This is a genomic window from Craurococcus roseus (genome assembly GCF_039523795.1).
In the GTDB taxonomy this organism is placed as follows: domain Bacteria; phylum Pseudomonadota; class Alphaproteobacteria; order Acetobacterales; family Acetobacteraceae; genus Craurococcus; species Craurococcus roseus.
In genome coordinates, this window is the sequence record NZ_BAAAFZ010000036.1 from 5,049 (window position 1) to 46,338 (window position 41,290).

A 41,290-nucleotide genomic window follows, 5' to 3' on the forward strand; every position below is an offset into this window, starting at 1 on the left:
GCCCGGTCCGGCCAGCAGCAAGGTGCCCGACGCTTCGGCGCCGGCGAAGCCGAAGGGCGCCGCCAGGGCCTCGCCCGGATCGTCCGGCAGCGCCAGCGCGTCGGCCCACAGCAGCCCGTCCGGCCCGTGGACGCGCCACGCGTCCAGCAGCGCGCCGCCCCGCATCCGCTCGCCCCGCGCCGCGCGGCCGAAGACCAGGGTTTCCGCCGCCAGCAGCGTGGCGCCCCCGGCGAGATCCGCGCGCAGGCGCCGTTCCAGCCGGGCGCCGTCGAACAGGATGGTCTCCTGCGGTATCCACTCCAGCACCGCGCCCTGCCCGATGGCGAGCCGCGTGGCGATGCGCGTTTCGGGACCGAGGCTGCGGTAGACCTTCTCCGCGGCGGCCGTGCTCACCGTCGCCCGCGCGGCCGCTTCCAACGCCACCTCCTGCCGCAGCGCATCGCCCCCGGCGAGGCCGCCGGCGCAATTCACGGCGGCGGCCAGCGGCGGTTCGCCCGCCTCCGGCGTCGGGAACAGCACGCGCAGCGGCGCCTGCTGGAACAGGTGGCGCAGCCTGCCGTCCGGGCCGAACCGCAGCTCGAAGGCGCCGTCGGCGCGTTGGTGCCGCGGCGGCGGCGCTGTCGGCATCGGATGGTCGCGCGGCATCCGTCGCAGCGTCGCACGGCCGCCGGAACGGCGTAAGGCGCGCGCGGGGCGGCGCACGCGCGGCTTCCCGTTAGGCTCCGGCCCTGCTAACGAACGCGTGATGACCGCTGCCCCTGCCACGCCCACTCCCTGGTGGGACCGGCGCTTCGCCGTGCTGCTCGCCCTGGGCTTCTCGGCCGGCGTGCCCCTGCCCCTGGTGGCGGGGCTGGTGCTGCGGCAATGGTTCTCCGAGGCCGGGGTTTCGCTGACGGAGATCGGCCTCACGGCGCTGATCGGGCTGTCCTACTCGCTCAAATTCCTTTGGTCGCCGGCGCTGGACGCGCTGCCGCCGCCGCTGTTCCGCGGCTTCGGCCGGCGGCGCGGCTGGCTGCTGACGATCCAACCGCTGCTCGCCCTCGCCATCCTGGCGACGGGCCTGACGGACCCGGCGACCGACCCGCTGCGGACCGCCGCCCTCGCGGCGCTGGTCGCCTTCCTGTCGGCGAGCCAGGACATCGTGGTGGACGCATGGCGCATCGAAGCGCTGGCGGAGCGCGAGCAGGGGCTGGGCCTCGCCTTCTACGTGTGGGGCTATCGCGGCGCCTTGCTGGCAAGCGGCGCCGGCGCGCTGTGGATGGTAGGCGTCGTGGGCTGGGCCGGCGCCTACGCCTACGCGGCCTGCCTGATCGCGGCCGGCGTGCTGGCCGCGCTGGCGGCGCCGGAGCCCGCGCCGCCCGCCCTGCCGCCCGCGGGGTGGCGGGCGCGGCTCGCCGGCGCCGTGCTGCACCCATTTCTGGACTTCGTGCGGCGCCGGCACTGGCTGGCGATCCTGCTTTTCGTCGCGATGTTCAAGCTGGGCGAGGCGCTGGCCGGCGTGATGACCGCGCCGTTCTACCGCTCGCTCGGCTTCTCGCGCGAAACGGTGGCGGGCGTCGCCAGCGTGTTCGGCCTTTTCGCCACGCTCGGCGGCGCGCTCGCCGGCGGCTGGCTGGTGGCGCGGATCGGGACCGCGCGGGCGTTGGTGCTGACCGGCCTCGGCCAGATGCTGTCGAACCTGATGTACGTGGCCCTGGCCGGGGCGGGGAGCAGCCTGCCGATGCTCTGGGCGCAGGTGGGCGTGGAGAACTTCACGGACGGCTTGGCCGACGCCGCCTTCATCACCTACCTGTCCGCCCTCACCTCCCGCGCCTTCACGGCGACGCAGTACGCGCTGCTCTCCTCGCTCGCCGCCGTGCCATTGCGGACCCTGGGTGCGGGTTCCGGCGCGCTGGCGGAGGCGCTGGGCTGGCCGGGCTTCTTCCTGCTGACCACCGCCGCGGCGCTGCCCGCCATGGGGCTGATGCTGTGGCTGCTGAGGCGCCTGCCGCCCGAGGAGGACCGCGCCGCGCCATGACCTCTCCGTACATGCTCCCGCCGCTGCTGCTGTTCGGCAGAAACATCCTGATGACCGTCGCTTGGTACGGCCACCTGAAACGGCCGGATTGGCCGCTCTGGCTCGCCATCGCCGTGGCCTGGGGCATCGCCTTCCTGGAATACTGCCTCGCGGTGCCGGCCAACCGCATCGGCTACCTGGCCGGCGCGTACAACGGGCAGCAGCTCAAGGTCATGCAGGAGGTCATCACGCTGGCCGTGTTCGCCGGCTTCAGCGTCCTCGTCCTGGGGGAAGAGCTGCGCTGGAACTACGCTGCGGCCATGGCCTGCCTGGTGGCGGCGGTGACGTTCATCTTCCTGCCAGTGAAGTGAACGCGCCCGGCGCCGCCCCATATGGAAGCGGCGGAACACAGCGGAGAGGCGGCATGCGGATCGGCGTCCCGAAAGAGGTGAAGGTCCACGAGTACCGCGTGGGCCTCGTGCCCGCTTCGGTGCGGGAGCTGGTGCGGAACGGCCACGAGGCGCTGGTGGAGGCCGGCGCCGGCGCTTCCATCGGCTTCCCGGATTCGGCCTACGTCGCCGCCGGCGCCTCCATCGTGCCGGACGCCGCCTCGGTGTTCGGGCAGGCGGACATGGTGGTGAAGGTGAAGGAGCCGCAGCCGGAAGAATGGCGGCGCCTCCGCCGCGGCCAGATCCTGTTCACCTACCTCCACCTCGCGCCCGACCCGGAGCAGGCGCGCGGCGTGATGGAGAGCGGCTGCACCGCCATAGCCTACGAGACGGTGACCGACGCGCACGGCGGCCTGCCGCTGCTGGCGCCGATGAGCGAGGTGGCGGGGCGCATGGCGGTGCAGGTCGGCGCCCGTTGCCTGGAGCGCGAGGCGGGCGGCGCCGGCATCCTGCTCTCCGGCGTGCCCGGCGTGCCGGGCGCGCGCGTCGCGGTGATCGGCGGCGGCGTGGTGGGCTCCAACGCCGCGCGCATCGCCTGCGGGATGCGCGCTCGTGTCACCGTGCTGGACCGTTCGCTCCGCGTGCTGGACGCGCTGGACCGCGAATTCAACGGCAACATCTCCACCCTCTTCGCAACGGGCGACTCGGTGGAGCAAGCCGTGCTGGAAGCGGACCTCGTCATCGGCGCGGTGCTGGTGCCCGGCGCCGCCGCGCCGCGCCTCGTCACGCGCGACATGGTGCGGCGGATGCGGCCGGGCAGCGTCATGGTGGACGTGGCGATCGACCAGGGCGGCTGCTTCGAGACCTCCCGCCCGACCACCCACGCGGAGCCGACCTACGTGGTGGACGGCGTGGTGCACTACTGCGTCACCAACATGCCGGGCGCCGTGGCGCGCACCTCGGCGGTGGCGTTGAACAACGCGACGCTGCCCTTCACACTGGCGTTGGCCGACCAGGGCTTCCCGGGCGCTTTGCGCGCGAACCCGCACCTCGCGCGCGGCCTCAACGTCCACGCGGGCCGCATCGCGCATCCGGCGGTCGCCGAGGCGCTGGGCATGGAGTTGCTGCCGCCGGAAGCCGCGGTCCAGGGTTGAGTTGTCGCCGCCGCGCATACCCGCCATGCGCGGCGATGCCCCTGGATGCGGGGCGGGGGCGGCCCATGTCGCGCTGCAACGCAACGCGAGGCCTGTCCCATGCCTGACGAAACCACCGCCCCCGACCTGTTCCAGCCCGTCCGGATGGGCGCCCTCGCCCTGGCCAACCGCGTCGTCATGGCGCCGCTCACCCGCAGCCGCGCCGGGGCGGGCGACGTGCCCGGGCCGCTGAACGCCACCTACTACGCGCAGCGCGCCTCCGCCGGGCTCATCATCTCCGAGGCCACCAACATCACCCAGCAGGGCAAGGGCTACGCCTTCACGCCCGGCATCTGGAGCGACGAGCAGGTCGCTGGCTGGCGGCTGGTGACGGACGCGGTGCACGAGCGCGGCGGCCGCATCGTTTGCCAGCTCTGGCACGTGGGCCGCATCTCCCACCCGTCCTTGCAGCCGAACGGCGTCCTGCCGGTCGCGCCCTCCGCCATCAAGCCGCAAGGCAACGCCTTCACCGAAACGGGCTTCCAGCCGCACGTCGCGCCGCGCGCCCTGGACACGGAGGAGATCGCCGGCATCGTGGCCGATTACCGCCACGCGGCGGAGCAGGCCAAGCGCGCCGGCTTCGACGGCGTGGAGATCCACGCGGCGAACGGCTACCTGATCGACCAGTTCCTGCGCGACGGCACCAACAAGCGCACCGACCGTTACGGCGGCAGCGTCGAGAACCGCATCCGCTTCCTGCTTGAAGTGACGGAAGCCGTCACCGGCGTCTGGGGCGGCGAGCGCACCGGCCTGCGCCTGTCCCCCGTCAGCCCGGCCAACGACATCTCCGACAGCGACCCGATGGCGGTGTTCGGCCCGGCGGTGGAAGCGGTGAACCGCTTCGATCTCGCCTACCTGCACTTCGTCGAGGGCGCCACGGGCGGCGACCGGAACGTCGCACCGGACTTCGACTTCCTGAAGCTGCGCCGGGCCTTCAACGGCTTGACCATGGCGAACAACGGCTACGACCTCGACCTCGCCGTGCGGACGCTGCGCGAGGGCCGGGCCGACCTGATCGCCTTCGGCCGGCCTTACATCTCCAACCCGGACTTGGTGGAGCGCCTGCGCCGCGGCGCCCCGCTCGCCAAAGCGGACAAGGACACCTTCTACGGCGGCGACGCGCGCGGCTACACCGACTACCCCGCGCTGGATCAGGAGCAGCTCAACGCGGCCTGACCGAATTGCGGCGGAGCGGCCTCAGCCGGCCCGCTTCGCCTCGATCGCGTCCCAAATCGCCTCCGCCAGGTTCACGCCGTCGAAGCGCGCGATCTCCTGCAAGCCGGTCGGGCTGGTGACGTTGATCTCGGTCAGGTACTGGCCGATCACGTCGATGCCGACGAAGATCAGCCCGCGCGCCCGCAGCTCCGGGCCGATGCGCTCGCAGATCTCGCGCTCGCGCGGCGTCAGCGCCGTCTTCTCGGCCTTGCCGCCGACGTGCATGTTGCTGCGCGACTCGCCCGCGGCCGGCACGCGGTTGATGGCGCCCATGGCGATGCCATCCACCAGGATGATACGCTTGTCGCCCTTGCGCACCTCAGGCACGTACTTCTGCACCACCAGCGGCTCGCGGGAGCGCTCGGTGAACATCTCGACCAGCGCGTTGAGGTTGCTGTCGTCGGGGCGCAGGTGGAACACGCCGGCGCCGCCGTTGCCGAACAGCGGCTTGACGATGATGTCGCCGTGCTTCTCGCGGAAGCGCGCGATCTGCCGCCGGTCGGCCGTCACCAGCGTCTCCGGCATCAACTCCGGGAAGTGCGTGACGTAGAGCTTCTCCGGCGCGTTCCGCACGCTCGCCGGGTCGTTCACCACCAGCGTCTCCGGGTGGATGTGCTCCAGGATGTGGGTGGCCGTGATGTAGGCCATGTCGAAGGGCGGGTCCTGGCGCATCAAGACCACGTCCATGGTGGAGAGGTCCAGCTCCTCCTCGTCCCCGAAGCGCCAGTGCGCGGCCTTCTTCCGCTCCACCTCGACGGGGTGCGCCCGCGCCAGCACCCGCCCGGCCGCGAAGGACAGGTCGCGCACGTGGTAATGCCAGAGCGCATGGCCTCGCCCCTGCGCCTCCAGCATCAGGGCGAAGGTGCTGTCGGCGTCGATGTCGATGCCCTGGATGGGGTCCATCTGCACCGCGACCTTCAGGGCACGCGCCATACCGTTCCTCTCCCCGTCAGTTCAGCCGGTGCCGCAGTTCCTCAACCACGGCGCGGAGGCGGCTCGCGGTCTCGCCCGTTGGCTCCAGTTCGATCGCCCGGTCGAGGCAGGCCAGGGCGGCGCCGATCCGGTCGAGCCGCTGGTTCATCAGCCCCGCCTCGCGCCACAGCCCGACGTGGTCCGGCGCCAAGCGCAGCATGTCCTCGGCGCAGCCGAGCGCGCCCTCCAGGTCGCGGGCGCGGAGCCGCCGGAGCTTGAGGTTGTTCTGCAAGCGCAGCAGCACCTCGCGCTTCTCCATGCGCCGCAGCACGCCCGGGCGCAGCTCCGCCTTCTCGCCCTCGAACCGCTTGAGCAGGGCGCGCAGATCCGGCGCTTGCAGGCCCGTGCCGCCGCCGAAGACGTCCGCCACCGCCTGCCCGCGCTCGCCCTCCACCGCGACCAGGAAATGGCCGGGGAAGTCGATCCCGTACGCCGCCCAGCCCGCCGCCTCGGCCGCGTGCAGCCACAGGATGCCGAGCGCCACCGGCAGGCCGCGGCGGCGCTCCACCACGCGAATCAGGTTGGCGTTGGCCGGATCGTCGTAGGTCTCAGTGTCGCCGGCGTAGCCGAGCCTGCCGTGCAGCAGGTCGGCGAGGGCGCGCCGCCGCCGCTCCGCGTCCCCGGCATCGGCCGCGGGGTCCGCCGTGGCGGCGGCCACGGCGTCCCGCGCCAGGTCGGACAGGGCGGCTTCGGCGGCGCGCCAGTCGGCGTCCGGCGCGTCGATGCGGGCGAACTGCAAGGCGGCCGCTGCGAGGTCCACCTCAACGTCCGGCAGCAGCCCGTTCGCCGAGAGCGCGGCGCGCGCCTCCTCCTGCGGAGTCATGGCCATGCCCGCAATGTCGCGGCGCCGGCGCCCGGCTTCAAGCGCTGGGCCGCTTCACGCCGCCGAGGCCTCCGGGACCATGCGCCCCAGGCGCCGGCCGCCGAAGATGTGGACGTGGAAGTGCCCCACCTCCTGCCCGGCGTCCGGCCCCATGTTGGAGAGGACGCGGTAGCCTGTCTCCTCCAGGCCAAGCTGCCGCGCCACCAGCGCCACCGCGCGCCAGAAACCGGCGACCTCCTCCGCCTCGGCCCCGGCGTGGAAGTCCGCCGCGCTGCACCACTCCCCCTTTGGTATGACCAGCACGTGGACCGGCGCCTGCGGGGCGATGTCGTGGAAGGCCAGCGCGTGGCCGTCCTCGTGGACGCGCTTGCAGGGGATCTCGCCGCGCAGGATGCGCGCGAAAATGTTCTCGGGGTCGTAGGGCGGCTTACCGGAAATGGACATCGGGGCGGCGCTCTCCTATCCTTTCATGGCAGCTTGCCCGTGCGGGCGACGCGGCGGATGGCGCGGGGCCGGGCCGCCTTTTCGGCGATGCCGCTGATGCCCTCGCGCCGCCGTAACTCGGCCCAGACCTCCTCCGGCCGGATGCCCGCGTCCACCCAGACCACCAGCAGATGGTACAGCACGTCGGCGGATTCGAGCACGATCTCGGGCCGGTGCCCCTGCGCCGCCTCGATGACGCACTCCACCGCCTCTTCGCCGAGCTTCTGCGCCACCTTGGCGGTGCCGCGCGCCAGCAGCCGGGCGGAGTGCGAATAGCGGACGTCGCCGGCCAAGCGCCGGCTCTCGACGGTCTGCCAGAGCCGGTCCAGCACCGTGGCGTCGGCGCCAGCGGTCTCGACCTCCAGCGGACGCAGCACCCGCGCCTCCGCCAGCCGCACCGACTTCGGCGGCTTTGGGGCGCGGACGGCGGCGCGCGTCCCCTTCGCGGCCTTCTTCGGCTTGTCCGGCTTCGCCTTGGCGGGTTTCTTCGCCTTCGCGGCCTTGGCCATGCTCAGGCGGTTTCCATGGCCGCCGCGGCGGGGCGCACCGGTAGGCCTGCCGCCGCCAACGCCGCCTTGGCGTCCGCGATGCGGAACTCGCCGTAATGGAACACGCTGGCCGCCAGCAACCCCGTGGCGCCGGCGCGCGCGCCCTCCACAAAGTGCCCGACGCTGCCCACGCCGCCGGACGCGATGAGCGGCACGCCGGTCGCCGCCCGCACGGCCCGCAGCAGCTCCGTGTCGAAGCCGGATTTGGTGCCGTCGCGGTCCATGGAGGTCAGCAGGATCTCTCCCGCCCCGGCCCGCGCCATGCGCCGCGCCCATTCCACCGCGTCGAGGCCGGTCGGGCGGCGCCCGCCGTGGGTGAACACCTCCCACCGGCCGGGGCCTGAAGCGCGCGCGTCCACCGCCACCACGATGCACTGGCTGCCGAAGGCCTCCGCGGCGCGGGAAACCAGTTCGGGCTCGGCCACGGCGGCGCTGTTGATGCTGGCCTTGTCCGCGCCCGCCAGCAACAGGCGGCGGATGTCGTCCACGCTGCGGACGCCCCCGCCCACCGTCATCGGGATGAACAGCTCCGCCGCGGTGCGGGAGACGACGTCGAGGATGGTGTCCCGGTTCTCGTGCGAGGCGGCGATGTCGAGGAACGTGACCTCGTCCGCCCCCTCCCGCCCGTAGAGCCGCGCCTGCTCCACCGGGTCGCCGGCATCGCGGAGCGAGACGAAGTTCACGCCCTTCACCACGCGGCCGTCCTTCACATCGAGGCAGGGGATCACGCGAAGGGCCAGCACGGCGCCACCTCAGCAACAAGCACCCGCAGCGACGGGCTCGGACGGTGCCATGACGCCCCGGCGGAGACGGGTCAAGCGGCGTCGGCGCCCAGGCCGTCAGGCCGGCGGCGTCCAGCCCTCGACCAGCACGATGTCCGACGCGGCGCTCTCTTGCCGCAGCCGGAGGAGCGGCGCGTATTCCGGGCTGTCGTAGAAGCCCCGCGCGGCGTCCAAGGACGGGAATTCGAGCACGACGAGGCGCTTGAGGCCGAGGTCGCCCTCCACGGGATGGAGTTCGCCGCCGCGCACGAGGTAACGCCCGCCGTGCTTCTCGACCAGCGGGGCTACCCGCTCCCGGTAGGCGCCGAACCTTTCCGCGTCGCGGATGTCGAGGTTCACGATGAAGTAGGCCGCCATGGTCCTTCTTCTCCCGCGGTGGCGCCCCGATCAGGCCAGGGCGACGCACTCGGTCTCGATGTCGAACTCCAGGGGCCAGGAGCCCACGGCGACGAAGGTTCGGGCGGGGGCTTGTCCGGGAAATGGCGCGCGTAAACGCGGTTCACCTTGGCGAAATGCGCCGCGTTGCTGACGTACACCGTTGCCTTCACGACCTTCTCCATGGACGAACCCGCGGCCTCAAGGGCGTGCTTCAGCGCCGCCAGCGACGCTTCGGTCTGCTCTTCTATGCCGCCGTCCACGATCTTGCCGGACGCGAGGTCGATGCCGGGGCAAGCCGGACACGAAAACGAATCCGTACGCCCGCACCACAGGCGAAAGCGGCACGCCGGCCATGCGGATCATGTCGAAGACGATGGGAACCTCAACGATTTCCTTGCCCACGCTGGCCCCTCTTCGCCGGGGGCGCCCATCGTGCCCCTCCTCCGGCGGCCTTGTCACCAGAGCCGTTCGCCCGGGCCCGTCGCCCTAGCGGTCCGCCACCAGCGCCAGCGCCTCGGCGGCGTCGATCCGCCCGTCGTACAGCGCGCGGCCGATCACCACGCCTTCGATCCCCTCGGACGCCACCGCCGACAGCGCCGCCAAGTCGTCGAGCGAGGCGACGCCGCCCGAGGCGATCACCGGCAGGGACACGGCGCGGGCCAGCGCCAGGGTCGCTTCCAGGTTCACGCCGCGCAGCATCCCGTCGCGGTCGATGTCGGTGTAGATGATGGCGGCGACGCCCGCGTCCTCGAAGCGGCGGGCGAGGTCGGACGCCGTCATGGTGGACGCCTCGGCCCAGCCCTCCACGGCGACCATGCCCTGCCGCGCGTCGATGCCGACCGCCACCCGCCCCGGGTGCTTGGCGCAGGCGGCGCGCACCAGGTCGGGGTTCTTCACCGCGGCCGAGCCGAGGATGGCGCGCTCCACGCCGCGCGCCAGCCAAGCGTCCACCGTCCGCATGTCGCGGATGCCACCGCCGAGTTGCACCGGCACGCCCGGCACGGCGGCGAGGATCGCCTCGACGGCGGCGGCGTTGGCCGGGCGGCCGGCGAAGGCGCCGTCCAGGTCCACCACGTGCAGCCACGAAAAGCCCTGCGCGGCGAAGGAGCGCGCCTGCTCCTGGGGCCGGCCGGAATACACGGTGGCCTGCGCCATGTCGCCGCGCCGGAGGCGGACCACCTGCCCGCCCTTAAGGTCGATCGCCGGGTAGATACGCAGGCCCATCTCATCCGGCCTCCCCGCCGCGGCCCATCACCTGCTCCGTGCTGCGCCCGCGCCCGGGCTCCAGCAGCTTGTAGTAGTAATGGCCGGCCACGGTCTGCCCGCGGACCCGAGCATAGGCCGGGTGCGTGCCCCAGCGGACGTAGCCCAAGGCCTCGAACAGCAGTATGGCCGTGGTCTGCGTTTCGCGCACGTCGAGGTTCAACACCCGGTGCCCGAGTGCGGCGGCCCGCTCCTCCACCCGCTGGATCATCAGCCGGGCGAGGCCGTGGCCGCGGGCGTAGGGCGCGATGTAGGCGTGGGTGAGCGTGGCGCCGAAGGCCTGCGCCTCGTTGTGGCGGGGCGGGCGGACGAGCTGGACGCTGCCCGCCACATGGCCGTCCAGGCGCGCCACGAGCAATTCCCGCTCCGGCACCAGCAGCACGCCGCGGAAGTGCCGCTCCAGGGCGGCGCGGCCCTGCGGCTCCACCCAGCCGAAGCCGCCGCCCTCGATGATGGCGGCGTCCGTCGCCTCGCACAGCTCGGCCATCTCGTGGTCGGCGAGCTCCGCCACCAACTCCACCGCGATCTGGGCCTTGCCGAATTGGATGTGGTCGCGCCGGAACGGGCTCACGGGTCCCACCGCAGGAAATTCCTCAGGATGCGCAGCCCAACCTCCGCGCTTTTTTCCACATGGAACTGGGTGCCGGCGACGTTGCCGCTCGCCACCACGGCCACGACCGGGCCACCGTAGTCGGTGGTCGCGACCACCTCCTCCGCCGAGGCGCCCCTCAACGCGTAGGAATGCACGAAGTAGGCGTGCGACCCCGGCCCGACGCCCTCCAACAAAGCGTGTCCGCCAGGCGCCGCCGCCGCCGCGAGCGTGTTCCAGCCCATCTGCGGCAGCGGGAGCGGGAGGCCGCCGGCGCCCGCGCCGGGCGCCATGGGCGCGATCTCGCCCTTGATCCAGCCGAGGCCCGGCGTTTCACCGTGCTCCAGGCCGCGCTCGGCAAGGATCTGCATGCCGACGCAGATGCCGAGCAGCGGCACGCCCCGGCCCCGCACCGCGTCCTCCAGCGTTTCCACCATGCCGGGCAGGGCGAAGAGGCCCCGCATGCAAGCCGAGAAGGCGCCCTGCCCGGGCAGCACGATCCGCGACGCAAGCGCCACGACCGCGGGGTCGCGCGTGACTTCCGCCTCCACCGGCGCGTCCGCCAACGCCGAAGCGCGCTCCAGCGCCCGCAGCACCGAAGCAAGATTCCCGGACCCAGGGTCCACGACGGCCACGCGGCCGCCGCCCTGCCGCCGCCGAGGGGAGGCGCTCATGCCAGGGCGGCCCGGCCCCACGCCGAACCGAGTTCCGGCCGCGCCGCGAGCAGCCGCTCGAGCGCCCGCTCCTCGTCGTGCTCCGCGACCACGTGCGCCTGCGCGTAGCCCCACCGGGCGAGGGCGCGCCGCCGCAGGTCGCGCGCGTGGCAGCCGAGGAGGAACTGCAACGCCGGCAACGCAAGGACGCCCCCGGCCGAGGCCAGCAGGAGGGCCATCCCCGCGGCCACGAACCACAGCAAGGCTGGCAGCCACAGCCGGTTCGCCAGCAGCCAGAACGGCCCGAACAGGAACGCGCCCCAGGAGAACCCTTCGCGCACTAGTACCGGGGCGCGGCGCGACGGTCGGCCTTCGCGGTCCAGGGCGGGCGGCAGGTGGACGGTCCAAATGCGCATCAGGCTTCCAGCATCCCCTTGGTCGAGGGCACCGCGCCCGGCGCGCGCGGGTCGGGCTCGGTGGCCATGCGGAGCGCCCGCGCCATGGCTTTGAAGCAGGCTTCGGCGACATGGTGCGCGTTGGTGCCGGCCTTCAAGGCGAGGTGCAGCGTGATGCCGGCGTTGAAGGCGAAGGCGCGGAAGAACTCCTGGAACAGTTCCGTGTCCATCTCGCCGATCTTCGGGGGGCCGAAGGGCACCGACCACGCCAGGAACGGCCGGCCGGAGATGTCCACGGCCGCCTCCGCCAGCGCCTCGTCCATGGGCAGGACGGCGTGGCCGTAGCGGCGGATTCCCCGTTTGTCCCCCAGCGCCTGCCGCAGCGCTTGGCCGAGGACGATGCCCGTGTCCTCCGTGGTGTGGTGGAAGTCGATGTGCAGATCGCCCTTCGCGTGCAGCGTCAGGTCGAACAGCGCGTGGCGGGCGAGCGCCGTCAGCATGTGGTCCAGGAACCCGATGCCGGTCGCCACCTCGGCGCTCCCGGTCCCGTCCAGGTCCAGCGCGGCACGGATCGCGGTTTCGGATGTTTCCCGCACGACCTCGGCGCGCCGGCGGGGCTGAGGAGGGCGCTGGTCCTGCATGGCGGCCTGTCTAGGCCCGGTCCGGCGACGGGGCAACCGGCGCGGGAGGTTGCCACCGCCTCCTTACAATACGAACTTGCAATGAAGGCCCTTGGCGAGATATTGATCGCGCGTCGCAACAAAGTGGATGGACGCCCATGCGTAAGGTCCTGGCCGTGGCTCTGTGCGCGTCGGTCGCGGCCCCGGCCGCCGGGCCGGTGGTCGCGCGTACGGTGTACGACGAGGCCTGGGCTTGGTGCATCGGCGCCGACAGCGCCACCCACGCGCACCGCGTCGAGGGCTGCACCTGGCTGATCCGCCATGGCGACCAGAAGGGCAAGGATCTCGCTTCGGCCTTCATCAACCTCGGGCAAGCCCGCCAGGACACCCGCAATCCGGCCGTCGCCCTCGCCAGCTACGAACGGGCCATCCAGCTCGACCCGCAGGGCGCCCTCGGCTACGCCAGCCGCGGCCGGCTCCGCCAGCAGCAAGGCGACCACGCCGGCGCCCTGGCGGACTGGAACCGGGTCATCCACCTGGAGCCCCGCGCCGGCGACGCCTACAACGCCCGCGGCCTGGTCCGCGCGAGCCAGGGCGACCTCCCCGGCGCCATCGCCGACTACACCGCCGCTCTCCGGCTGGCGCCGCGGGCCACGGAGGCCTTGGTGAACCGCGGCCAGGCCCGCTTCGAGACCCGCGACATCAAGGGCGCGCTCGCCGACTACAACCGCACGCTCACCCTGTCGCCCAACCGCACCGACGCGCTGGAAGGCCGCGGCCTCGCCCGCCTCGTCGCCGGCAACTTGGCCGGCGCCCGCGCCGACTTCGACCGGGTGCTCCAGGCCGATCCTTACGCGGCGCCCGTCCTGAGCAACCGCTGCATCGCCCGCCACCGCCTGGGCGAACCGCGCGCCGCCGAGGATTGCGAGGCTGGCGTGGCGACGGCCCTGCCCCAGACGGCATGGCCGCACGCCGCACGGGCCGGGCTCCGGCTGATGGCGCACGACCTGCCCGGCGCCCGCGCCGACATCGTCGAGGCCATGCGGCGCGACCCGAACAACGCGTCGACGATGCAACTCCGCGCCCTGCTGCGCGCGCGCCTCGGCGACACCGCCGGCGCCGCCGCCGATACCCAGGCCGCACGCGCCATACAACCGCAGGTGGAAGCGCGCGTGGCGGAAATCTTCGGGGCCGGGCTGGGGCGGTGAGAAGGACGTAGCGCAGGAGCCCCAGCACCGGTCCCGCCGGTCGCCCCGGCGGTGACGGGCGCGTCACTCGGGAGGCATGGCCCACCGCCACAGTTCGCCCCGGTTGTATGCTCCCCGCGCACATCCCATCTGCGTGGATCATGAGCCCTCCGACCTCCCCTCACGACCCCTTGGGCTGGCACGGCACCACCATCCTTTGCGTCCGCAAGGGCCCGCAGGTGGCGATGGCCGGCGACGGCCAGGTTTCGCTCGGCCAGACCGTGGTGAAGGGCAACGCCCGCAAGGTCCGGCGCATCGCGCAGGGCCGCGTGCTCGCGGGCTTCGCCGGCGCCACCGCCGACGCCTTCACCCTGCTGGAGCGCCTCGAAGCCAAGCTGGAGCGCTTTCCCGACCAATTGGAGCGCGCCTGCGTCGAACTGGCGAAGGATTGGCGCACCGACCGCTACCTCCGCCGGCTGGAGGCGCTGCTCGCCGTCGCCGACCGCAACCGCTCCCTGCTCGTCACCGGCCAAGGCGACGTGCTGGAGCCGGAGGACGGCATCATCGGCATCGGCTCCGGCGGCAACTACGCGCTGGCGGCCGCCCGCGCGCTGGCGACCGTGGACGGCATAGCCGCCGACGAGGTCTGCCGGCGCGCCATGAGGATAGCCGGCGACATCTGCGTTTACACCAACAGCAACGTCGTGCTCGAAACGCTGGACACCTGATGCCGACCGAAACCGTGAACCTGAGCCCGCGCGAGATCGTCTCCGAGCTCGACCGCTACATCGTCGGCCAGAACGACGCCAAGCGCGCCGTCGCCATCGCGCTGCGCAACCGCTGGCGCCGCCAGCAGCTCCCCGAGGGGCTGCGCGAGGAGGTGGTGCCGAAGAACATCCTGATGATCGGCCCGACGGGCTGCGGCAAGACGGAGATCGCCCGCCGCCTCGCCCGCTTGGCCAACGCGCCCTTCCTCAAGGTGGAGGCGACGAAGTTCACCGAGGTCGGCTACGTCGGACGCGACGTGGAGAGCATCGTCCGCGACTTGGTGGAAGTGTCCATCACCCAGACGCGCGACCACGCCCGCAAGGAGGTCCAGGCCAAGGCGGAGCTCGCCGCAGAGGAGCGGCTGGTGACGGCCCTCGTCGGCGAGGGCGCCAGCGGCGAGACGCGGATGAAGTTCCGCCGCTTGCTGCGCGAAGGCACCATCGAGACGCGCGAGGTCGAGGTGCAGATCGCCGACCAGGGCGGCGGCATGCCCATCGGCATGATCGACCTGCCGGGCGCCCAGGGCATCCAGATGCAGAACATGCAGGAGATGCTCGGCAAGATGTTCGGCGGCAGGACCAAGCCGCGCAAGATGACGGTGGCCGAGGCGCGCCAAGCCCTGGTCCGCGACGAGGCGGACAAGCTCCTTGACCAGGAGGCGCTGACGCGCGACGCGGTCGCCAACGTCGAGAACAACGGCATCGTCTTCCTGGACGAGATCGACAAGATCTGCGCCCGCACCGGCGAGGGCGGCTTCCGCGGCGGCGACGTCTCCCGCGAGGGCGTGCAGCGCGACCTCCTGCCGCTGATCGAGGGCACCACCGTCACGACGAAGCAGGGGCCGGTGAAGACCGACCACATCCTGTTCATCGCCTCCGGGGCCTTCCACCTCGCCAAGCCGTCCGACCTGCTGCCCGAACTGCAAGGCCGCCTGCCGCTGCGGGTGGAGCTGGCGGCGCTGACGCGCGACGACTTCCGCCGCATCCTGACCGAGCCGGAGCACTCGCTCATCAAGCAGTACGTGGCGCTGCTCGGCACCGAGGGCCTGGCGATCGAGTTCACCGACGACTCGGTGGACGCCATCGCCGACCTCGCCGCCGACATCAACGCCAAGGTGGAGAACATCGGCGCCCGCCGCCTCGCCACGGTGATGGAGCGGATGCTGGAGGAGATCTCCTTCACCGCCAGCGACCGCGGCGGCGAGGCGGTGCGGGTGGACGCCGCCTACGTGCAGGAGAAGGTGGCGCCGCTGGCCGGCAGCGCCGACCTCAGCCGCTACATCCTGTAGGCGCGGCCGCTCAGGGCGCGACCCGGCGGCGGAACACCTCCGAGGCGCGCGCCACCACCAAGCCGAGCTTGCGGACGGTGAAGCGGTTCAGCAGCGTCTCGCCGTCGTCGGCCAGGTACATCCAGTGCTCGAAATCGACCCGGCGCAGCCAGTCGCCGGGCGGCAGAGTCAGGGTGTAGGCCCAATGGAATGTCCGCCCTTGCGCCTCGCCGACGGCGGTGCCGACCACCGGCGCCGAGGTCGCCTCGTATCGGTGCGCGCCCACCCGTCGCAGCCGCCATTGCCTCTCCTGCACCGAGCCGTCATCCAGGCGGACCGTTTGGTCGAGCACCAGCGCGTCCCCGTCGCGGCGCCCCTCCGCCTCGGTGGAGAAGCGGCCCGTGGACGCGCCGCCGCTGTCCTCCCACACGCCGAAGGAGGCGGTGCGGCCCTCGAAGTACCGGTCCGGCTCCAGCGCCGGCCCGCCGAGCGCGCGCAGCGCTTCCGGCGGCAAGGGCCCGCCCCGGCCGCACCCGGCGGCCGCCAACGCCAAGCATGACGCCGCGGCCCCGCGCACGACCACCCGCCGCCCCACCGGCGCGCAAGGTGAACAATTCGGCCTCGCGGGCGTTGCAGCACCGATCATGAGCGACACCACCACCGAGCATCTCCCCGTCCCCGCTTCCCTGCCGGCCGGCGCCCGCGCCGAATTGGAATCCGCGGTCGCCATCCTGGAAGGCATCTCCCTGCCCGCGCGCCTGGCCCAGGTCGTCGGCAGCTCCGTGGAGGCGCTCAAGCGCAACCTCCCCGCCCCGGCGCAGCGGCTCATCGACGGCGCGATCCGCCGCGCGCTGCGGACGGCGCTCGACACCGCCCTCCTCACCCGGCCCGGCCAAGCGCCTACGCCGCTGCCCGAGAGCTGGATGCATCGCGGGGCGCTGGCCGCGGCCGGCGCCGCCGGCGGCGCGCTCGGCCTGCCCGGCACGATCCTGGAGTTGCCGGTCTCCACCACGCTCCTGCTCCGCCAAGTGGCCACCATCGCCGCCGAGGAGGGCGAGGACCTGTCCGACCCCGTGGCGCAGGCCGAATGCCTGAAGGTCTTCGCGCTCGGCGGGCGCGATCCGTCGGACGACAACGTCGAGTCCGGCTACTTCGCCATGCGCCTGGCCCTGGCCGAGAGCCTCAAGAGCGCCGCCGGGCGCACCATGGCGCAGATGCTGCCGGGCTTGCTGGGCGCGGTGGCGAGCCGCTTCGGCGGGGCGGCCGCGTTCAAGGTGTCGGCCCAGGCCGCGCCGCTGCTCGGCGCCGCTGCCGGCGCGGCGGTGAACCTCGCCTTCCTGGAGCACTACCGCGGCATAGCGAAGGCGCACTTCACGGTGCGGCGCTTAGAGCGGCGGCACGGCGCAGCGCTGGTGCGCGCGGCTTACGAGTCGCTGCGGCCAGGCGGGCCGCAGCCGCCAGGGGCCGCGTCGCGGCGCTTCGCCTGAGCCCGCCGGCGCCGTCCGGGCAGGCGATCAGTCGCGGATGTAGACCACGCCCTGCTTGATCTTCTTCTCGCCGTGGGAGGCGTTCACGAAGCCCAGCTTGTAGGCCCCGCTGTGGATGCCCAGCGAGGTCATGTCGCAGGAATGCCAGCCGCCGTTCTTGTTCTCGTAGGTGTGGTCTTTCCTCACCGCGCCCGACGGATACGCGATCCGGATGGTGAAGGCGCCGGGCGTGGTGAACTCGACATCGATGCCGCTCGGCTCCTCGAAGGCGGCGCCTTTGTTGATCCACAGCAGGCTCTTGAAAGAGCTGCTCCCGAAACGGTAGTCGACCATGACGGGCCTCCTGTCGCATCGCCGCATCGGGACGAAGGCGGCGCAACGCCGCCGGCCGAGCCCGAACTGGCCAGGGCACGGTAGCACGGGCCGGCTGCGCTCCCCGGCCACGACACGCGGCGTGGCGGAGCGCGCCTGCGCGCGCGCCACGGGACCGGCCCGCGGCGCCCTCCGAACGGTCGCTCAGAACTCCCGCGGCGGCCGGGGCCGGCGCGGCGGGCGCGGGCCGGTGCCGAACCGCTCCTCGTAGTGCGACGGCCCGCGGCGCTCCCGCGGCGGCGGCGGCGGCGCGGCGAGGTCCGCCTCCAGCTCCTTGATGCGCCCGCCGATGGAGGCGCGCAGCTCGGGCGAGGTGTGCGGCTTGAGGGAGCGCAGCGTCTCCTTCAGCTCGGCGAGGAGGCGCACCTTCTCCTCCCGCGTGCGCTTCAGCGGGCGGTTGTCGGAGAACTGGCCGTCGTAGGAACGCATGGGACGGTTTCCCGCTCTTTGGTGTGGCTGGCGCGTTTATCGGCTCCGGCGGGCGGAAAAGCCCCTCGCCGGCTTCGGCAGCATAGCAGAACGGGCGCCGGGCGCGCCCGTTTTTCAGATGTCGAGCATCAACCGGCGCGGGTCTTCCACGCCCTCTTTCACGCGCACGAGGAAGCTCACCGCCTCCTTCCCGTCCACGATCCGGTGGTCGTAGGAGAGCGCCAGGTACATCATCGGCCGCACCTCCACCTTGCCGCCGACCACCATCGGCCGCTCCTGGATCTTGTGCATTCCCAGGATGCCGCTCTGCGGCGGGTTGAGGATCGGCGTGCTCATCAGGCTGCCGTATATCCCGCCGTTGGTGATGGTGAAGGAGCCGCCCGCCAGTTCCTCCAGCTTGAGCTGCCCGTCGCGCGCGCGCTTGCCGAACTGGCCGATGGTCTTCTCGATCTCGGCGAAGCCCATGCGGTCGGCGTGGCGCAGCACCGGCACCACCAGCCCGTTCGGGCCGCCCACGGCGATGCCCATGTGGACGAAGTTCTTGTAGACCACGTCCTCGCCGTCGATCTCGGCGTTGACGGCCGGGAACTCCTTCAGCGCCGCGACGCACGCCTTGACGAAGAAGGACATGAAGCCGAGGCGGACGCCGTGCTTCTTCTCGAAGGCGTCGCGGTACTCGGTGCGCAGCGCCATGGCCGCGCCCATGTCCACCTCGTTGAAGGTGGTGAGCATGGCGGCGGTGTTCTGCGCCTCCTTCAGCCGCGCGGCGATGGTGCGGCGGAGGCGGGTCATCTTCACCCGCTCCTCGCCCTCCTCCAACGCGCGCGGCGCGCGCGCCCCGGCGGGCGCCTGCTGCGGCTGCTGCGCGGGCGCGCGGGAGAGGAAGTCGATCACGTCGCCCTTGGCGATGCGCCCGCCTTTGGCCGAGCCGTTCCCGATCTGCTCCGCCGTGACCCCTTTCTCCGCCATCATCTTCGCGGCGGCGGGCAGCGGCGCGTGGCCGCCGGGCACGGCCACCGGACCGGAGGGCGGGCGGGGCGTTTCCACCTTCGGCTGCGGCGCGGGGGCGGACGCGGGCGCTTCGGCCTTAGGCTGCGCCGGCGCGGCGGCGGGAGCAGCGGCCTTCGCCTTCGGCGCCGCTTTGGCCGCGCCGTTGCCGGCGCCGATCACGCCGAGCACCGCGCCCGGCGACACCTCGGCGCCGGTGTCGGCGGCGATGCTCTCGATGACGCCGGCCGAGGGCGCGTTGACCTCCACCGTGACCTTGTCGGTTTCCAGCTCCACCAGCGGCTCGTCCGCCGCCACCTGCTCGCCCGCCTGCTTGAGCCAGCGCGCGACCGTCGCGGTGCTGACGCTCTCGCCCAGGGTGGGGACCACTATCTCCGTCATCGTCCTCAGCCTTCCCTTGCCGCGCGCCCCGCCGCTACAGCGCCAGCGCCTCGCGCACCAGACTCTCCTGCTGCTGCCCGTGGACCTTGGCCAGGCCCGTCGCCGGGCTCGCCGCCGCCTCGCGGCCGGCGTACTCGGGCCGCTTCGCCTTGATGTCGAGCGCCTTGAGCACTCCCTCGATCCGCCGGTCCACGAAGGTCCAGGCGCCCATGTTCTCGGGCTCCTCCTGGCACCACACCACCTCGGCGTTCGTGTAGGGCGCCAGCGCGTTCCCCAGCCCCTCCTTGGGGAAGGGGTGGAGCTGCTCCATCCGGATGATCGCCACGTCCTTCACGCCGGCGTCGCGCCGCGCCTGGAGCAGGTCGTAGTAGACCTTGCCGGAGCAGAGCACGACGCGCTTCACCTCGGCCTCCGGCACCGTCGCGTCGATCTCCGGGATCACGCGCTGGAAGGCGCTGTCCGGCCCGAAGTCGGCGAGGCTGCTCACCGCCAGCTTGTGCCGCAGCAGCGATTTCGGCGTCATCAGCACCAGCGGCTTGCGGTAGTTGGCCTTGAGCTGGCGCCTGAGCGCGTGGAAGTAGTTGGCCGGCGTGGTCAGGTTGCACACCCGCATGTTGCGCTCAGCGCACATTTGCAGGTAGCGCTCCAGCCGCGCCGAGGAGTGCTCCGGCCCCTGCCCCTCGTAGCCGTGCGGCAGCAGCAGCACGAGGCCCGACATCCGCAGCCACTTCGCTTCGCCCGAGGCGATGAATTGGTCGATGATGACCTGCGCGCCGTTGGCGAAGTCGCCGAACTGCCCTTCCCAGAGCACCAGCGTGTGCGGGTCGGCGAGCGAGTAGCCGTACTCCAGGCCGAGCACGCCGAACTCGGACAGCAGCGAGTTGAACACCTCGAACCGCGCCTGGCCCTCGCGGATGTTGTTCAACGGCACGTACTCGGCTTGGTTCGACTGGTCCACCAGCACGGCGTGGCGCTGGCTGAAGGTGCCGCGCTGCACGTCCTCGCCCGAGAGGCGGACGCGGTGGCCGTCGAGCAGCAGGGTGCCGAAGCCCAGCGCCTCGCCCGTCGCCCAGTCGATGCCTTCGCCGCTCTCGATCGCCTGCTTCTTCGCTTCGAGCTGCCGCGCGATCTTGGGGTTGACGCCGAAGCCTTCCGGCACGCGGGCCAGCGCCGCGCCGACCTGGCGCAACGCGTCCAGCGGCACCGCCGTCGCGTGCAGCCGCTCCTCGTTCTCGCCTTCGGTGGCCGCCTTCAGCCCGGCCCAATGGCCTTCCAGCCAGTCGGCCTTGTTCGGGCGGAAAGCGCGGGAGGCTTCGAAGGCCTCGTCCATCTTGGCGTTGAAGGCGTCGAGCACGGCCTTGGCCTCGTCCGCCGGAACGCTGCCCTCCTTCGCCAAGCGTTCGGCGTAGAGCGTGCGCGTGGTCCGCATCTCGCGGATGCGCTTGTACATGATCGGCTGCGTGAACGCCGGTTCGTCCGTCTCGTTGTGGCCGTACCGGCGGTAGCAGACGATGTCGAGCACCGCGTCGGTGGCGAAGGCCTGGCGGAACTCGGCGCAAAGCCGGGCCGCGAAGACCACCGCTTCCGGGTCGTCGCCGTTCACGTGCCAGATCGGCGCCTGCACCGCCTTGGCGATGTCCGTGCAGTAGAGGCCCGAATAGGCGTGGGCCGGCATGGTGGTGAAGCCGATCTGGTTGTTGGTGACGATGTGGACCGTGCCGCCGGTGCGGTAGCCGATGAGCTGGCTCATCGCCATGGTCTCGTAGACCACGCCCTGCCCCGCGAAGGCGGCGTCGCCGTGCAGCAGGATGCCCATGACCGAGCGGCGCCGCTTGGTGTCGCCCCGCATGTCCTGCCGCGCGCGCACCTTGCCGACCACCACGGGGTCCACGGCTTCGAGGTGCGACGGGTTGGGCTGGAGCGAGAGGTGGACGGTGCGCCCGCCGATCTCCACGTCGGTGGAGGTGCCGAGGTGGTACTTCACGTCGCCAGAGCCCTGCACGTCGTCGGGGTTCGCGGCCACGCCCTGGAACTCGGCGAAAACCTGGGTGAAGGGCTTCTTCACCACGTTGACCAGCACGTTCAGCCGGCCGCGGTGCGCCATGCCGATGGCGATCTCCTCCACCCCGTCGCGGGCGACGGCCTCGATCACCGTCTGCACCGCCGGGATGGTGCTCTCGCCGCCTTCCAGGCCGAAGCGCTTGGTGGAGACGTACTTGCGGGCGAGAAAGGCCTCGAAGCCCTCCGCCTCGGTGAGCTGGCCGAGGATGGCGCGCTTGGCCTGGCCGTCGAAGGCGCGGGTCCAGGGCGCGCCTTCCATCCGCTCCTGTATCCACGCCTTCTGGTCCGGCGCCTGGATGTGCATGAACTCCACGCCGATCGGACCGCAGTAGGTGGCGCGCACCACTTCCATGATCTCGCGGATGGTCGCCGTATCGAGGCCGAGCACGCCGTTGATGAAGATTGGGCGGTCCCAGTCGGCCTCGGTGAAGCCGTAAGCGGCCGGGTCCAGCTCCGGATGCGGCTTCACCTGTTGCAAGCCGAGCGGGTCGAGCTGCGCTTCCAAGTGCCCGCGCACGCGATAGGAGCGGATCAGCATCAGCGCGCGGATGGAGTCGAGCTGCGCCGCGCGGATCGCTTCAGGGTCGGCGGCGGCCGTTGGGGCGGCGCCCTTTCCCCTGCCCAGCGGCGGCGCGTCCGGCGCCGGCGCGAAGCCGCCGCGCGGCCGCGGCGCCCAGGACGCGCCCGAAGCGTCGGTCAGCACGGCGCGCGCGTCGTCGTTCAGCGCGGCGAAGAGTTCGGCGAAAGAGGGATCGACGCTGTCCGGCTTCTCCACCCAGCGGGCGTAGAGGTCCGCGAGGAAGGCGGCGTTCGCCCCGGTCATCGCGGAAGCGAGGATGTCCACTCCGGCCATTCGGTTTCCTCCCTGCCGGCGCCACGGGGCCGGCGGCGATCAGATCAACGCGTCATCGGCGCCGCCGTCCCGCGACGAGGATCGTCGGGGCCGGGCCGCCAAGGACCGTAGATGGTGCTTCTACGCAGGATTTGCGGCGGCGATTCGGCAGCCCCTACCCCTTCAACGCCTTCACCATCGTCGAACCGAGCGCCGCCGGGCTGTCCGCCACGTGGATGCCGGCCGCGCGCATGGCCTCGATCTTCGCCGCGGCCGTGTCCTTGCCGCCCGAGATCACCGCGCCCGCGTGGCCCATCCGACGGCCCGGCGGCGCGGTGGCGCCGGCGATGAAGCCTACCACCGGCTTGCCGCCCCGGTTCTCCCGCCCGAGGAACTCGGCCGCCTCGGTCTCGCTCTGCCCGCCGATCTCGCCGATCATGACGATGGATTTCGTCTCGCTGTCGGCCAGGAACATCTCCAGCACCTCGACGAAGTCCGTCCCCTTCACCGGGTCGCCGCCGATGCCGACGCAGGTGGTCTGGCCGAGCCCGGCCGCCGTGGTCTGCGCCACCGCCTCGTAGGTGAGCGTCCCGGAACGGCTGACGATGCCGACCGAGCCGCGCCGGTGGATGTGCCCCGGCATGATGCCGATCTTGCAGGCGTCCGGCGTGATCACGCCCGGGCAGTTCGGCCCGACCAGGCGGGACTTCGAGCCGTCCAGCGCCCGCTTCACCCGCACCATGTCGAGCACCGGGATGCCCTCCGTGATGCAGACGATCAGCGGCACCTCCGCGTCGATCGCCTCCAGGATGGCGTCGGCGGCGAAGGGCGGAGGCACATAGATCACGCTGGCGTCCGCGCCGGTCGCCTCCAGGCACCCCGCCACCGTGTCGAACACCGGGAGCCCGATGTGCGTGGTCCCGCCCTTGCCCGGCGTCACGCCGCCCACGTAGTTGGAGCCATAGGCGATGCCCTGCTCGGCGTGGAAGGTGCCCTGCGACCCGGTGAAGCCCTGGGTCATGACCTTGGTGTTCGCGTCGATCAGGATGGCCATGCCTACGCGGCTCCCTTCACGGCGCGCACCGCCTTCTCGGCGGCGTCGGCCAGGTTCTCGGCCGGGATGATGGAAAGGCCGCTCTCGGCGAGTATCTTCTTGCCCAGCTCGACGTTCGTGCCCTCCAGCCGCACCACCAGCGGCACCTGGAGGTGCAGGTTCTTGCTCGCCGCGACGATGCCGCTGGCGATCATGTCGCACTTGGCGATGCCGCCGAAGATGTTCACCAGGATCGCCTTGACGTTGGCGTCCGAGGTGATGATCCGGAATGCCTCCGTCACCCGCGCCGCGTCCGCCGTGCCGCCCACGTCCAGGAAGTTCGCCGGCGAGGAGCCGTAGAGCTTGATGATGTCCATGGTCGCCATGGCGAGGCCGGCGCCGTTCACCATGCAGCCGATCTCGCCGTCCAGCGCCACGTAGTTCAGGTCGTGGCGGACCGCGTCCAGCTCCTTGGGGTCCATCTCCCCGTCGTCGCGCAGCGCTTCCAGGTCCTTGTGGCGGAACAGCGCGTTGTCGTCGAAGGACACCTTGGCGTCGAGCGCCACCACCTCGCCCGCGCCGGTGACGACCAGCGGGTTGATCTCCACGATGGCGCAGTCGAGTTCGGTGAAGGCGCGGTAGAGCGCCGTGACGAACTTCGTGAAGGCGGAAACCTGCCCGCCCTTCAGCCCGAGCCCGAAGGCGAGCTTGCGCGCGTGGAAGCCGGAGATGCCCGACGCCGGGTCCACCGCCACGCGCAAGATCTTCTCGGGATGGTCCGCCGCCACCTCCTCGATCTCCATGCCGCCTTCGGTGGAGGCCATGACGGTCACGCGGGAAGTGGCGCGGTCCACCAGCAGGCCGAGGTACAGCTCGCGCGCGATGTGGCACCCCGCCTCGACGTAGACGCGCGACACCACGCGCCCCGTCTCGCCCGTCTGCTTGGTGACGAGCGTCTTGCCGAGCATCGCCGCCGCCGCCGCTTTCGCGTCCTCGACGGTTTTGACGACACGCACGCCGCCCTTGCCGTTCGGGTCTTCCTTGAAGCGGCCGGCGCCGCGCCCACCCGCGTGGATCTGCGACTTCACCACGTACACCGGGCCGGGCAGCTTGCGCGCCGCGGCTTCGGCCTCCTCCGGGGTGGACGCCACGTGGCCGTCGAGCACCGCCACGCCGTAGCGCCGCAGCAGTTCCTTGCCCTGGTACTCGTGGATGTTCATGGCGGCGCCCCCCGCCTCAGCCGACGAGCTTTTTGGAGGCGTCCAACAGCTCCCGCACCGCGTTGCAGGACTTCTCGAAGGCGGCCTTCTCCTCGCCGTTGAGCTGGATTTCGACGATCCGCTCCACGCCGCCGGCGCCGATCACCACCGGCACGCCCACGTAGAGATCCTTGATGCCGTACTGGCCGGTCAGCCAGGCGGCGCAGGGCAGCACGCGCTTCTTGTCTTTGAGGAAGGCTTCGGCCATGGCGATGGCGGAAGCCGCCGGCGCGTAGAAGGCGCTGCCCTTCTCCAGCAGCTTGACGATCTCGCCGCCGCCGTTGGCCGTGCGCGTGCAGATGGCGTCCACCCGCTCCTGCGTGGTCCAGCCCATCTTGACGAGGTCCGGCACCGGGATGCCCGCCACCGTGGAGTAGCGCGTCAGCGGCACCATGGTGTCGCCGTGGCCGCCGAGCACGAAGGCGGTCACGTCCTCCACCGAGACGTTGAACTCCTGCGCCAGGAACAGCCGGAAGCGGCTGGAATCGAGCACGCCCGCCATGCCGACCACCCGCTCCGCCGGCAGGCCGGACTTCTCCCGCATGACCCACACCATCGCGTCGAGCGGGTTGGTGATGACGATGACGAAGGCGTCCGGGCAGTGCGTCTTGATGCCCTCGGCCACCTGCGCGATGACGCCGGCGTTCTTGCCGATCAGGTCGTCGCGGCTCATGCCCGGCGTGCGCGGGAAGCCGGCGGTGACGATCACCACGTCCGAGCCCGCGATGGCGGCGTAGTCCGAGCCGCCGGTCATCATGCTGTCGAAGCCGTCCACCGGACCGCTCTGCATGATGTCCAGCGCCTTGCCGGCCGCGACGCCGCCGAAGACGTCGAACAGCACGACGTCGCCCAGCTCCTTGAGGCCGATCAGGTGGGCGAGCGTGCCGCCGATGTTGCCGGCGCCGATGAGCGCGATCTTCTTGCGGGCCATGGCGGTCCTTCGGGTGCGCGGGGTGGGGAGAAAGCGCGCTTCCTAACCCCCAGGGCCCGCACCGGCAAGGCGGCGGCGGGCCGCGCGCCTAGCCCCGGAACCGGACCGTTCCCGGTCAGACCGGGATGCAGCGCACGATGTCGTCATGCCCTTCCGCGAGGGTCGCCATGGTGCCGGGCGGGCATTGCTGCGCTTGCACGCCCAAGGCCGGCGGCAGGCCCCGCGCCCAGCGGCTGGAGCTCGCCAGTTGCGCGCCGCGGCAGCGCGACGCCTGCCCGCGGGACGAGCGCCCGCAGGTCCCGGCACCGATGGCGGACGAGGCGACGGGGCGAACGGTCGTGGTCGCCATCACTTGGCGCAACAGGGGCGAGGCCTGCTGCGGCGGCTGCTTGGCCTTGGCGCCCCTGGAAACCTTCGCGTCGGAACTCCTGCCGCTGGTGGGTCCGTCGCTGCCGCGTGCCGCAGCAGGACCCACCAAGAGGGACAGGCCCAGGAAAGCGAGCGCCAAGTTACGCAGCATTCAGAATGCCTCCATACGCGTTCTCTTTTCCGTGAAGCATGTTTCAGGAATCAGGTCAAATGCGGGAGCGACAGGTATTCCTGGCTCTGCATCTCGACGAGCCGGCTGGCCGTCCGTTCGAAGATGGCGGCGTTCTCGCCCTGCTCGTGGATGCAGTCGGGCGGGGCCTCCGCCGAGGCGACCAGCTTGCAGCGGTGCTCGTACAGCGCGTCCACCAAGGTGATGAAGCGCCGCGCCCGGTCGGCGTTCTCCGGCCCGAGGCGCGGCACGCCGTCCAGCACCAGGGTGTGCATGTGCGTCGCCAACGCCAGGTAGTCCGCCGCGCCGAGGTTGCGGCCGCACAGCGCCTCGAAGTCCGCCCGCGCCACGCCGCGCGCCACCTCCGGCAATTCCAGCCAACGGCCCAGCACCGCCAAGCGGCAAGGCTTGCCGTGCGCCTCGCCGGTCAGTTCCTTGAACGCCGCGTCCAAGGCCCGCTCCGCCCGGCCGCCGAGCGGCGTGTGCCAGGTGGGCAGGCCGAGGATGCGGTCCCGGCGGTAATCGCGCGCCGCGTCCAGCACCAGCACGTCCAGCCGCTCCTTGATCAGCGCGATGAAGGGCATGAAGGCATCGCGGCCGGGGCGCCCCTTGAACAGGTCGTCCGGCAAGGTGTTGCTGGTCGCCACCACCACCACGCCGCGGGCGAACAGCGCCTCGAACAGCCGCCCGAGGATCATGGCGTCGGTGATGTCGTGGACCTGGAATTCGTCGAAGCAGAGCAAGGCGGCTTCGGCGGCGATCCCGTCCGCCAGCGGCGGGATCGGGTCCGCCTCATCCGGATGGGCCTTCTTCCACGCGTGGACGCGCCGGTGGCAATCTTGCATGAATTGGTGGAAGTGGATGCGCCGCTTCCGGGGCACGTCGGCGCAGGCGAAGAACAGGTCCATCAGCATGGACTTCCCGCGCCCCACCCCGCCCACGAGGTAGAGCCCGTTCGGCGTCGCTTCCGGCGCCCCTTCGGCCGACCTCCGGCGGAAGAAGCGAGACAGGAAACCGCCGCCCGACCCGCCGCCTTCCGGCCCCTCCGGGCGCGGGTCGTACCCGCGCAGCCGACGCCACAGGTCCTGCAAAGTCTCCGCCGCGAGCGCCTGCGCCGGGTCGGGCACCAAGGCGCCGGAAGCGACCCGCGCGCGGTAAGCCGGGAGGGGCCCCGGCGGTCGGGCCGCCGCGGCGGACGACGTGGCCGATGGAGGGGGCGGCGCCTGGGTGTCCATGGCGGCGCGGGATAAGGCATTTCCCGCGCGGGCGGAACGCCGGGCGGCTCGCCTCAGGCGATCAAGTAATAGCCGCCATACCCGAAGTCGTCATAGCCGCCGAAGAAGGGCGAAGCGACGTAGTCGTACTCCGTGCCGAGCCCGCCGTAGGAGGTCGGGATGCCCTGCGACCCGTAAAGCGTCGGGAGGACCAAGCCGTTGAAGCCGTCGTAGTAGGAGTACGCGGCCGTCGCGCCCTCGCTGTAGTACCCGATGCCGTAATGGGCGCTGAGGTCGAAGGGATAATCCACGATGTTGGTCACGGTGTATTGGCCGAACCCGAAGCCGTAGGGAGACGCGAAAACGGTCCCAACGGGCACCCCGACCAGGGCGGCGGTGTCCGTGACAGTGTACCCGGAATACGCGTCCCCCGTCGTGCTGGAGAATGTCCAGTAGAAGATGGAATCCCTGAACACGTCGCTCACGCCGCGCACCCCTCCTGGCAACGCCGCGCGACGGTCGGGCCACCCTGGCCGCCGGGGGCGCGGCGGCCCCGAACCGCTCCGAAACGGTTACGGAGCCATCGGGTTGCGCGCCACCCGGCCGCTTCGTCACCGTTGCGCCAAATGGTGCGCCAGGGCGGCGATCTGCGCGTCCGTCACCCCGTACATCACCGCGTTCATGTTGGTGTCGGAACCGCGCCGCGTCCCATCGCGGTACTGGGTCAGCGCGTGGACCAGGTAGTCCTCCCGCTGCCCGGCCACGCGCGGGATCTGCGCCCGCCCCGCGTAGGTCGGCAGGTGGCACACGCCGCAGTTCAGCTTCGCCGCCAGCGCCTCCCCTTCCCGCGCCTTCGCCGCGTCGGCCTGGCCCTTGTCGGGCGGCGGGCCGGGCGGCAGGGCGGCGTAGTGCGCGGCCAAGTCCTCTATCTGCGTGTCGTCCAGGCCCTGCGACAGGTCGTTCATGGGCGGCGCCTCGCGCAGCCGCTCGCGGAACAGGATCATCTGGAGCGTGATGAACTCCGCCGGCTGCCCGGCGAGCGAGGGCATGGGCGCCTGCGCCGCGACGCCCTGCGCGCCGTGGCAGGAGCCGCAGCCGCGCTCCTCCGCCAACACCGCGCCCTTGGCCGCGTCCTGCGCCGCGGCGGGGGAGACGGCAGCGGCGGCCGCGAGGGCCGCCGCCAACAAGGAACCCCGGAACGTCACTGCCGCGAAATGCGGTAGATCGCGCCGTTCTGCTCGTCGCTCACCAGCAAGGAGCCGTCGCGCCGCTGCATCACGTCCACCGGGCGGCCGTTGAAGCCGTTGTTGGAGTCGTCGCGGAAGCCGGTCAGGAAGGGCTCGATGCCTGCGACGTTGCCGTCCGCGCCGATCTTGGCGACGACCACGTCGTAGCCCGACAGCTTCTCGCGGTTCCAGGACCCGCGCCGGGCGATGAAGAGCTGGTTGCGGTACTGCTCGGGGAACATCGTCCCGGTGTAGAACCGCGCGCCGAGCGCCGCCACGTGCGGGCCGAGTTCAGCCGCGGGCTGCACGAACTCGCTGCACTCGCGCTGCGGCACCGCCGGGTCGTTCCACGAGCCCACGCAGAACGGGAAGCCGTGGTCCTCGCCGGGGCGGCGGATGCGGTGCAGCGTGTCGTTCGGCGTCTCGTTGCCCGCCCAGTCGCGCCCGTTGTTGGTGGCCCAGAGCTCGCGCGTCCGCGGGTGCCAGTCGAAGCCCACCGAGTTGCGGATGCCTTTCGCCTCGATCCTGCGGTCGGAGCCGTCCGGCCGGAAGGAGACGATGGTGGCGAAGCGGTCGCGGTCGAACTCGCACACGTTGCAGGGCACGCCGACGTTCATGGTCAGCCGCCCGTCCGGCGAGAAGGCCGCGAACTTCCAGCCGTGGTGCTCCTCCGTCGGCAGGTTGAAGGCCGCGGTGAGGTCGGTCGGCTGGCCCGGGTTGTCGAGCTTGCCCTCGATGCCGTCGTAGCGGAACACCTGGTTGATGGCGATCACGTACAGGTTGCCGTCCCGCACCGCGATGCCGTTCGGCTGCTTGAGCTGCTGCGCCAGCGTTCGCACCCGGCGCTGCCCGCCCTCCTCCGAGATGGCGTAGACGCGCCCGATGGTGCGGCTGCCGACGAACACGGTGCCGTTCGGCCCTTCCGCCATCATGCGCGCGCCCGGCGCCCCGTGCGCCCAGAGCTCCACCTTGAAGCCCTCCGGCACCTTGAGCGAGGCCACGGGGATGCGGTCGGGCGCCGTGACCGTCATGCGCGGCGCGTGCGGCGCCAGCGGCGAAGCGGCCATGCTGTCGGGCCGGCCTTGTTGCCAGGCGGGGGCCGGCGGCGCCTGTTGCGCGGCGGCGAGCGCCGGCGGCAAGGCGAGCGCCGCGGCGAGGCCGATGGTGGCCGAAAGCCGGAACGTCATATGGTCGGACCCTCCCTCTCGGGCCGGTCGTTCCGGCCCTTTCCCGTGAAGGTATGGGCACGCCGCGGGCCGCGGCAAGCAGGCGCCGGGAAAGGACCGCGCCCCTGCCCGGACACGCGCGACCTGTGACCCGGCGCACAGCATCCCGCGCGCGGGCCGGACAGCTTGCTTGCGCCCGCACAACGACGGCCGCACAACCGGTCCGCCGGCGCGAACGCGCGGCCACGAAACAACACGGAGGACACCATGAGCGCCACCACCCTCGCCGAACCCGACTACGCCGCCATCAAGCAGCGCCAGCAGGCGACCTGGGCCGCCGGCGACTACGCCGTGGTCGGCACCACCTTGCAGATCGTCGGCGAGCGCCTGTGCGAAGCGGTGGACCTCCGCGCCGGCGAGCGCGTCCTCGACGTCGCCGCGGGCAACGGCAACGCCACCCTCGCGGCCGCCCGGCGCTTCGCCGACGTCACCTCGACGGACTACGTCCCCGCCTTGCTCGACCGCGGCAAGGAACGCGCCGCCGCCGACCGCCTTTCCGCCTCCTTCCAGCAGGCCGACGCCGAAGCACTCCCCTTCGCCGACGGGAGCTTCGACGTCGCGCTCTCGACCTTCGGCGTCATGTTCACGCCGAACCAGGAGAAGGCCGCCGCCGAGATGGCCCGCGTCGTCCGCAAAGGCGGGCGCATCGGCCTCGCCAACTGGACGCCGGAGGGCTTCGTCGGCCAGCTCTTCAAAACGATCGGCAAGCACGTGCCGCCCCCGGCGGGCGTCCGGTCCCCCGCGCTCTGGGGCACCGAAGCGCGGCTGGCCGAGCTGTTCCCCGGCCATGCGGTGAAGGCGGCGCCCCAGGTCTTCAACTTCCGCTACAAGTCGCCGGCGCACTGGCTGGAGGTGTTCAAGACCTACTACGGCCCCACCAACCGCGCCTTCGCCGCCCTCGACGCCGAGAAAGGCGCCGCCCTGGAAGCGGACATCATGGCGCTCCTCGCGCGGATGAACCGCGGGGGCGAGGAGGCGCTGATCGTGCCGAGCGAGTACCTCGAAGTGGTGGTCACGAAGGCCTAGGCGCGCCGCCAAGCACGGCGGGCGGGCCCGACGCACGGGTCCGTCCGCTCGCGCGCCGCCAACGGAATGGACCGGCGACGCCCCGCTCCCTCTCGCCTAGCTTCCGCATGCTCAGTGGGTCGGGCGAGTCGGCGCCGCGACGCAGCCTCGCGGACGCGGCATCGGGGTGTGATCGTGGCGGCTCATCGTCCCTCTGCGGTGCAACACATCCGAGCGCAGCTACAAACGTTTTGTCTCAAATAAAGAAATTCAGATCACGGTTGACCCACAATTAACTTCGACGTAATCCAGCTCTCGCTCGCGGGGAAATGACAACGCCGAGCAGCCTGTTATCCACAGTAAAGGGAACCGTTATCCGAGCGACACTGCGCGTTTAACTCGCTTCGGAACCTCTCGATGCAATCCGACCAAGCACGGTTGGATCGAAAGTACCATCGAACGAGTCCAGCGACGCTGTCGCACCACCCCCAGCCGCCGGAGCAATCGGCGTCCGACCGACCCTAGCGACGCGGCTCGCTTCGCTGGCGTCAACCCTGGTGGTCCCGAGTACCAGTCGCCGCCGACAGCCGGTGGCGTCCCAACCGCTAGGCAACGTCGCCACCCCACCGGTGACGCCGCGATACCGAACCGCCAGCCCTGCGTCCGGCAGGGCCCCAGGTCGGATCGAAGAACGGAACACCCGTCCGCCCGCCGGCGCGAACCCGCGTCCGGCGCCCGGACGAACGGCCGCGCGGGTCCACCCGCGGGGCCGAACGGGTGAACCACGCCCCGCGTCTGGAACCATTCCAGGCCGCCTCGTCGCACGCGCCGTTTCACCGCGCCCATCGTAACGGGGGCGCTCCGCGCGGACATTTTCGAACTTACTCAACTTGGAGTTGCGTAATGCCCAACAATGCCCTCAGCGAAAGCTTCGACAACGGCACCGGCGCGCTCGGCAGCGCGTGGAACGTCGACACCTCGACCAAGGGCGAGGTGAAGCTCAGCGGCGGCGGCGCGGCCCTGATGGAGTTCGCGTCCGGCAAGGAAGCCGGCCACGGCTACGGCACCTACACCGTCACCGCGAAGCTGGACGGCAACCAGCCCGGCCCCGCGATCCTCCTCTGGCCCGGCGACGACAAGTGGCCCGGGCAGGAGATCGACCTCGCGGAGATCACGCCTGACGGCTCGGGCCGGCACTACGGCACCGTCCACTGGAACAACGGCGGCTCGGACGCCTACACCGCGCGCGTCTACGACGGCGTCTCTGGCCGCTCGTTCCACGACTACCAACTGACCTGGGAACCGGGCCGGATCACCTTCCGGGTAGACGGCGCCGAGAAGGGCGTCGTCACCGACCACGTGCCGGCCGACTTCGACCACGGCGGCATGAACAACACCATCGGGTTCCTGAACAACAACCCGAACACCTCGCTGACGGTGTCGCACGTGGACTTCAAGCCGTTGGGCGGCGGCGCCTCCGCCTGGGCGCCCCCCGCCGGACAAGCGGCCCTCCAAGCCGCCCCGGCCGAGACCGGCACGCCGGTGGTCCCCGCGGAGGCGAGCGGGCCGGTCGATTGGGCCGCCCTGGCCGCCGAGGTGATGGCGAACTACGAAGCCACGGGGAGCTGGTTCATCTGAGGCGCAGGCGGCGGGGCGGGCACGCCGCCCGCCCCGCCGCTACCCGGCCTTCTCCTCGGCGTAGGGATTCGTGGTCCCCCGCGTCTGCAACCGGACCGGCACGCCCGGCATCCCGAACGCCTCGCGGAAGCCGTTCACCAGGTAGCGCCGGTAGTCCTCCGGCAGCTCCTCCGCCCGCGTGCCGAACACCACCACCGTCGGCGGACGGGCCTTGGGCATGGTGGCGTAGCGCAGCTTGATCCGCCGCCGGTCCACCAGCGGCGGCGGGTGCCGTGCCAGCATGTCCTCGAACCAGCGGTTCAGCTCGCCGGTCGGCACGCGCTTGTTCCACAGCGCGTAGACCTCGCGCACCGCCGGCATCAGCCTCTCGACGCCCTTCCCCGTCGCGGCCGAGAGCGGCACCACGGCGACGCCCTTCAACTGCGCCAAGCTCGTCATGAGCGTGTCGGACAGGCGGTTGCGCGCCGCCGTCCGGTCCTCCACCGCGTCCCACTTATTGAGGGCGATCACCACCGCGCGCCCTTCGCGCTCCGCCAGCCGCGCCAGGCGCAATTCCTGCTCGTCCATGCCGAGCAGCGCGTCCACCACCAGCACCGCCACCTCGCACTCCTTCAGCGCGGCGAGGGAGGCGGCGGCCGACATCTTCTCCAAATCCTCCGTGACGCGCGCGCGCTTCCGCAGCCCTGCCGTGTCCACCAGCCGCACGCGCCCGCCCGTCTCGTCGCGCCACTCCACCGCCACGGCGTCGCGCGTCAGCCCCGGCTCCGGCCCGGTGATCATCCGCTCCTCGCCCAAGAGCGCGTTGAGCAACGTGGACTTGCCCGCGTTGGGCCGCCCGATGATGGCGAGGCGGAGCGGCCGGTCGGGATCGGCCTCGTCCTCCCCTTCGGCCTCCTCCGGCAGCAGCTCGCGCACCGCGTCGTGCAGCTCGCCGATGCCGTCCCCGTGCTCGGCCGAGACGGCGACCGGGTCGCCCAAGCCGAGCTCGTAGGCCTCCATCGCCCAATACCCGCCCTGGCGCCCTTCCGTCTTGTTGGCCACCAGGATGACAGGCACGCTTTGCCGCCGGAGCCACGCCGCGAAGGCGAGGTCGGACGGCGTCATGCCGCCGCGCGCGTCCACCACGAACACCGCCACGTCCGCCCGCCGCAGCGCCTCCTCGGACGAGGCGCGCATCCGCCCCTGGATCGTCTCCGGCGCCGCCTCCTCCAGCCCCGCCGTGTCCACTAGCAACACGTCGCGCCCGCCGATCCGCGCCGGCGCCTCCTTGCGGTCGCGCGTGACGCCCGGGGTGTTGTCCACGATTGCGATGCGCCGCCCGGCGAGGCGGTTGAACAGGGTGGACTTGCCCACGTTGGGGCGGCCCAGGATGACGACGGTGGGGGGCATGGGACGCTATATGGGGTTCGGCCGGGCGATCGGGCGAGGGCGGGCGTCGGTGCTGCTCCTCCGCATAGCCGATTCCGGGCGATCTGGAATCGCCCCTGGTCCCGTGCAACGCCAACGCGGTTCCGTACCAGACGCCGGATGCCGAAGCGGCGGACGAAAACGATCCGGCCACCCTCGTTGCGCACGACGTTGCAGCCGTGCTGCCTGTCGTTCCCCGGTGCCGAAATTGACCCCCCCTTCGGTGCCGCCGTGGCCGCAAGGCGGCTCGGTCGGCTGATCGGCCGCCACGGTTCGGTCCCGTGCTGGCCGCCACACGCAACCCGCGGTTGGTCAGCCACGTTGGAAAGCCCGACCGGGACGGGGCGGGACACTCTCTGCCCGTTTGCAGAGGCGATTCCGTAACGTGGGCGACCTTTTCACGAACCGAGCGCACGGCCGGCGCGCACCGGCCACCGCGACCGGCCTTGGCCGGGACACCCTCCTACGCCTCTTCGAAGCGGCGCCGAACCCCTACCTCGTGCTGCGTCCGGACGCTCCGCTCTTCACGATCGTCGCGGCCAGCGACGCCTACCTCGCCGCGACTGGCACGACGCGGGCGCAGGTGCTCGGCCTCAGCCTGTTCACCGCCTTCCCCGCCAACCCCGACGACCCCGCCGACGACGGCGCACGCGCCCTCGCCGCGTCCTTGTCGCGTGTGCTGGCCACGCGCGAGCCCGACGCCATGGGCGTGCAGCGGTACGACATCCCGGGCCGCGGCGACGGTGGGAAGGGGTTCCAGCTCCGGTACTGGGGCCCTAGGAATCTCCCTGTTCTCGCCCCGGACGGCACGGTCGAACTCATCCTCCACCAAGTGGAGGACGTGACCGACCTCGTGCTGGCGCGCGAGCGGGCGGATCTGGCCGAAGCCGAGACCATGCGCCGCGCGGCGGAGGTCGCGCGCTCCAACCTCGACTTGAGGGCCGCCAACGCGGCGCTGCGCGAAACCGAGGACCACTTGCGCCACGTCGTCGAACTCAACCCGCAAATCCCCTGGACGGCCGACCCGCACGGCGGCATCACCGACTTCAACGAACGTTGGCTCGCAGTCACCGGCCTGTCGCGGCAGGAAGCGTTGGGCGAAGGTTGGGTCCGGGTGCCCCACCCCGAGGACCTGCCGGGCATGTCGGCGGCCTGGCAACGGGCGGTTGCGACGGGCGAGCCCTACGACGCCGAGGTGCGCCTGCGCATGGCGCAAGGCGGGTACCGTTGGTGGCGGGTACGCGCCTTTCCGCGCCGCGGCGCGGACGGGCGGATCCTGCGCTGGTACGGCACGACGGAGGACGTGCACGACAGGCGGACGGCGGAGGAAGCGCTGCGCGCGGAACGGGAGCGCCTGTCCGCGCTGGTCGCCCAAGCCGCGGTCGGCATCGCCGAAACCAACGCCGAAGGGCGCTTCATCCTGACCAACGGGGCGCTCTGCGCCATCCTCGGCCGCGCGGAAGCGGAGATGCTCGGGCGGCGGCCGGAGGAACTCGCGCCCGATGGGGACGCGGGCGAGGAAGCGGCGCGGAGCCTCCGCGCCCTGGTGTCGCGCGCGCTGGAAGCGGGCGAACCGGCCGTCCTGGAACGGCGCCTCCACCGGCCCGACGGCACGACCGTGTGGGCGGCGGTCCACGCCGGCCCGGTGCGCGACGCTTCGGGCAGCGTGCGCGGCGGCGTCGGGGTGGTCGTGGACACCACGGAGCGGCGCGAAGCCGAGCGGCGGCAGACTTTGCTGGTCGCGGAGCTGAACCACCGGGCCAAGAACATGCTCGCCACCGTGCAGGCCGTGGCCGCGCAGACGCTGCGCGGGACGGCCGACGAGCCGGAGCGGTTCGCCCGCCACTTCAGCGCGCGGTTGCAGGCGCTCGCCCGCGCCCACGACCTCCTGACGAGGATGGCCTGGACCGAGGCGGCCCTCGGCGACATCGTCCGCGCCGCGCTCGTGCCCTGGCTGGGGGGGACCGAGGAGCGCATCGAGATCGCCGCTTCGGCCTGTGCCGGCGTGCGGGCCGGGCCCTACCAAGTGCAAGCCCTGGTGCTGGCGCTGCACGAGCTCGCCACCAACGCCGCCAAGCACGGCGCCCTGTCGCGGCCCGGCGGACGGGTGAAGCTGTCCTGCCGCACGGAGCCGGACGGCGCGGCCGGGCTCTCCTGGGTCGAGAGGGGCGGCCCGCCGGTGTCCGGCCCGCCGGCGCGGCCCGGCTTCGGGACGCGGCTGCTGGAGCGGGGCTTGGCCCGGGATCTCGGGCCGGAGGCGGCGGTGTCGCTGTTCTTCGAGCCCGCGGGGCTGCGGGCCGAGATAGGCTTCCTGCCCAAAGCGGCGCGGAGCGCGTTCCCGCCGATGCCGCCCGACCTGGCCCGGATCTGACACGAGGGCGCCGCCGCCGCCGCGCGGTTGGGATGGACGCCCTCCGCCCGTGCGTCCTAGCCTTGCCCCCATGAGCGAGACGCCCGACCGCACCCCCGCCACCCACGACATCGGCGGCCTCCAGCGCTTCCGCTGCACGCCGGTGGAGCGCGACGAGGCGCCGCCCGACGACTTCGGCCGCCGCGTGGACGCGCTGCGCCAGCTCCTGGCGCAAAAGAAGCTGATGACGGTGGACGAGCTGCGCCGGGGCATCGAGTCCATCCCGGAGAACGAGTACTTCGCCCTCACCTACTACGAGCGCTGGCTCCGCTCGATCGAAACGCTGATGCTGGAAAAGGGAGTCGTCACCGAGGAGGATCTGCGATGACCGCGGCCGAGGGCACCAGCGCCGCCGCCGCCGACCCGCCCGGCGCGCCCGCCCCCGCGGCGCCCCGCTTCGCGCCCGGCAGCCGCGTCCGCGTGCGGGACGACTGGCCGGAGCGCCGCGGCCCCTGCCACATCCGCACGCCGCACTACCTCCGCGGCCGGATCGGCACGGTGGAGCGGGCGCTGGGCCGCTTCGCCAACCCCGAGGACCTCGCCTTCGCCCGCCCCGCGCCTGAGCGCACCCTCTACCACGTGCTCTTCCCCCAGCCGCCGCTGTTCGCCGAAGGCCGCCCCGGCGACGACGTGCTGGTGGAGGTCTTCGAGCACTGGCTCGAACCCGCCGGCGACGCGACGGAGAAAGCCGCATGAGCGCCCCCGCCCGCCCCGAAAGCGTCGCCGCCCTCCAACGCCTCGTGGACGCCCTGAAGGCCCGCGGCATCGTCACGGACGAGGAGCTGGCCGCCCGCCAGGCCAGCACGGACCAAGCCAGCCCCGAAACCGGCGCCCGCATGGTCGCCCGCGCCTGGCTCGACCCCGACTACCGCGCCCTCCTGCTCAGCGACGGCAAGGCCGCGGCCGAGGCGATGGGCGTCTCCATGGCCGGCGCGCCGCCGCTCGGCGTGCTGGAGGACACCCCGGCGCGCCACCACCTCGTCGTCTGCACCCTCTGCTCCTGCTACCCGCGCGCCGTGCTCGGCTACCCGCCGCACTGGTACAAGAGCTTCGCCTACCGCGCCCGCGCCGTGCGGGAGCCGCGCGCCGTGCTCGCCGAATGGGGCACCGTGCTGCCCGACAGCGTGGACATCCGCGTGGTGGACAGCACCGCCGACTACCGCTGGATGGTGCTGCCCATGCGCCCCGCCGGCACGGACGGGTGGGACGAGGCCCGCCTCGCCGCCATCGTCACGCGCGACGCGTTGGTGGGCGTCGAGTTGCCGAAGGCCCCGGCCGCCGCCTGAAGCGCCGCCGGCCACGGAGGGAGGAGCCGAGCATGAGCCACGCGACCCCCGAAGCCGACGAGGCCGCCTGCACCCGCGACAGCCTCGCCTGCCAATCCCGCCTTTACGCCGAGTACGGCCGCGGCAACCGCGCCGCGGTGTTCGAGGCGCTGGCCGAGGACGTGGACTGGCGCTCGGTCGGCCCGGCCCAGGTCCCCTGGAGCGGCAGCTACGCCGGCCCCGACGGCGTCAGGTCGTACTTCGAACGCCTCGACTCCGCCGTGCAGGTCCTCCGCTACGAGGTGGAGCGCACGGTCGCGCAGGGCGAGTGGGTGACGGCCCTGGTGCGGGTCCGCGTCCGCTTCCCCGCGACGGGCGTGGAGCGGGACTTCGCCGCGGCCAACGTCATGCGCCTCCGCGACGGCCGCATCCTGGAGTTCCGTGAGTTCTTCGACACCGCCGGCGCGCTGGAGGCGATGCAAGGGCCGCAGGCGGCGTGACGCCGCCCGGCGCGGCAGCGGACTCGGCGGCGCGGCGGCGGCGCCCGGCGCTTGGCGCCTGACACCGGCCTCCGGTCGGCCCCGCCGCGCGCCGCCGATCCGGCCGCGGACGGCCTGCCCGCCCCGCGGCGCCACCTGTCCACCCTCGTCATCCAGCTCTCCATCGCGGTGACGGTGCTGGACGCGCAGATGCTCGGCGTCGCGCTGCCGGGCATCGCGCGCGGCCTGGAGGTGTCGCCGGCGGACGCGACCTGGCTGCTCAACGCCTACCAGCTCGCGGTGGTCTGCACCCTGCTGCCCATGGCCTCGCTCGGCGAGATCCTGGGCTTCCGCCGCGTGTTCCTGTCGGGCCTAGCCGCCTTCGCCGCCGCCTCGGTGGGCGCCGCGCTCGCGCCCGGCTTCGGCCCGCTGCTGGCCTGCCGCGTGCTGCAAGGGCTGGGCGCATCGGCGGTTATGAGCCTCACCGCAGGCATGATCCGCCACACCTTCCCCCAGGCCAAGCTCGGCGGCGCGATGGGCATCAACGCCATGGTGGTGGCCGTGTCCGGCGCCTCGGCGCCCGGGATCGCGGCGGCGGTGCTCTCCGTCGCCCCATGGCCCTGGCTGTTCCTGGTCCATGTGCCTCTGGGGCTGCTCGGCCTCGCGCTCGGCGCCCGCGCCCTGCCGAACCCGCCGCGCGCGCGCCGCTCCTTCGACACGCCGAGCGCCGCGCTGAACGTGCTCGCCTTCGGCCTGCTCTTCCTCGGCCTCGACCTGCTGCTGGCCGTGCCCGGCCTGGCGCTGCCGCTGATGGCCATGGGCATCCTCGCGGGCTGGCTCCTGGTCCGCCGCCAGTTCGCCCGCCCCGCGCCGCTGGTGCCGCTGGACCTGCTCCGCATCCGCGTGGTGGGCCTCTCGGTGGCCGCCTCCGTCTGCGCCTTCGCCGCCTGGTACGCCGCCTACCTGTCCCTGCCCTTCCTGTTCCAGGCGGCAGGGCGCGGGCAGGCCGAAGCGGCGCTGCTGCTCACGCCCTGGCCCCTGGCGCTGGCGGTGGCGGCCCCGCTCGCCGGCCGCCTGTCCGACCGCGTGCCCACCGCGCTGCTCTGCGCCGGCGGCATGGCGGCGTTGGCGGCCGGGCTCGCGTCCCTGCTGTCCGGCTCCGCGACCCTCCTGTCCGGCGCGGCGGCGCTGGCCGGCGCCGCCGTGGCGCTGTGCGGCGCAGGCTTCGGCTTCTTCATGACGCCCAACAACCGCACCATGCTCTCCGCCGCCCCCAAGGCGCGCGCCGGCGGCGCGGGCGGGATGCAGGCGACCGCGCGCGTGCTCGGCACCACCCTCGGCGCCACCGCGCTGGCGCTGTCCTTCCAGGCGGCGGGCCTGGAAGGCGGGCCGCGGCTGGCGATGGGCGCCGCCATCGGCCTCGCGCTGGCGGCGGCGGCCCTCAGCCTGTCGCGGCGGAAGGTCGGGTGATGGCCGGAGCGAAGACCCACATCCGCCACGACCGCCCGCGCATCGCCGCCCGCGACCTCGCCGACTACATGGCGGCGTCCGAGGTCTCCAAGCGCACGATCGTCCGCAACAGCAAGTTCGAGCCACTCCTCCACGTCGCCCACCACGACGAGGCCCGCGCCGTCGTGTCCAAGTTCATCGCCGACCGCGACACCGACCTGTCCTGGCTCTTGGAGGAAGCGGGGCGCATCTGCGGCCACGCCGCGTCCGAGCCGGCGGGCTTCGAGCGCGACGTGGCCGAGCGCAACGCCGCCTACATCGAGCGCTTCGCCAAGAACTGGCCCAGCGTCCGCCTGCCGCCGAGGGCCGAGGCCCTGCCCGTCGGCGAGCCGCCCCCGCCGCCCCTCCACCTGAACGGCGTCGAGATCACGGTCGAACTCCATTTCCGCCTCCGCCGCGCCGCGCGCGACAACACGCTCCGCACCGGCGCCGGCATGCTGCGCTACTCCAAGAACCGCCCCCTGCCGCGCGCCGTCGGCGAGTGGCAGGCCGCCCTCCTGCTGGGCTCCCTCCGCGCGCTCGACCCGCCGCCGGGCGAAGCGCCCGACGGCAAGCTCTGCCTGGTGCTCGACGCCCAATCCGGCGCCCTGCACGCGGCCCCCGGCGACGCGGTGCGCCGCTTCGGCCAGATCGCCGCCGCTTGCGCCTCCATCGCCGAGCGCTGGCCGACTATCGCTCCGCCGGCGGGGGCGGTGGTGTAGCCGCGCCCCCAGGCCGCGGGCGGCGGCGGCGTGAACGCGCGCCCCACCGCCCCCCGGTTCGCGCTCAATCACCCGCAGGTAAGCCAGCGCCGCCGCATCGGGAACCGCCGCCGGCTCCGCCGACGCTTGGCCGAAGGAAGCACCGGCGCGATTCATCCTGCTCCGCGCCGCCCTGTCCCGCGGCGGCCCCGCTTCGGTCCAGGAGTTCGCCCGTCGCTTCCGCAACGCCCCACGCGGCCCGAAGCTCGCCGGGGTGCTCGCCACCCGCCGCCCTCAGCCAGACCCGTGCCCTGAACGGCGACCGTTTTGCCGCCTGGCCCGCCGGGGCATGCAATGCGGCGAGCACCCACCGGGTCCGGCCCCCTGCGCCGCGCTCCCCACCAGTCGCCGTCGCATCCCAGGTGCCGCGAGGTGTATAGGAATAAATGCTTTGCTCGCCCGCTCTTTCAGACCAGCATCCGCAGCTCCGCCCCGAGGGCTTCGCACATGCCCGGCGTCGCACGCCCGAGAGCACGATTCGCTCGGAACACGCCGCCTGCCCGGCCAGAGCCATCATTCGTCCGAAAGCCGCAAAACGCTGCCCGATCGGCCCGCGCCCTCAGCCTTCGCCGGCCAACCCCGGGCCCGCGCCCTCCGCCGGCGCCTCCTTCCGCATGTAGGCCCAAGCCCGCAGGAAGTGCGGCGCCAAGGCCGCCGGGTGGTCCACCCGGACGATCTGGTCGTCCAGTTCCATCGTGTCGCGGAAGTCCGAGACCACGTCCTCGCCCACCGCCAGCATGTCGATCGCGTCGTCGCTGCGGATCGGCCCGTCGAAGATGTAGCGGATGGAGATCTTCGTCTCCGCCCAGTCGCAGGTGACGGCCCGCAGCGAGGCCGGCACCACGCCGACCAGCGCACGCTGCAAGGACAACAGGAGCTCCGTCCGGAGGAGCTGGTCCATGCGTTCGTTCTGCATCGAGGAACCCTTCCGCGTCGCCGCACCCTACCCCGGATACGCCAACAGCCCCGCAACGACTGCGTGACACCCTGCCGCCGCGGCCTACACGGTGCCGCGACAGGGACGGCACGGGGCGCCCGCCCGGTTTGCCCGCCAACGGCGCCGTGCGGCATCCTCGCGCGGCGGACGGGGAAGGAGCGCCGGCACCGATGGGCGAGACGACGACGACGATGCCGGGCCGCGTCTTGGGCGTGCTCGGCGGCATGGGGCCGCTGGCCGGCGCGCAGTTCATGGTGCGCCTCACCCAGCTCACGCCCGCCGAGCGCGACCAGGACCACGTGCCCGCCGTGCTCTGGTCCGACCCGCGCGTGCCCGACCGCACCGCCGCGGCGCGGCGCCTCCCCGGCGGCGCCGACGCGCT

General features: G+C 72.4%; 45 protein-coding genes and 1 pseudogene. 18 read left to right on the forward strand and 28 right to left on the reverse strand.

All coding sequences use genetic code 11. The features are described 5' to 3' along the window. A partial coding sequence (locus tag ABD067_RS13100) for an urease accessory protein UreD (protein WP_343895753.1) occupies nt 1-627 on the reverse strand: 627 nt, incomplete at its 3' end. Nucleotides 628-745: 118 nt separating this feature from the next. Between ABD067_RS13100 and ABD067_RS13105 the strand changes: the two genes are divergently transcribed. The 4 genes from ABD067_RS13105 to ABD067_RS13120 all read left to right on the forward strand — a co-directional run bounded on the left by ABD067_RS13105 (nt 746) and on the right by ABD067_RS13120 (nt 4,754). After that, on the forward strand, nt 746-2,017 hold the full coding sequence (locus ABD067_RS13105) for an AmpG family muropeptide MFS transporter (RefSeq protein ID WP_343895754.1): 1,272 nt from the start codon (nt 746-748) through the stop codon (nt 2,015-2,017). Further along, on the forward strand, nt 2,014-2,367 hold the full coding sequence (locus ABD067_RS13110; RefSeq protein ID WP_343895755.1) for a DMT family protein: 354 nt from the start codon (nt 2,014-2,016) through the stop codon (nt 2,365-2,367). The genes ABD067_RS13105 and ABD067_RS13110 overlap by 4 nt, the downstream gene beginning before the upstream one ends. Before the next feature lie 53 nt (nt 2,368-2,420). Then, nucleotides 2,421-3,539: an alanine dehydrogenase gene (gene ald / locus ABD067_RS13115; RefSeq protein ID WP_343895756.1), complete on the forward strand. Its 1,119-nt coding sequence runs from the start codon at nt 2,421-2,423 to the stop codon at nt 3,537-3,539. 99 nt (nt 3,540-3,638) lie between these two features. Then, entirely contained in the window at nt 3,639-4,754 is a 1,116-nt protein-coding gene (locus ABD067_RS13120) for an alkene reductase (protein ID WP_343895757.1), read from the forward strand. Between the two features lie 21 nt (nt 4,755-4,775). On the opposite strand, the gene gshB is transcribed toward ABD067_RS13120, so the two are convergent. From gshB to hisB, 12 genes are all read right to left on the reverse strand, one after another. Beyond that, nucleotides 4,776-5,726 carry a glutathione synthase gene (gene gshB, locus ABD067_RS13125; RefSeq protein WP_343895758.1) on the reverse strand — a complete coding sequence of 317 codons (951 nt, stop codon included), beginning with the start codon at nt 5,724-5,726 and terminating at the stop codon, nt 4,776-4,778. Between the two features lie 16 nt (nt 5,727-5,742). Beyond that, nucleotides 5,743-6,594 carry a SirB1 family protein gene (locus tag ABD067_RS13130; RefSeq protein ID WP_343895759.1) on the reverse strand — a complete coding sequence of 284 codons (852 nt, stop codon included), beginning with the start codon at nt 6,592-6,594 and terminating at the stop codon, nt 5,743-5,745. A gap of 48 nt (nt 6,595-6,642) precedes the next feature. After that, complete coding sequence (locus ABD067_RS13135) at nt 6,643-7,032, reverse strand: histidine triad nucleotide-binding protein (RefSeq protein ID WP_343895760.1); 390 nt, start codon at nt 7,030-7,032, stop codon at nt 6,643-6,645. Between the two features lie 23 nt (nt 7,033-7,055). Beyond that, nucleotides 7,056-7,580, reverse strand: a complete 525-nt coding sequence (locus ABD067_RS13140) for a phosphoribosyl-ATP diphosphatase (RefSeq protein WP_343895762.1) — start codon at nt 7,578-7,580, stop codon at nt 7,056-7,058. A gap of 2 nt (nt 7,581-7,582) precedes the next feature. Then, nucleotides 7,583-8,362 carry an imidazole glycerol phosphate synthase subunit HisF gene (hisF, locus tag ABD067_RS13145; protein WP_343895763.1) on the reverse strand — a complete coding sequence of 260 codons (780 nt, stop codon included), beginning with the start codon at nt 8,360-8,362 and terminating at the stop codon, nt 7,583-7,585. Nucleotides 8,363-8,458: 96 nt separating this feature from the next. Beyond that, complete coding sequence (locus ABD067_RS13150) at nt 8,459-8,758, reverse strand: DUF1330 domain-containing protein (protein WP_343895764.1); 300 nt, start codon at nt 8,756-8,758, stop codon at nt 8,459-8,461. Further along, complete coding sequence (locus ABD067_RS26420) at nt 8,737-9,111, reverse strand: RidA family protein (protein WP_408871553.1); 375 nt, start codon at nt 9,109-9,111, stop codon at nt 8,737-8,739. Before ABD067_RS26420 ends, ABD067_RS13150 begins: the two co-directional genes overlap by 22 nt. A 154-nt stretch (nt 9,112-9,265) precedes the next feature. Further along, nucleotides 9,266-10,003 carry a 1-(5-phosphoribosyl)-5-[(5-phosphoribosylamino)methylideneamino]imidazole-4-carboxamide isomerase gene (gene hisA, locus ABD067_RS13155; protein WP_456305249.1) on the reverse strand — a complete coding sequence of 246 codons (738 nt, stop codon included), beginning with the start codon at nt 10,001-10,003 and terminating at the stop codon, nt 9,266-9,268. Between the two features lies 1 nt (nt 10,004). Beyond that, entirely contained in the window at nt 10,005-10,529 is a 525-nt protein-coding gene (locus tag ABD067_RS13160; RefSeq protein WP_343895810.1) for a GNAT family N-acetyltransferase, read from the reverse strand. Nucleotides 10,530-10,609: 80 nt separating this feature from the next. Next, complete coding sequence (gene hisH / locus ABD067_RS13165) at nt 10,610-11,305, reverse strand: imidazole glycerol phosphate synthase subunit HisH (protein ID WP_343895765.1); 696 nt, start codon at nt 11,303-11,305, stop codon at nt 10,610-10,612. Beyond that, nucleotides 11,302-11,700: a DUF2628 domain-containing protein gene (locus ABD067_RS13170; RefSeq protein ID WP_343895766.1), complete on the reverse strand. Its 399-nt coding sequence runs from the start codon at nt 11,698-11,700 to the stop codon at nt 11,302-11,304. Before ABD067_RS13170 ends, hisH begins: the two co-directional genes overlap by 4 nt. After that, complete coding sequence (gene hisB / locus ABD067_RS13175; protein WP_343895767.1) at nt 11,700-12,320, reverse strand: imidazoleglycerol-phosphate dehydratase HisB; 621 nt, start codon at nt 12,318-12,320, stop codon at nt 11,700-11,702. The genes ABD067_RS13170 and hisB overlap by 1 nt, the downstream gene beginning before the upstream one ends. A 137-nt stretch (nt 12,321-12,457) precedes the next feature. Here hisB and ABD067_RS13180 point away from each other — a divergent pair, with 137 nt between their 5' ends. From ABD067_RS13180 to hslU, 3 genes are all read left to right on the forward strand, one after another. Continuing rightward, a complete protein-coding gene (locus tag ABD067_RS13180; RefSeq protein WP_343895768.1) occupies nt 12,458-13,507 on the forward strand; it encodes a tetratricopeptide repeat protein in 1,050 nt (349 codons plus the stop codon). 140 nt (nt 13,508-13,647) lie between these two features. Next, nucleotides 13,648-14,214, forward strand: coding sequence for an ATP-dependent protease subunit HslV (gene hslV / locus ABD067_RS13185; RefSeq protein ID WP_343895769.1), 567 nt, complete (start codon nt 13,648-13,650; stop codon nt 14,212-14,214). Next, on the forward strand, nt 14,214-15,542 hold the full coding sequence (gene hslU, locus ABD067_RS13190; RefSeq protein ID WP_343895771.1) for an ATP-dependent protease ATPase subunit HslU: 1,329 nt from the start codon (nt 14,214-14,216) through the stop codon (nt 15,540-15,542). The genes hslV and hslU overlap by 1 nt, the downstream gene beginning before the upstream one ends. A gap of 10 nt (nt 15,543-15,552) precedes the next feature. Here the strand turns inward: hslU and ABD067_RS13195 are convergent, their stop codons facing one another. Next, nucleotides 15,553-16,035, reverse strand: coding sequence for a DUF3833 family protein (locus ABD067_RS13195; RefSeq protein WP_343895772.1), 483 nt, complete (start codon nt 16,033-16,035; stop codon nt 15,553-15,555). Between the two features lie 130 nt (nt 16,036-16,165). Here ABD067_RS13195 and ABD067_RS13200 point away from each other — a divergent pair, with 130 nt between their 5' ends. Beyond that, the gene (locus tag ABD067_RS13200) at nt 16,166-17,008 is read left to right on the forward strand and encodes an EcsC family protein (RefSeq protein WP_343895773.1); all 843 of its coding nucleotides are present in this window, start codon (nt 16,166-16,168) and stop codon (nt 17,006-17,008) included. 27 nt (nt 17,009-17,035) lie between these two features. Here ABD067_RS13200 and ABD067_RS13205 read toward each other — a convergent pair whose 3' ends face one another. The 12 genes from ABD067_RS13205 to ABD067_RS13260 all read right to left on the reverse strand — a co-directional run bounded on the left by ABD067_RS13205 (nt 17,036) and on the right by ABD067_RS13260 (nt 29,479). Beyond that, nucleotides 17,036-17,341 (reverse strand): hypothetical protein, encoded by a 306-nt coding sequence (locus ABD067_RS13205; RefSeq protein WP_343895774.1) that lies wholly within the window; start codon nt 17,339-17,341, stop codon nt 17,036-17,038. Nucleotides 17,342-17,524: 183 nt separating this feature from the next. Beyond that, nucleotides 17,525-17,809, reverse strand: coding sequence for a hypothetical protein (locus ABD067_RS13210; protein WP_343895775.1), 285 nt, complete (start codon nt 17,807-17,809; stop codon nt 17,525-17,527). Nucleotides 17,810-17,923: 114 nt separating this feature from the next. After that, nucleotides 17,924-19,198, reverse strand: coding sequence for a 2-oxoglutarate dehydrogenase complex dihydrolipoyllysine-residue succinyltransferase (odhB, locus tag ABD067_RS13215; protein ID WP_343895776.1), 1,275 nt, complete (start codon nt 19,196-19,198; stop codon nt 17,924-17,926). Nucleotides 19,199-19,232: 34 nt separating this feature from the next. Beyond that, complete coding sequence (locus tag ABD067_RS13220) at nt 19,233-22,112, reverse strand: 2-oxoglutarate dehydrogenase E1 component (protein WP_343895777.1); 2,880 nt, start codon at nt 22,110-22,112, stop codon at nt 19,233-19,235. 154 nt (nt 22,113-22,266) lie between these two features. Next, nucleotides 22,267-23,145, reverse strand: a complete 879-nt coding sequence (sucD, locus tag ABD067_RS13225; protein WP_343895778.1) for a succinate--CoA ligase subunit alpha — start codon at nt 23,143-23,145, stop codon at nt 22,267-22,269. 2 nt (nt 23,146-23,147) lie between these two features. Beyond that, nucleotides 23,148-24,344 carry an ADP-forming succinate--CoA ligase subunit beta gene (gene sucC, locus ABD067_RS13230; RefSeq protein ID WP_343895779.1) on the reverse strand — a complete coding sequence of 399 codons (1,197 nt, stop codon included), beginning with the start codon at nt 24,342-24,344 and terminating at the stop codon, nt 23,148-23,150. A 16-nt stretch (nt 24,345-24,360) separates the two neighbouring features. Further along, nucleotides 24,361-25,314, reverse strand: a complete 954-nt coding sequence (mdh, locus tag ABD067_RS13235; protein ID WP_343895780.1) for a malate dehydrogenase — start codon at nt 25,312-25,314, stop codon at nt 24,361-24,363. A gap of 115 nt (nt 25,315-25,429) precedes the next feature. Continuing rightward, on the reverse strand, nt 25,430-25,834 hold the full coding sequence (locus ABD067_RS13240; RefSeq protein ID WP_343895781.1) for a hypothetical protein: 405 nt from the start codon (nt 25,832-25,834) through the stop codon (nt 25,430-25,432). Nucleotides 25,835-25,884: 50 nt separating this feature from the next. Next, complete coding sequence (gene zapE, locus ABD067_RS13245) at nt 25,885-27,087, reverse strand: cell division protein ZapE (RefSeq protein ID WP_343895782.1); 1,203 nt, start codon at nt 27,085-27,087, stop codon at nt 25,885-25,887. Between the two features lie 53 nt (nt 27,088-27,140). Then, complete coding sequence (locus ABD067_RS13250; RefSeq protein WP_343895783.1) at nt 27,141-27,551, reverse strand: hypothetical protein; 411 nt, start codon at nt 27,549-27,551, stop codon at nt 27,141-27,143. 126 nt (nt 27,552-27,677) lie between these two features. After that, a complete protein-coding gene (locus ABD067_RS13255; RefSeq protein WP_343895784.1) occupies nt 27,678-28,250 on the reverse strand; it encodes a c-type cytochrome in 573 nt (190 codons plus the stop codon). A gap of 17 nt (nt 28,251-28,267) precedes the next feature. Further along, on the reverse strand, nt 28,268-29,479 hold the full coding sequence (locus ABD067_RS13260; protein ID WP_343895785.1) for a PQQ-dependent sugar dehydrogenase: 1,212 nt from the start codon (nt 29,477-29,479) through the stop codon (nt 28,268-28,270). Between the two features lie 246 nt (nt 29,480-29,725). On the opposite strand from ABD067_RS13260, the gene ABD067_RS13265 reads away from it, so the two are divergent. Together ABD067_RS13265 and ABD067_RS13270 are read left to right on the forward strand one after the other, a co-directional pair. After that, nucleotides 29,726-30,544 carry a class I SAM-dependent methyltransferase gene (locus ABD067_RS13265; protein WP_343895786.1) on the forward strand — a complete coding sequence of 273 codons (819 nt, stop codon included), beginning with the start codon at nt 29,726-29,728 and terminating at the stop codon, nt 30,542-30,544. A gap of 882 nt (nt 30,545-31,426) precedes the next feature. Further along, the gene (locus ABD067_RS13270) at nt 31,427-32,161 is read left to right on the forward strand and encodes a glycoside hydrolase family 16 protein (RefSeq protein ID WP_343895787.1); all 735 of its coding nucleotides are present in this window, start codon (nt 31,427-31,429) and stop codon (nt 32,159-32,161) included. 39 nt (nt 32,162-32,200) lie between these two features. Here the strand turns inward: ABD067_RS13270 and der are convergent, their stop codons facing one another. Next, nucleotides 32,201-33,550 (reverse strand): ribosome biogenesis GTPase Der, encoded by a 1,350-nt coding sequence (gene der / locus ABD067_RS13275; RefSeq protein WP_343895788.1) that lies wholly within the window; start codon nt 33,548-33,550, stop codon nt 32,201-32,203. Nucleotides 33,551-33,953: 403 nt separating this feature from the next. Between der and ABD067_RS13280 the strand changes: the two genes are divergently transcribed. From ABD067_RS13280 to ABD067_RS13310, 7 genes are all read left to right on the forward strand, one after another. Continuing rightward, nucleotides 33,954-35,939 (forward strand): PAS domain S-box protein, encoded by a 1,986-nt coding sequence (locus tag ABD067_RS13280; RefSeq protein WP_343895789.1) that lies wholly within the window; start codon nt 33,954-33,956, stop codon nt 35,937-35,939. 70 nt (nt 35,940-36,009) lie between these two features. Next, nucleotides 36,010-36,306, forward strand: a complete 297-nt coding sequence (locus tag ABD067_RS13285; protein WP_343895790.1) for a nitrile hydratase — start codon at nt 36,010-36,012, stop codon at nt 36,304-36,306. Next, the gene (locus ABD067_RS13290) at nt 36,303-36,674 is read left to right on the forward strand and encodes an SH3-like domain-containing protein (protein ID WP_343895791.1); all 372 of its coding nucleotides are present in this window, start codon (nt 36,303-36,305) and stop codon (nt 36,672-36,674) included. Before ABD067_RS13285 ends, ABD067_RS13290 begins: the two co-directional genes overlap by 4 nt. Next, nucleotides 36,671-37,264, forward strand: coding sequence for a nitrile hydratase subunit alpha (locus tag ABD067_RS13295; RefSeq protein ID WP_343895792.1), 594 nt, complete (start codon nt 36,671-36,673; stop codon nt 37,262-37,264). Before ABD067_RS13290 ends, ABD067_RS13295 begins: the two co-directional genes overlap by 4 nt. A gap of 32 nt (nt 37,265-37,296) precedes the next feature. Further along, complete coding sequence (locus ABD067_RS13300) at nt 37,297-37,743, forward strand: nuclear transport factor 2 family protein (protein WP_343895793.1); 447 nt, start codon at nt 37,297-37,299, stop codon at nt 37,741-37,743. A 51-nt stretch (nt 37,744-37,794) separates the two neighbouring features. Continuing rightward, on the forward strand, nt 37,795-39,192 hold the full coding sequence (locus ABD067_RS13305; protein WP_343895794.1) for an MFS transporter: 1,398 nt from the start codon (nt 37,795-37,797) through the stop codon (nt 39,190-39,192). Next, nucleotides 39,192-39,932, forward strand: coding sequence for a hypothetical protein (locus tag ABD067_RS13310; RefSeq protein ID WP_343895795.1), 741 nt, complete (start codon nt 39,192-39,194; stop codon nt 39,930-39,932). The genes ABD067_RS13305 and ABD067_RS13310 overlap by 1 nt, the downstream gene beginning before the upstream one ends. 598 nt (nt 39,933-40,530) lie before the next feature. Here the strand turns inward: ABD067_RS13310 and ABD067_RS13315 are convergent. Further along, on the reverse strand, nt 40,531-40,887 hold the full coding sequence (locus ABD067_RS13315; RefSeq protein WP_343895796.1) for a hypothetical protein: 357 nt from the start codon (nt 40,885-40,887) through the stop codon (nt 40,531-40,533). 191 nt (nt 40,888-41,078) lie between these two features. On the opposite strand from ABD067_RS13315, the pseudogene ABD067_RS13320 reads away from it, so the two are divergent. Then, nucleotides 41,079-41,290, forward strand: a pseudogene (locus tag ABD067_RS13320) (hypothetical protein); the annotation flags it as partial.

Excerpts from the sequence above, each read along its gene's own strand:
- ABD067_RS13285 (WP_343895790.1), top strand. The coding sequence starts at position 36,010 with ATGAGCGAGACGCCCGACCGCACCCCCGCCACCCACGACATCGGCGGC.
- ABD067_RS13270 (WP_343895787.1), top strand. The coding sequence starts at position 31,427 with ATGCCCAACAATGCCCTCAGCGAAAGCTTCGACAACGGCACCGGCGCG.
- sucD (WP_343895778.1), bottom strand. The coding sequence starts at position 23,145 with ATGGCCATCCTGATCGACGCGAACACCAAGGTCATGACCCAGGGCTTC.
- ABD067_RS13210 (WP_343895775.1), bottom strand. The coding sequence starts at position 17,809 with ATGCGTTCCTACGACGGCCAGTTCTCCGACAACCGCCCGCTGAAGCGC.
- ABD067_RS13265 (WP_343895786.1), top strand. The coding sequence starts at position 29,726 with ATGAGCGCCACCACCCTCGCCGAACCCGACTACGCCGCCATCAAGCAG.
- ABD067_RS13170 (WP_343895766.1), bottom strand. The coding sequence starts at position 11,700 with ATGCGCATTTGGACCGTCCACCTGCCGCCCGCCCTGGACCGCGAAGGC.
- sucC (WP_343895779.1), bottom strand. The coding sequence starts at position 24,344 with ATGAACATCCACGAGTACCAGGGCAAGGAACTGCTGCGGCGCTACGGC.
- gshB (WP_343895758.1), bottom strand. The coding sequence starts at position 5,726 with ATGGCGCGTGCCCTGAAGGTCGCGGTGCAGATGGACCCCATCCAGGGC.
- ald (WP_343895756.1), top strand. The coding sequence starts at position 2,421 with ATGCGGATCGGCGTCCCGAAAGAGGTGAAGGTCCACGAGTACCGCGTG.
- ABD067_RS13260 (WP_343895785.1), bottom strand. The coding sequence starts at position 29,479 with ATGACGTTCCGGCTTTCGGCCACCATCGGCCTCGCCGCGGCGCTCGCC.
- ABD067_RS13140 (WP_343895762.1), bottom strand. The coding sequence starts at position 7,580 with ATGGCCAAGGCCGCGAAGGCGAAGAAACCCGCCAAGGCGAAGCCGGAC.
- hslU (WP_343895771.1), top strand. The coding sequence starts at position 14,214 with ATGCCGACCGAAACCGTGAACCTGAGCCCGCGCGAGATCGTCTCCGAG.
- ABD067_RS13180 (WP_343895768.1), top strand. The coding sequence starts at position 12,458 with ATGCGTAAGGTCCTGGCCGTGGCTCTGTGCGCGTCGGTCGCGGCCCCG.
- ABD067_RS13300 (WP_343895793.1), top strand. The coding sequence starts at position 37,297 with ATGAGCCACGCGACCCCCGAAGCCGACGAGGCCGCCTGCACCCGCGAC.
- hslV (WP_343895769.1), top strand. The coding sequence starts at position 13,648 with ATGAGCCCTCCGACCTCCCCTCACGACCCCTTGGGCTGGCACGGCACC.
- hisH (WP_343895765.1), bottom strand. The coding sequence starts at position 11,305 with ATGAGCGCCTCCCCTCGGCGGCGGCAGGGCGGCGGCCGCGTGGCCGTC.
- odhB (WP_343895776.1), bottom strand. The coding sequence starts at position 19,198 with ATGACGGAGATAGTGGTCCCCACCCTGGGCGAGAGCGTCAGCACCGCG.
- ABD067_RS13200 (WP_343895773.1), top strand. The coding sequence starts at position 16,166 with ATGAGCGACACCACCACCGAGCATCTCCCCGTCCCCGCTTCCCTGCCG.
- hisA (WP_456305249.1), bottom strand. The coding sequence starts at position 10,003 with ATGGGCCTGCGTATCTACCCGGCGATCGACCTTAAGGGCGGGCAGGTG.
- ABD067_RS13220 (WP_343895777.1), bottom strand. The coding sequence starts at position 22,112 with ATGGCCGGAGTGGACATCCTCGCTTCCGCGATGACCGGGGCGAACGCC.
- ABD067_RS13130 (WP_343895759.1), bottom strand. The coding sequence starts at position 6,594 with ATGGCCATGACTCCGCAGGAGGAGGCGCGCGCCGCGCTCTCGGCGAAC.
- ABD067_RS13105 (WP_343895754.1), top strand. The coding sequence starts at position 746 with ATGACCGCTGCCCCTGCCACGCCCACTCCCTGGTGGGACCGGCGCTTC.
- ABD067_RS13150 (WP_343895764.1), bottom strand. The coding sequence starts at position 8,758 with ATGGCGGCCTACTTCATCGTGAACCTCGACATCCGCGACGCGGAAAGG.
- ABD067_RS13315 (WP_343895796.1), bottom strand. The coding sequence starts at position 40,887 with ATGCAGAACGAACGCATGGACCAGCTCCTCCGGACGGAGCTCCTGTTG.
- zapE (WP_343895782.1), bottom strand. The coding sequence starts at position 27,087 with ATGGACACCCAGGCGCCGCCCCCTCCATCGGCCACGTCGTCCGCCGCG.
- mdh (WP_343895780.1), bottom strand. The coding sequence starts at position 25,314 with ATGGCCCGCAAGAAGATCGCGCTCATCGGCGCCGGCAACATCGGCGGC.
- ABD067_RS13295 (WP_343895792.1), top strand. The coding sequence starts at position 36,671 with ATGAGCGCCCCCGCCCGCCCCGAAAGCGTCGCCGCCCTCCAACGCCTC.
- ABD067_RS13310 (WP_343895795.1), top strand. The coding sequence starts at position 39,192 with ATGGCCGGAGCGAAGACCCACATCCGCCACGACCGCCCGCGCATCGCC.
- ABD067_RS13135 (WP_343895760.1), bottom strand. The coding sequence starts at position 7,032 with ATGTCCATTTCCGGTAAGCCGCCCTACGACCCCGAGAACATTTTCGCG.
- ABD067_RS13290 (WP_343895791.1), top strand. The coding sequence starts at position 36,303 with ATGACCGCGGCCGAGGGCACCAGCGCCGCCGCCGCCGACCCGCCCGGC.
- ABD067_RS13205 (WP_343895774.1), bottom strand. The coding sequence starts at position 17,341 with ATGGTCGACTACCGTTTCGGGAGCAGCTCTTTCAAGAGCCTGCTGTGG.
- ABD067_RS13160 (WP_343895810.1), bottom strand. The coding sequence starts at position 10,529 with ATGGCCGAGCTGTGCGAGGCGACGGACGCCGCCATCATCGAGGGCGGC.
- der (WP_343895788.1), bottom strand. The coding sequence starts at position 33,550 with ATGCCCCCCACCGTCGTCATCCTGGGCCGCCCCAACGTGGGCAAGTCC.
- ABD067_RS13240 (WP_343895781.1), bottom strand. The coding sequence starts at position 25,834 with ATGCTGCGTAACTTGGCGCTCGCTTTCCTGGGCCTGTCCCTCTTGGTG.
- ABD067_RS13110 (WP_343895755.1), top strand. The coding sequence starts at position 2,014 with ATGACCTCTCCGTACATGCTCCCGCCGCTGCTGCTGTTCGGCAGAAAC.
- ABD067_RS13120 (WP_343895757.1), top strand. The coding sequence starts at position 3,639 with ATGCCTGACGAAACCACCGCCCCCGACCTGTTCCAGCCCGTCCGGATG.
- hisB (WP_343895767.1), bottom strand. The coding sequence starts at position 12,320 with ATGCAGGACCAGCGCCCTCCTCAGCCCCGCCGGCGCGCCGAGGTCGTG.